The organism is Haloarcula taiwanensis (assembly GCA_002844335.1).
Lineage (GTDB): Archaea > Halobacteriota > Halobacteria > Halobacteriales > Haloarculaceae > Haloarcula > Haloarcula taiwanensis.
The window spans coordinates 346,030-403,700 of the sequence record CP019155.1 but is presented as its reverse complement, the minus strand read 5'-3'; the positions used below and the strand labels follow the sequence as shown (position 1 = coordinate 403,700).

Below are 57,671 nucleotides of genomic sequence, written 5' to 3'. Positions count from 1 at the left end.
CCATTTGTTCCCACCAACCGCCGAAACAGCAACGTTACTCCGAGATGAGGGGATTCCCGAGGACCGTATCACAGTCACTGGAAATACGATTGTCGACGCAGTCGAGACCTTTGACGATGATGCTGCAACCAGCAGTCAGATTCTGAGTGAGCTCGGCGTTTCAGAAGGGCAGTTCGACCTCTTGACCGCTCACCGAGCGGAAACAGTCGATGACCGGGAAGCGTTCGAGCGGATTCTCAGCGGCGTCGCACGAGCAAGCGCTCAAGCGAAACGAGAAGTCATCTACCCGATTCATCCCCGAGCGAAGGACCGCCTCGAAGAGTTCGGTATTGCAGTTCCCGACCAAATTCGTCTTATCGAGCCACTGGATTTCTTTGATTTCCTCAGATTAGAGAGCACAGCGGACCTGGTGTTCACCGACTCAGGTGGTGTGCAGGAGGAGTGCAGCATCCTCGGGACACCGTGTGTGACGCTTAGGTATGGAACTGAACGCCCTGAGACAGCATTTGTTGGTGCGAACTGTGTTGCCGGCCGGAAACCGAGTAGCATCACCGCGGCAGCGACACAAATGCGCGGAAAGGCCGGGGACTGGAACACGCCTTTCGGAGATGGGACAGCCGCCGTTCAGATTCTCGATGCAGTCCCGGAACTCCCCGCAAGAGAAACAGTCACGGCCCCCGAGTGACCAGAGCCGGCAAGCACTGTCTCTCGATAGTGAGTCTATTCTTAAGCCCGAATTGACCGGTCCCCGATGATTCGCTTGGCTGGGGATAGACGGATCCCGACTCAATTGCGTACAACTGGACGCCCACGCTCTGGACAGTTGCTTTCCAAGTGGCAGTTCATCAACTGACAACAGTCTCCTTGCCATCCAGTGAGCAAATTGGGAGGCCAGATTACGGACGATAATCTTTGATCTGACGGTCTACACTGGTAGTAACTGTCTAATTTTATTACTTCACTCTCATCAAGCCATAATGGCTACTGATGCAGATGCGAACATCGAGACGGAGGCGTTCCCGATCGACCTTCTGCTGATCGGACTCCTTGGCCTCTGGCATCTCGCCACTGTCCAAGGGTATATCGGACAGTCTCCCGCAAGAGTTGTTTTGGGGTTGGTGGCGGTGCTTATCGCGCCGGGATACGCTTTGACCGCGCTTCTATTCCCGCGCGGTTCCGCCGAGTCAGATGGATCGTTTGATAACTGGGGGGGACGAATCTCTACAGGCGAACGATGTGTCCTTGCAGTTGGAACCAGTGTCTGTATTGTCCCGCTATTGGGGCTAGGAGTAGTCTTGATTTCCCCGGGTGAGACTACCGGACCGTACCAACTCTCTATCGGCGTAACGACTGTCGTTCTCACGATTGCTGCAGCGATTCGACGGCTGCGAGTGCCAGCTGACGAGTCTTTCAGTCCCTTACGTTGGATGACAACCGTCCGGAGCAAGGCGTCTCGACCACCGGTTAGAAGTGTTCCGATGCTACGGACGTTGCTTGTATTAGGGCTTCTTCTCTCCGGTACCGGGATCGGTTACGCGGCCATATCGACTGACCGGGGTGAACAGTTTACGGAGTTTGCGCTGGTAACTGAATCCGACAACGGAGAGCCCATTGCGTCTGAGTATCCGTCAGAGATGGCACTCGGCAGTTCCCGGACTGTTCAGGTCACCATCGGCAATCATGAGGGACAAGAGCTAAATTATACAGTGGTAGTCATCGCTCAGAGAATCAAGAACGGCAGTGTCCTAGCTACCGCGCAGATAGGTCGGTTCAGGAGCCGCGTTGCGGCTGGTGAAACTCTTAATCGATCGCACGAAATGTCTCCCACGCTGGTTGGAGAGGATATCCGGGTTTCATACCTTCTCTATCGGAACGAAGCCCCGGTTGGATCGAACCCTCGCCCCGAGAACGCGTACCGACGTACGCATATCTGGGTTAGCGTTACCAGTACCTGACGGCAGCGGTTCACACTTTGTAATGACGTATCAACCGTGCACACCTTTATGACGCCTTCATTTGATGATCCTGATCTGCCTTGGGGCTATCACAATGAATCTCTCAAATTGTGAAAATTTTATATGAAGCTAACAAGCCTGACGAGTTAGAGCTGACGTCCCCAGTTTCCTGTTTGGTAGAGGTCAGGATTGACCGCAGCGCAGTACAGGTACCACTACGAGCAGGCTTCGTACGTGTAATGCCCGCTAGCAGGGGCAGACTACATATTGGACTGTACAATGAGTCTCGTAAGATTTTCTTACCGTCTGTTCCTTCTAACCCGCTCTATCGTTCTGTCCATCTCATCTGCTCACCTGAACAGGCGGGGTCATGTTGTGGAATTCAATTTCGGAACCCAGTGACTAACAAAGACTATCTGACGGGATCAGTACGACAATGTACGAGTCGACGCTTTCAGATGGGGCCGGTTCTGCTGTCTCGACAGTACCCAAGCAAAACAATGTAACCACGATGGACGGTGACCGACCACTGCTGGCATTTTTCATTCCAGATCTCTCCGTTGGCGGTGCAGAGCAGGTCGCAATCACAATCGCGAACGGACTGGTCACCCGAGGATACGACATTGATCTTCTCTTGTCACGGGCGAGCGGTGAGCTTCGGTCGGAATTATCCGAACAGGTGTCTATCGTCGAACTGCCACCATCGAAGACGCCTGTGGTCGGGGTGGCCGCGCACCTACCGTTTCTGGCCACATATTTAAATAAACGAAAGCCAGCAGCGTTGTTTCCCCATCTTGAACACCCCAGCATTGTCTCACTCGCCATCAATCGGTTCCTCAGCGCCGATACTGCAGTGATTCCGACGCAACACTCCGTGTTCGGACACGACGTTGAGGCGACACCGAAAGACCAGATCGTCAGACGGATCGTTCCCAGACTTTACCCCGCATCAGATCAGATAATCAGTGTTTCCGAAGGCGTCGCGGATAGCCTCGTCGATAGAACACCAGTCGACCGATCAGACATTTCTGTCCTACACAACCCTGTGGATGTCGAACAGATTCGTGGTCGGGCCAGACAACCAGTCGAGCACGAGTGGGTAGAAAACGATGAGCGAGATGTCGTCCTATTCGTTGGGCGACACGCACGGCAAAAGAATCTCGATGGATGGGTCCATGCGTTCGAGAAAGTAGTCAACAGGAACCCCAATGCGCGTGCAGTCATTGCGGGTAAAGGACCGTGCAGAGCGCAAGTTCAGACGACAGTTGAGCAGTTGGGGTTATCAGATGTGGTGTCTCTTCCCGGATTCGTCGATAACCCGTATCGGTACATGACAAAGTCAGATGTGTTTCTCCTCTCGTCCCAGTATGAGGGATTACCGACGGTATTGATCGAGTGTTTGGCGGTTGGGTGCCCGGTCGTGTCGACAGACTGTCCAAGCGGCCCCAGAGAGATCCTCTCTGATGGGGAGCATGGTACACTTGTCCCAATAGACGACACGGATGGATTGGCCAACGCAGTCTGTGACACGCTTGCTGACCCGCCTGATTCTGACCGGTTGCGGTCCCGCGCTGATGACTTCTCGCCGAAACCCGTGTTTGATGAGTACGAACGTTTCCTCGAAAAGCACGTCTTCACAGCTTAACAGCACTACCTGCCAGGCATTAGCCTAAGATTTCAGCTGCGGGGAGTTGGCCGTCATTGATGATTGTTTCGTGCAGGTTCGCAAGTCGTTGCCCGTGTGCCTCCCACGTCCAGCCCTTCGATACTAACCGTTCCTTTCCGTTTGTTCCCATTCGTTCTCGTTCTTTTGAATTACCGATGAGACTGTTCAGAGCGGTAGCAAGCGCATCGGAGTCTTTTTTTGGGATCAAGAGACCCGTCTCCTCGTCTACAACTTGTTCTGGGATACCGGACACAGCAGAGGCGACAACCGCTGTTTCGCTGGCCATCGACTCGTATATAGTGTTCGGCCGGCCTTCTGCGTGGCTCGGGAGCATGAAAATGTCTGCAGCAGCGAACCATCGACGAAGGCCCAGTGGCGGAACTTCCCAGAGAACTCGATAGTTCTCGTGATGGCTAGCTTTGAGTTCGGCGAGGAGTTCTGTGCGGAGATCACCGTAATGACCGACGAACACAAAGGCTACGTCGTCGTTACGAATGTTATCCAGAGCCTCACAAATTTCGAGGATCCCTTTCCGTTCCGTATACCCGCCACAGAACATGACAAGCGTAGTATCTTGGTCGATTCCTAGTTCCTGTCGAATCGTTGCCTCGTTATCCGTTGGATACCGTGACGGATCCGCACCGTTGGGGAGTACAGTGGCTTTCGGGGTTTCGGTAATATTGTTGGCAATTCGTGCGAGTGATTCACTCACGCAAAAGATCCCATCCGCGTAATCGAGAGTCTCTCTGATCTTCCGTCGGCTTATCTGTGAGAGATTGTAGAAGTTATTCAAAATTTTTCCACGTCCCATGACTGTCAACGGGATATCGTTGCTCCTGCAGTACGGAACCAGCCCGTAACCATCGTAATGGATGTGACCAGCGTGACAGATATCTGGCGTCTCAAAGTTCGATGAGACATATTTCGGAAGCATTTCCGAAAACGACTTCGACGATAATGTGTATTTGAATAGTTTTTGTGGCAGCAAATAAAGGAACCTTGGATAGTGGACCTCATGAGAGCTGTACTCATGTCGACTCGGGATATCACTGAACTCGGAATAGGGGCCGATCGGGGGCGCTCTCGGACGAGGGGTAACAACATCTAGACTAGCGTCTCTCGCACTGAGCGCTTTGATAGAGCGGAAGTTGAACAGCCCCATGTAGGGATTAAAGGGGTCTGGGTGGTTCATCGCACTTACGACCGCATCGTACATGAATGCTGACTAGAAATGCGCCTCATTAAGTATGCATCGGGTACTGGTGTTCTCTTTGACGCATGGTTTAGAAGACAGACAATAACAAATAAAATTATAGCTATCTTGGATGTGCTGTTCACTTTGGGATGCTACGCTCCTGGGGGAAACTATCGCGCTAAAGTCATCCTTGAACTGGCAATTATAGATGAGTTTGACGCGTAGGGGCCTAACTGTTACTTTATTCAGAATACATATGTTGAGCCACCAATTTCTGCGGATGGTCGGTCGAAAACAGGATCTTCTCGGGTTATATGCACCCCAATATATGCTATGGAACCCTACAGATTCTACGTCAACCCGATATGTGGCTGTCGAGGTGCAGGTCTTCAATCCAGAGCTCAGAGGAACCCTTCCATCCACAAGTAGTGCTAACATTCCACGTTTTGTTATTATACTTTTGATATATAAGCGCAGTGACGGTCAAAGCTACGCGATGTATTCGGTCTAACATTTGAACTGATTCTTCGCTATGAAAGAACAGGCATCACACGTCTAAAGAGGACATACACAAGCAGTATCCAGCCGAGCCATTTAGCCCATCGAAGACCGTGGGTCCACCTCATATCTGCCTTCGGCGAAACTAGGAGTACGCTCAGGACTAGAAACCACAGGAAGGCGATGACATAGTAGACACTGAATGCCGTAAACCCGACCCACCACATCGCCAGCGAAAGCGATACCAGCACGCTGATATAAATCAGCAGAAACCGGCGGAGTCGAGGCTCTGTGTCCGATTTCGGTGATGCGAGAGTCAATCGTCTGATACCTGTGTCTGGTCCATTCATGATTGAGATGTCTGATAGTTACGGTGAATCCCTGTTCGGTGACTGGCAGTGAGTTTCAGTGCAGGCATACTAGATCACCTCCATACCACTGAGTGTGACGCAGTGTTGATTCCGACAGTCGATGGCGACGGTACTGATGGCTCGAACGGTGCTTGCCCCTTCGCATCCGTTTCGACCGTGAGGTCAGCTGTGTTGCCGAGCCCTCCCTGATTATTGTTCCGTGCCAAGGTCTGGATAGTGCCATTTGATGAGCTCAGATCGAACACCATGCCATTGCACTCATGGACTGAGAGCCGGTCGATATCGATATCCGAGAACCATCCAGAATCCCGGTCTCTGATAACTTCATCGTCTTCTCGTATGTTCGTTTTAATGATTGCTATCATATCTCCCTCGATAGTCATTTGGTCAATCCGACACTGGAGCGCGTAGTCTGTCATATTTGTCGTAACAACGTCATTAAGACGTACTGTCGGTGGGGTGTCCGCTCGGGAAGCTATACGCTGAATGAACTGTCGCCCATCAAACTCGTGTCCGGGGATGTCATCAAGCTTCGCTTCGAGCGAGGGAGTGTTCGCGCGGTGGAAGACACGACGGACATCCAACAGGGATGCGGCACTCAATTTACAAAAATTCGCACCAGTACCAGTCACATAGCAGTTTCTGACAGATATCTCGCCGGCGTTAAATCGGACATCGATGGCGCTTCCAGAACAATCGATGAATCGAGAGTTCGTCACTCTGAGGGGATTGCCTTTGCTCGCGTGGGTGGTGATGTGGTGGCCGACGTGTCCGCCATCCGAATAATTGTGGTCGGCGATGGCATTGTCTTCGAATGTACACCGGTTGACGGTCCGTAGCACATCCCGTCCAAGGATAGCCTCTTGATACCAGCCGCGGATATGAGCGTTCGATAGGTGGAGATCACCGTCGCCACCGACTTTGATACATCTTGATCCGCCACCAGCACCGCGGAGGTTCGGGAGGTTCTCATAGTTTCCATTGAGCCGGACATCCCTAACAACGACCGTACCGTGGTCCACATCGTCCATATAGCGGAAGCCGGTCTGTACCGGGTGTGAATCGGCCTGAAGTCGTTCTGTAATAGCGAGTTCCGAGGCCTGTGGGCCGGCTCCATAGATTGAGATGCCGGGTGGCATATCCCCGTCGACACCGATCCGATTAAATGGTTCGTACTGCGCTGCTCTACGGCCAATGTAGTACGTTCCCTCTGGGACGTAAATAGACCCGTGAGCACCAGCCGCTTGAGCAGCAGTTTGGAGGGCCTTCAGATTCCTCTCTGCGGCCTCAATACTCGGATCGCCCGGGTTCGGTTTCGCACCGTGCGCCCTGATGTTCTCCCCGCTCGTCTCTGGCTTATGTTCCTGATCTGGTTTTGCCTCCGGCGTGCCTTTGACACTAGCCAGTGGCTCCTCACTGGGCCCGGTAAACCGACCCCGAAACACTTGATGGGCAACACCACCGGTGACCGCGGCTGATCCGAGGAGGGCAAGGAGCTTCCGTCGGCCTATCTGCGACGCCAACCCTGAGTCATCAGTCATTGTTTTTGTACGTGTAAATCAAGTCATGTATCGTCGGAGGGCAGATCACTTGATGCGATCCCAGTAAGCATACCCACATATGCTGTGATTGATAGCATTGTTATTCCCTTCTTAACCTATTCTGGTATCTATTGACGGGAGTAACATAATCCATCAGACGGCACACCTCTAGTTACCCCGTCGACTCCGGTATTGATATGTTTTTCAGGCGTGTATCTGACTACTGGTCGGGACGTTGTCCAGACTTCGAGGGGAGTTTCTTCAGGAAGAGAGGGCGACCGGGTGGTACCAGCGAGATGTCCAGCCGATGACTTGCGGTTTGGGAGCACGAGTAGGTGCCGAATAGTGAACACTGTCGGTCCCGACCCCCAATACCGAAGCCACATGAATGAGTCCGTGGACACGGAAGGAGGGACAACGCCGCTCGTGAGCGCAATCATTCCGACGTACGGCCGGAACGAACGGTTATCGAGCGCCATCCAGAGTGTTCTAGAGCAGACGTACGACAACATTGAGTTGCTCGTCGTCGATGACGCATCTCCGACTCCTGTCAGAGAAACGCTGGACTCATTCGATCCGACGGTGGGCAACTCGTTTCGGATCCTCCGTCACGACAAGAACCGAGGAGCGAACGCTGCCAGGAATACGGGTATTAGAGCCGCCGACGGCCGGTACGTCGCATTTCTGGACGATGACGACCAGTGGGACGAGACGAAGATTACAAAGCAGGTGCAAGCATTTCAGGAGTCTGGCTCGGAGACCGGTGTTGTGTACACCGGCGTTCGGAAGGACGGGCCAGAGGGCACGACAGTGTCGACACCAGTCGCATCGGGCGACGTAATGACGGACCTCCTGACCGGCACGAACTTCGGTCAGTTCTCGTCGGTTATGGTCGATACGACGGTCATAGAAACTGCAGGATTACCCGACGAGAGATTGCCTGCCTGGCAAGACCGCGAGTGGTTCTTCCGCCTAGCACAGCACGCCCACTTCCAGCCAGTTCGGGAGACGCTGACGTACCGTCAGACCGGACTCCCCGACAGCATTACGAAAAAGTTTGAAGAGAAGCGAGACGTGGCCTATCCACTGCTCATCTCGAAACATGACTGGGTTGCGGCGGAGTACGGACTCTACTATGAGCGGATGTTCGTAGCCACAATGCGTCGCTCGCTGGCACGGTCTGCGGTTAGAGCCGACCGTTACAGGGAGGCCAGGAAGTACTTTTTCTTATCCGCGCTCGCGAATCCGTTGTACTGGTCAGTGTATCCGCATTTGGTTGCGTCGCTCGGTGGGAGATGGTCTTATGAATCGATTGCCTCTCTCCGACAGAAGGTAACTAACGGTCCCGCTTCCGGCACCTAAACTCTCCTGGCTTCCAGCATGACAGCGACGACGTACCATCGGGAAACCGGACACTGTGGCATCGGCTCAACTGAACCGCTGTTGTCGTTTTCATTCCCACCGTGGAGTGATAGTGAGATAGACCATGTCACAGTCAGTCAAGTAGGCACACCGGACAGGAGCGGAACCGTCACGGACGGACCGCAGATTCTTCCGGCGGCCCTGTGGAGACAGCTAAATGATCGCATAACAATGTATACAATTCGGAAAGGGGAAGATATGCAAGCACGATCAAGTGAAGGATCATCTGATGCTCTTGATCAACATTACTCTCGCTCGACGATGTGGTTCTTCCAGCGAAATCTCAGGAGGCGACACCGATGAGCCGAACCCGGCATCTTGAACTACTTACGCTCCTCGGGACAGGGCTACTCATGGTTGCGGTCGCAGTCGTTTCTACGGTGCCATCGGCAACCAAGTATGAAATATCCATCTACGGGGCTCTCCCGTCGTATTTTTGGGTCTCGATCGTCGGTGCGCTGTTCGTGGGCGGCCTTGTTATACTCTTGAGCGCGGCTGAGCGCGCGGATACGACGTGGCGACCGGCACTCGCGCTCATGATTCTCTCTAATTTAGTCCTCTTTCTCATGCCGTTCCTGCGTGGGTATCAGATGTATGGGCGTGAAGACCCTATGTCACATCTCGGGTATATCCGCGATTTTGTTGTCACCGGCGAGATCGGCGCCAACATCTACCCGCCAGCCCACGTTCTGGCTGTCACTGTTTCCGATGCGACGGGTCTTGGCTGGATGACGGTCGTGATGGTGCTGTCTCCCATGTTTTCTCTGCTATATTACGGAGCGATGTTCTATCTGTTGCGGACCGTGTTCGACTCCCGACAAGAGATGCTCTTTGGACTCCCGTTCGTCATGCTCCCTGTGCTTCGATTCGCACATCTCGGGTTCCGCCCCTTTGCACTGAGTGTTATGCTGATACCGTTCTCGCTGTACCTTCTTTTCAAGAGTGATCAAAGCGCCGCACCTGCAACCCGAACCGCTTTCGTGATCGCACTCTTCGCACAGACATTCTATCACCCGCTAACTGCGCTTTTTGTCATCGGGACATTCGTCCTATATCGCGGGAGCAATCACGTTCCGGGTATGGGCGGTCCACTCCCCACAACGAAAAATCTCTTTTCGCTCTCAGTAGCATTGTTTGCGGTTTGGTACACGCAGTACGCGGGTATCCTTCTGCGCTTCAAGCGGATCTACACCACTCTGTTCGGTGTCGATCAAGGGGAACCGCCGGTGGCCGCTTATCAGCAAACTATTCAAGAATCTTCACCGGCATTAATCGATATTCTTCGAGTGATACTGTTCAAGTATGGCGTAGAATTCATGCTGTTTGGGCTCGGGTTCACATTTACCGTCGCTGTAGCTGCTCTGGTCTGGAAAGGTCGATATGTCCCAACACCACACCTCGGCCTGTTTACCGGGGCGGTGGTCGTATTCAGCTTTGGAGGATTGTTATTCCTAGTCTCGGACCTCATCGTCCCGCCGAACCGACCATTCCAGATCGCTAAGATCGGCGCTATCATATTGGTCGGACAGCTGTTGTATGTCAGCTGGAGAAAGGTCGACTGGAGCGAGAGACGGATCGGACGGACTGTAGGGTTCTGGCCGACAGCTGTGGTAGTTCTCCTACTGCTCGCAAGCCTTTCCACATTCAGCGTGTATAAATCGCCGCTGAGTTCTGAACGGAATCCACAGGTAACCGAGATGGAAATTGAGGGGAGCGCATGGCTGATGGGCCACGGCGAGGCCACCGAAAATCTCGACCGCTTCGGGATCACCTTTCATCGACATCACGACTACCGGAACGGTGTTCAGACAGCGGATAACTTCGACGAAGGGACACCGCCGAGTCATTTCAATTACACCACCCGACAGTATCTCGGGAGTAGTTACGACTCCGACCACTACCTTACAATCACACGGAAGGGCCGGATCACGTATCCAGAGCTTTTCCCGGGCTATCGTGACCGATGGCGATACACACCCGGTGATTTCGATCAACTCGAACGGGACCAGACAGTCAACCGACTGTACGACAACGGCGATTATACGCAATATCTCGTTAATGCTACCGCGAATGACGGAACGACGGCGAGTCCGAACTGATGTCACACTGATCAGAACTCCGACATCTGGAACGGGTAGTCGAGTAGTTCTGTGAGATATTGATTCATAATCCGTATCAAGTGGGGATAACGTCGGAGTTGGCGTGTTACTCGGTTAGGGAACGTATAATTATTTCCTTGAATGTTGCTAAACTACCCATGTCGAATCCAAATTGGATACACACGAGAGACTATTTGATGAAACGCGAACGGGTTCGATTTGTGGGATATAACTCCGGCCAGTGGAGGGAATGGCAATGAAAAATATCGTTTTCATTACCGTCGATTCACTGCGTGCTGACTATGTTTCCGGGCAGAAGGCTCCTGACTCGCTCGAAACGCTTCCGCAGATGACCGAAGAGTGGCTCACGTGCTCCACTGCATACGCGAATGCGCCATACACGAAGCAATCGTTTCTCTCGATTCTGAGCGGGAGCTATCCCTGGACGTTCGAATCAGCGGAGACTGGCTTCGATCCGGACCGAGTGCATATTGCGGAGCGGTTGTCCGAAGAGGGGTACGCCACAGGTGGCTTTCACTCGAACACGTATCTAAGCCCGACATACAACTACGATAGAGGGTTCGACTATTATCTGGGTCGTGACAGTGGAGGAGATGGGGACACAGACTCCAAGCTCACGTCTCTGTTCAACACGGCCGTGGAACGGGCTGTCGCTACCGAGCAACTCTCAGATCTCGTTTTTTGGACGTACCAGAACGCCGGTAAGCGGCTGGGGATTCAGCTTGGTAGTAACCTCTACAAGCCGGCCGAAGAGTTGAATCAGCATATCGTCAACTGGACCAAACAGCAGTCTAAACCCGTCTTCGTATGGGCACATTACATGGATGTGCATAATCCGTACTATCCTCACGAGGGGACAGTCAGTGAAGGAATCAGCCGGAGACGGGCAGTAAAACTATTTCATAAAGTTAACCAACAACGGTCCGAGGCCGCCGAGAGCGATATAAATTCCCTTGAGCGTCTGTATCGTGGTGAAATAGAGTATTTCGACCGGCAGCTTGGGAACCTGCTAGAGCGACTCGACGAGACGCTCGGTCTCGAAGAGACACTCCTTGTGTTCACGTCGGACCATGGCGAAGCGTTCAACGAGAAGGGACTTGTTTTTCATCCGGGAAGCGCTCTCTATGAGGAGAACGTTCATGTTCCAATGATGATTGATGGACCTGAGATTAGCGGTGGGGAGATAGAGACCCCGGTTTCACATGTCGATCTAGTCCCGACGATACTGAAAAGAGCCGGTATCGAGGCACCAGAGTCAGTCGACGGACGAGATATCGCCGGACCAAATTTTGATGCTACCAGCGACCGTATCGCATTCACGGAGAGCTACGACCACGACGACGGCGGACTAATGGGAACTGACGGAGAGTATAAGCTCATCAGGGATCTGGAGACGGGTGAGGAGATTTTTTGCAGGCGCCACTCCGAACCGGAAAAGATCAACCAACCAGACGACATTGAGTCTGTCGCATACGACAGGCTGGCCGGGGCTTTAGACGACCACATTCAGTCGGTAGCAAACGCCGAAGTTACAGCTACTGAGAGCGAAATTTCCGAAAACGTCCGACTCCAACTCCGCAAACTCGGCTACAAAGAGTGACAAACCGTTCGACGATTGAATCGTAACTTCGCCCCACAGACAGGGAGATGAATAACACGGAGCAGGAGCTACAGCGGTTCGCTCAGACTATCCACCTGATTCTCGACGTCATTCACTGTGATCCGAAGTTCGTCGACTTGACCGCGGTCTCGCAATCGGTGCGTGTAACTGTCCTGTTTCCCGCTGACACGGGTGCTATCGGCAGCCACCACTGTTCCCTGAGAGAGGAGCGTCGTGACGACCATATCGAGGTCCCCATCGGCGTCCGTAACGGTCCAGTCAACATCGAATCGTGACCAGTCATCAGTATTCGTTCGGTTCACTTCGACGGCTTCGATCTTCGGGGGGCTCAAAGCCGTCCCGTTGTCTACGGTTACGGTGGCCGAGGCAGTGGCGTCGTTTCCGGCGGAGTCGGTCACACGCGCTTCGAGTCGGTAGTCGCCCCCGTCAACTCCTGTCGTGTCCCACGTGTCCTCGAAATACCCAGTCTCAGCGTTGTATGTGGCCGTATTCCAGCTAGCGTCGCCGAGGCGGTGTTCTACAGTCAGTGCGTCTGCCGCATCTTCCTCGTCGTTTGCTGCGATCTGTACCGTCACCTCGCCACTCGCTACCTCACCATCAGTCGGCGTTGCCCAGGATACAGACGGCGTCGTATCTGTCGTCTCGGAGCCAAGGAATTGAGCGGTGGCACCGCCAGTCACGGCACTGAACACGTCCGTTTCGACGGGTTGCGGGTCGAACGACCCCAGCCCAACCCAGCCGTCAGCGTGGTCGCTGTCAGTCTCGACAACATCCCACTCGGTTGGTTCGTCCGTCCCAGCAGGCCACACCTTCGCTTTCAGCTCGGACCCCTCGGCACGGAACCGCCTGTAGAAGTATTCATTCTCCTGTGGCGTGCCGAATCGGGCAATCGTTCTCACGTTCCCATCAGTGTATTTACCCAGACGGAACGCGTCTGCACGGTCTTCGACCTCTATCCAGTAGCCGTTGGCATTACCGTCAACCGTCGAGCCACGGAGATACACCCGTGCGTGGAACCCGTATTCTGTCTCCGCAGCGAACGATGGAACTCGAAACTTATCTAGTACCTCAACGTCCGCCGGTCGGCCGACATTGTCCGCGGAAATAGCGTATCGGGTACGGTTCCCGTCAGTGTTCTCGAAGGCGAGAGCAGAGTTTCCTGCGAACTGCGATCCGGTGTCGACACTCCAATCACTCGTGGAACTGGACCACTGCGGTGTCCAGTGATCGAACAACGGTGGCTCTGAGGTAGTGGTCGTTTCCTGCCCAGAGTCATCGGACGCCGAGTTGATACCGACATCGGAAGCAGTCGGCACATCGGGTGTGAGCGGGTCGGCACCCTGCTCGTCAGCCTCAATCGTAATAGCGCCGGTGTCGCCGAGACCGCCGTTCCTATCACGCGCGAGTGTCTTGATAGCCCCGTCCGAGTCCTGCGTGCCGAACAATTCCCGCTCGCAGTTGTGCACTGACACGCGGTCGAGAGCCACATCGGAGAAATGCGCCCCGTCACGGTCACGGAACACTTCGTCAGCTAGCTCGAACGTTGCGTTGTGAATCGCAAAATTGTCACCCTGAAGATTCAGTTGTCCGGCGGCGGCCTGAATAGCGTATCCCATGTGGTCTCTGGTTTCGACATTCTCGAGATACACTGTCGGTACACCGCCGGTGCGGTCGGACAGCCTGTTGATGAAACAGCGGCCATAAAAATTCTCGCCCGACTTCTCATCAAGTTTGGATTCGAGCGAAGGCGTGTTGGCGCGATGGTATACTCGTCGGACATCGAACAGCGAGGAGGCGCTCAACTTACACAGGTTGGCACCCGTCCCTGTCACGTAACAGTCTCGCATCCGTATCTCGCCAGTGTTAAACCGGACATCGATTGCGCTCCCGGAACAGTCGATGAAATGGGAGTTCGTCACTGTGAGAGGGTTGCCCTCGCTCGCATGAGTGGTGATGTGGTGACCGATGTGTCCGCCACCCGAATAATTGTGGTCCGCAATGGCGTTATCTTCAAACGTACACCGGTCGACGGTCCGTAGCACGTCCCGGCCAAGGATAGCCTCTTGATACCAGCCGCGGATATGCGCATTCGAGAAATGTACATCTCCACTGCCAGCGATATTCATACATCTAGAACCCCCGCCAGCACCGCGAAGGTCCGGTAGATTCTCGTAGTTCCCATCCAGCCGTATATCACGGATTGTGACCGTGCCATGATCGGCACCATCGTCGTAGTAAAATCCTGTCTGGATCGGGTGGGATGACGCGTCGGTGTGCCTGCTCACCCCTAGCGCTGACCGCTCTGGACCGGCCCCGGTGATTGATATGCCGGCGGGCTCCTGCCCACCGAACTCAAAGAACGAAGACCGACTGTCACGAGCGAAATAAAACGTTCCCTCTGGGACGTAAATTTCGCCACCGTCGCCAGTAGCATTTGCCGCGTCAAGCACTGCCTTCCAGTTACGTTTCGCCGCATCGAACGAAGGGTCGTCCGGGTTCGCCACCGCACCGTGCTCGGTTATGTCTTCAGTCATAGCGCGTACTCACTGAAATCAGTCATATACTGCGTCTGCTGAGACGATGCGGTTGCAGCGACGCTGTTCGCACCGACAAGTGCGGCGACTGTGACAGCACCCGCTTTGAGATATGCCCTGCGGTTAATCGTACCTTGTTGGCCCCCGTCAAGTGATTTGTTCCGCCCGTTCTTTCCGTCCGCTTCTTCAGTTAATGACTTATTACTTTGCTCCGATTCGGTATTCATCACACTCACCGCTGGTGTAGGTCCCGTATTTACTGATGCTACCAGTCAAAGTGAGTTTGACCCATTTTAATTACCAACTAAAGATATTTACAGGCAGTTAGCTTATCTTAAGTTAATAATACATGATAGGAGTAAGAGTATCCTACCTTGAGGCAAGATATCGTATAGCGTGGTTGATCCGCATCTTGAGCACAGGACGCTATACTCAGCCGTATAGAGAGACTACTTCAGTCAGACACCAAATTTGACTCGTATGGAACGGCACGATACCGATCACGGACATACGGAAACTGTGGTTTTGACGGTTACGACTGTAATCTGACTTATTTTAGCCATCCAGTTTGGCGGGAGTGAGATTCATTAATCATGACTATTTTGAGGCCGTTACAGACTGGTCTATATGGCATACAGAGTCCACGAATAATCTGTCCTGAACGTCTCATACTCTGTTTCTGAGGCTCTTTGTTTGAGAGACAGGTCAGGATAGTTTATTATAATACAGATTGGTACTTTGACCATATTTTGATCTATCAGCACACTTTATTCAAGATCGAGAATCCCTAATAAGTCAATATATACCGATTCAATAGTGTACATAACGGATTCAGGTTCGGAGCACCACAAGAGTATCAAACGTATACTAATACTCCCGTCATGGGTACAGTGCAACGATTCGATGTTGATGAGTAGCGATAGGCGATCGGGCACTGGACCGTCGTCAAAATCGAGGGCGGAACATCTGAGAGTGGGCCGAGCGATGTACACATTTCACGACGATGACGACTGACTGTGTCATCGTCTCTCAGCGGTATCCCCCTGAAAAGGGCGGCAATGCATCCAGAATCCACGACACAGCCGTCAATCTCGGTGACGACTTTGACGTGACCGTTCTGGCACCGTGCCTCTGTTACCCACCGGGAAACTTCGAACGGACTTGGAAGCGCAAACAGACAGACCGCGATAAGGGTGTGGTCGTCCACCGCCTGTGGACGTGGCAGCCACAGAGGGAGAACCCCTCTCTGCTTCGTCGACTTCCCTACTACCTGATATTCGCACTGCATGCGGCTCTCTGGCTAGTCTTGAATTTCCGGCAGTACGACGTTGTCATGACATCTACGCCACCGATCTCCACTGGGTTCCCCGGACTCGTGGCTGCTGCCACTGGAACTCCCTGGGTAATCGATGTCCGCGACCTGTGGATTGAGAACTCAATCGCCCTTGGATACATTTCAGCAGATAGTCCCCTAGTAACAGCCGGCCGCGCGTTCCAGCGCCTCGCGCTGCACTCCGCCGACTGCATTACAGTAACGACTGAGACGCTTGGAGAAGCAGTCGCTGACACGTACGGTAGCGAACTCAGGGACCGGGTTCAAGTCGTCCCGAACGGTGTTGACATCACCCGGTTTTCCTCCGTATCGTCCCCTGAAAACGGCGGCTCGCGAATCGTTTACACCGGTAATATCGGGAGTGCACAGGCACTCGAACCGTGTATCCGGGCAATGCAACACATTTCAAGCGACGATGCAGTGCTTCAGTTAGTCGGCGACGGTGACGAGGTGTCTCGGCTCAAAGATGTGACAGACCGACTTGGGCTTGAAGACCGCGTAGAGTTTGTCGGGCTGGTGGACCGTGAGCGAATCCCGGAGATCCTTGATACTGCAACTATCGGATTGGCTCCAATAAAAGACAGTCCGGAACTGGACTACGCAATACCCACGAAGCTCTACGAGTACATGGCGTGCTCGCTACCCGTTGTCGTCACCGGAAGAGGGGAAATAAAGCGGTTCGCAACGGATACAGAGGCAGGGATTCACACAGAACCCACTCCCGAGAGCATTGGGGCAGCAATTGACAGTCTTCTCGAAAACCCCGACAAGCGAGTGGCGATGGGTCGAGACGGACACAGAGTCGTCTCCGAATCATACGATCGGCAGGCCATCGCGGGTCGACTCGGCGAGGTGTTTCGGACATTGACAACAGGCGAACAACTGGAATCGTACACGGCCCCAGAACCTGAGCATGACTGAGTCCCTGCAGACGCTTCCCAAAGCGGTCAGATTGTACGGACACACGCTCACACAGTTGGAGCCTGCTCAGGTACTCGGGATGGTTGAGCGAACGACTCGTAACTCCGTACTTACACGACTCCCGCTGGACTTCGACGCACACTACGACGCGGCGATTCCTCAGGCCCTCTCGGTGGCAATCACTCCGGTCAAAACGGATCTTCGCCTGCTTCGGGCAGAACTTTCAGAGACGACCGTCGAGATGTTCCAGCAACAGAGCCGTCGGGCGGCCGATGGTAATCTGACGTTCCTCAACAGGACCATACAGCTACGGTCGCCAGACCAACTCAACTGGTTTGACGACCGGTTCGACGACTATCCGCTGCTCTGGCCGCTGAAACTATACGCGTTCGAACCGCTTCGATGGGCGACGCTGGGGTTCACAGACCCACAGTCGGCCCCCGATAGGGTTGTCGATGTGTTCGACCAGTGGGTGCGGGACTGGACCGATAGTATTGAGATCGGCCAACCGGGGTACCTTCGAGACGTGTGGACGCCGTGGGCAGTGTCGCTCCGCATTCAAACACTCACACGATACCTCGCGTGGCGGACTGGAGGCACCCGGAAAGACGTTCCAGAAAAACTCATCGAGGCCCTTGCCAGAGAAATATATCGGAATTCGCTCTTCCTCGAAAACCATATCGAAGGTGATGTCGGCGGGAATCACCTCGTCGAGAACGGGCTCGCACTGCTCATGAGCGGGCTCACTTTCCCGGATTCTGATACGTCCTGGGTTTCGGAGGGGCTCTCTATACTCGGTCGTATGGGGGCTAAGCAGTTTCTTTCTGACGGTGGCCATTATGAACGGTCGCCGATGTATCATGCAATCGTGACAACGCGGTTCGTGACAGCGTGCGCCGTGCTGGCAGCCAGTGATCGCTCACTCCCCAACTGGCTGACAGCGATGACGACGCAGGCCGTAGCGTATCTGCGGTTCCTCTGTCCCCCAGACGAACGGCTTCCGCTCTGCAACGACGCCGTGTTCGGTCAGGCGCTTCCGCTTGCCGACTGTTTGAGGTACGCTGCTGCCGCCGGATTCGAGTCGAGTGACCGTCCCGCCCCGGCATGCAATCCAGCGAGTGGAGAAACAGGGTACTACTGGCTCAATACAGACCATGGGCGTCTGTTAGTTGACGGCGGCCCGGTCGGGCCTTCGCATTTACCCGGTCACTCTCACAACGACCTGCTGAGTATCTTGCTCTGGGTCGGTGGACAGCGTGTGCTTACAGATACCGGTGTATATGATTATGCCAGCGACGACCGCAGACAGTACGTCAGAGGTGTCGCTGGCCACAATACGGTACAGGTTGGCAACACCGAGCCGATAGAGATCGGTGGAAAGTATCTGATGGGGGCGCGGACGGAACCGACGGTACAGTACGAAGGGACAGACCCGGCGGTTTTCGATGGCCACTACGTGACGAACCCACATTCGCCAGCGTCGTATCAACACACCAGGAAAATTGTAGCGGCAGATGACTGGTGGCTTGTCCGCGATACACTCCGCGGGCCTGATACTGAGACCGAGCCGTGCATCTCCCGTCTCCATTTCCACCCGGATATTGCTATCACAATCGACGAGTCCGGGACAGTACGAGCATCCCACCGGGCAGTGGCCGACGATGAGCCGCCCTTGCTGAGCGTTCACCCACTGGGTACAAACGACGTTCGCACTACGACAACCGAATACTTCCCCGAATTTGGCGTCGCTCGGGAGCGACAGACCGTGGAGTTTCGGGTCGGTCCGGAGTCAGGAACAACAGTTCTGGGTTATCTTCTTGCCCCAAGAAACGGCGGTAGGGATAGATGTGACTCCGCTGGTGAAGGTGAGGAATAACCACCAGCGAGCCAAAACCACCGGCCCCTCGAGAAGGACTGGGTTGGACATTGCAACTGATGCGTACTCCGGCGTTTGAGAACGTGGTCTCAACTCTCAGATTAGGTCCGTTCGTGAAAGTGGGTAAATCCGCTATGGCGGTTGGATGAGTCTCCTACGTTAGGGGGTATAGCTCCGGCTCAACTGAACAGACGTTTCAACCGAGCCACGAGACTCTTCGAACGGTCACCACCACGACGGCGCTGCTGAGTAGAATCGGTACTCGTGGACTCGGATCCATCTACATCGGACCCAGTGTCCGATGCGTCGCTGTCAGCAGCCGCAAGCGCATCAGCGATCATGCCTTCGGCGTCGTTAACGGCGTCTTTGACTGTGCCTTTAATTAGCGGGATACCGCCGAACCGGTCCTGGCTGACCGACGTGTCCGAGGCGATGATGGCGGCGTCGGCGGATTGGATATCCGTTTCGGAGAGTTCGTTCTCCGCTCCCATCGCCCCCTGTACTTCTACCTTAATATCGTGACCCTGTTCTTCGGCTGTCTGTTCAAGATTCTCGGCTGCCATCTGACTGTGTGCGATACCAGTCGGACAGGAGGTGACTGCGACGAGTTTCATGTGTCTAGTGTGGTGTGGACTTCGCTTCGCGTTGCGGCGAGTTGGGCGCGGTCCGCACGCTCACTCGCGGTGCTGTACTCGGTGTCGCTGACGGCCGTCTTGACCTCCGGAATCGTCACAGCGCTCATGCTGAGTTCGTCAAGGCCGAGACCGACAAGAAGCTCGGTTAAGTCGGGATCGCCGGCCATCTCGCCACACATTCCGACCCAGGCGTCTTCTTCGTGGGCTGCGGTAACTGTCCGATGGATTGCCCGGAGGACGCCCGGATGCGAAGGATCGTGTAAGTCACCGACGCGCTCGTTCTCTCGGTCAGCGGCCATCACGTACTGTGTGAGGTCGTTCGTTCCGATAGAGAGGAAATCGACTCGCGCCGCGAGTTCGCCGGCCATGAATGCGGCGCTCGGTGTTTCGATCATGACGCCGACTTCGACATCAACGACGTCGGCGTCGCACTCTTCAATATCAGCCGCTGCTGTATCCAGTGCGTCGAGTGCAGCGTCGAGTTCGGTAACCGTAGCGACCATCGGGAACATGATGGCGAGGTCCCCGGCGCCGTCCGCAGCAGCACGCAGGAGTGCACGGAGTTGCGTGGCGAAAAGGTCCGAATCCGGGCCGAGCGAGCGCCGGATTCCCCGTTCACCGAGGAATGGGTTTTCCTCATCTGGCTGGTCGAGATACGGAATCTGCTTGTCGCCACCGATATCCAGCGTTCGGACGACGACGCGCCCATCCGGGAACGTGTCGAGTGTCTCACGGATGGCCTCGTACTGCTCATCTTCAGACGGCGGCGTCTCCCGGTCGAGGAAGAGAAACTCAGTCCGGTAGAGGCCAACGCCGTCAGCCCCTCGTTCTACTGCGGGCTTCAGTTCCGCCGGCTGGCCGATATTTGCCGCCACTTCGACGTGTCGCCCGTCAGTGGTTTCGACGGACGCATCGACGACAGCGGCACCCGAGTCGCTTGCTGCGGCCGCTCGCTCGGTGTCATCAGGGGCGACCAGCACCTCGCCGCTGTCGCCGTCGATCACCACTTCTGTTCCGTCTTCGATGGCTTCGAGCGCTTCCCCGACACCGACAACGGCCGGGAGGGCCAGCGAGCGGGCGAAAATCGACGCGTGCGATGTCCGTCCGCCCGTGACTGTAGCGAAGCCGGCCACGCGGTCCGGGTCGAGCTGTGCCGTGTCGCTGGGTGTCAACCGTTCGGCGAGGACGACACTGCCGTCGGGCAAGTCACCGAGGTCGACCCGTTCCCCATCCGTCAACAGACGGAGGAGGCGGTCACGCACGTCTCGAAGGTCGTCCGCACGCTCGGCCATTCGGCCGTCCATCCCTTCGAACTGCTCGATATGTTCGCCGAACGCGGCGTCTACGGCGTTCGGGGCGGGCTGGCCCTCGCCGATCATCGTCTCGACGGCCTCCTCGATAGTCGGGTCTTCGAGGAACTGGATATGCGCGTCGAACACTGCGGCTTCGTCTTCACCAACGCGTTCGGCAGTCGCTTCGCGCTCGGACGCTAGTTCCTCGCGAGCGGTGTCGACGGCGTTGGCGAATCGCCGGCCTTCTGCCTCGGGGTCGACTTTCACGTCGTCAGGGTCCGGTAGCGAGATGTCGCGGCCGTACCAGACAACCGTCCCGACCCCGGAGCGCGGCGTGGCACCGGTCCCGTGGAGTGTGCGGTCAGCCATCGTCAGTGTCCAGTTCCCCCTCTGGTGTTGTTAGTATTCGCTCCAGCTCGTCAAGTACGGCTTCTGCGTCCGGGCCGTCGGCGACCAGTTTGATGTCGTCGCCCTGTCCGACACCGAGGCTGGTGATGGCGATCATACTCGCTGCCTGGACAAGGTCACCATCCGGACGCCCAGCCGAGACCTCCGCCTCGTGATCGTTGACGGCCTGGACGAACGCTGACGCCGGCCGGGCATGCAACCCCGCCTCCGGAACAACCGTTACAGTTCGTTCGACCGTCATGCGATGGCCTCCCGAAGCGTGTCCTGAACGGTCGCTTCGTCCTCCGCCGCGTGGAGCCGGTCCCGGACGTCGTCGTGCATCAGAGCCCGCGAGAGCGAGCTGAGGATGTCGAGGTGCTCCTCCCCACCGGCCTCCGGGACAAGGATCATGAAGATGAGCGTCGCGGGTTCGCCGTCCATGGAACCGAAGTCGATTCCCTCCTCGGAGCGAGCGAACGCGAGCGAGGGCTGACTCACAGCGTCAGTCTTCGCGTGTGGAATCCCGATCCCCATGCCGACGCCCGTTGTCGTCTCCGATTCGCGCTCCAGCAGTGCTTCAAGTGCGCGCTCGCGGTCCTCGACTCTGCCGCCGTCCACCAGCAGGTCAAGCAGGGACTCGATACACGCTTCCTTCTCTGCCGGCGGCTCGGACAGCGAGATGTGGTTCGCCGGAATCAGTTCTTCGATGTCGTCCGCTGAGATTGCATCTGTCATTGTCGTCAGTCTAGTTAGTCGTCCGACGGTTGTGTACTGCTCGCCTCTGCCCCGGTGTCGACACGGTCTTCGAAGTCCGGCTTGATAACCGTAGCAACAACCGCTGTCACAAGCGAGCCCAGCAGGATGCTGCCCAGGAAGGCGAGTGGCTGATTCGACAGCAGGACCACGAAGATACCGCCGTGGGGCGCGGGCATCGTGACGCCGAGGGCCATCGATGTCGCACCGCCGACAGCGCTACCGGCCACGATAGCCGGGATGACACGCAGCGGGTCCGCGGCTGCATACGGAATCGCGCCCTCAGTGATAAACGAGAGGCCGAGCACGATACCGCTTTTCCCGTTCTCGTACATCTCGGCCGCGTACTTGTGGGGCGCGATGAAGTTCGAGAGCGCGAGGCCGATTGGCGGAATCATCCCGCCGATCATCACTGCGGCCATCGGAGCGTAGATTTCCTCGGTGATGAGCCCGGTGGCGAACACGTACGCGACCTTGTTTACTGGGCCACCCATATCGAAGGCCATCATCCCCCCGAGGATGAGGCCGACGACGATAGCCTGACCGCCCTGCATCGACTGCAGGAAGGAGGTCAGAGCCTCGTTAGCGAGTGCGACGGGAACGCCCAGCACGAACAGCATCAGCGGCGTCAGAACTGCCATCGTCGCGACTGGGATGAGCAACACCGGCATCATTGGTTGAATGAACTCGGGAACGTCGAGATTCTTGAAGAAGCGCGCGACGTACCCGGCCAGCAGCCCAGCGACGATGGCGCCGAGATAGCCGGCACCGGCTTCGCCGCCGGAGATGCCGATTACTGTCGCCGCTTCGGCGACGACGTTCCCTTGCTGGAGGATGTATGCCAGCAGGAATCCCGGGGCGAGTCCGGGGCGGTCCGCGATGGCGTACGCGATGTAGCCGCCCAGAATGGGCACCATAATTGTCAGCCCGGCCACGCCGATCTGTGCCAGGAACCAGCCCGCCGAGCCGGTATTCCCGAACACTGCCTGTGTGTCCCCTATCGCGTACGCGACCGCGAGGAAAATCCCCCCGATAGTTACGAAGGGAATCATGAACGATACGCCCGTCATCAGGTCCTCCTTGACGGAGGTCACGTGAGCGCGAAGCGCACTCTCAGCCCGGTGTTGATCTGTCATGGTCAACGACATCGACAGCTACGCCGATTGGGTGATATAAAGATACACGTTTGAGCGTGTTATTTATCGAATCTGCTCGATATATGGATATAGGCGATTGTTTCTGCACGGAAATAGGTCTGAGGATTCGGTTGAATAACAGGCATATGCTTGTTAGCCACTTCCATCTATTAGGGTCAATGTCTGGATGGTCGGTGCCACGCGCGTCATAGTGCTTATGCCCGTAACTCGCTCACACCGAAACATGGGTTCACTCTCGGTATCTGGGGAAGTGGCGACCGTCACCGTCGAGAAGATAGGGGGCATCGACGAGACGACAGTCGAGGTCCCGCCAGGGGTGACGGTGCTCCAAGGCCGGAACGCGACGAATCGGACCTCGTTCCTGCAGGCAGTGATGGCCGCTCACGGGAGCGAGTGGGCAAGCGTCAAAGGTGACGCTGATCAGGGGCACATCGAGTTCTCACTGGGAGGTGAGACGTACACCCGAACACTGACCAGAACCGACGACGGGGTTGTCGGGTCGGGCATCGGTCTTCTCACGGACCCGACTGTTGCGGACCTGTTCGCGTTCCTGCTCGAAGACAACGAGGCCAGGCGGGCTGTCGAGCGGGGTGATAACCTCCGAGAGATTATCATGCGACCCGTCGATGTGGCGTCTATCCACCGACAGATACGTGCGGCCGAGCAGCGCAAGGAGGAGATCGACGAGGAACTCGATCGTATCGCGTCGCTCAAGCGTGAGCTTCCCGACCTAGAACGCCAGCAGGCGGATCTACGCGAGGAAATTGCCGAGACGAGAGACGAGCTCAAGCGTGTCGAAGGACGCATCGACGAGCGGGACGTCGATTTCCAGACGACACAGAAAAACAGGGACGAACTCGAGACTGCTCTCGATGAACTCCAGGCTACTCGGTCCGAACTGAAACGCGTCCGCGAGGATATTCAGTCAGAACAGGAGAGCATTGCGGCGTTACGCAACGAGCGAGGCAACCTCGCAGTCGAACGGTCCGGGCTCCCAGACTCACCAGATGACCGACTCGAATCCCTAGATGCAGACATCGAACGACTTCGGGAACGGGAGCGTGAACTCTCAGAGTACACCACCCAACTGCAGAACGTCATCGAGTTCAACGAAGAACTGCTATCCGGCGAACACCGGGAAATAACTGATGCCATCGACGCAAAGCCCGAGAGCGTAGGTGACATCACGGAACAGTTGTACAAGGGATCAAAGACGACCTGCTGGACCTGTGGCTCGCGAGTGAAGCCGGCCCGTATCGAGTCGACACTCCAGAGTATGCGCGACCACCTTCAGGAGACGATCACAGAGATTGACGATGTCGAAGACAACCTTGACGAACTAACCGACCAGCGTGACGAAATTTCGGAGACGCGCGCGCGAGCACGAGAACTCACGGAGACAATTACGGAGGTCGATGCCGAAATCGAGCGCCGGCAGTCGGACGTAGCGGACCTCCGGGAGCGACGCGACAACCTTTCGGCCCGCGTCGAGGAACTGGAGGACCGGGTGACGACGCTCCGGACCGAGGAGTTCGACGAAGTGCTGGATCTCCATACGGAGGCGAACGAACTGGAACTGAAACTGGACCGCCTCGAATCAGAGCGGGACGAGGTGAGCGAGGAGATCGCCGACATCGAGTCAGAAATCCGTCGGAACGACGAACTAGCCGACCGACGGGAAGAGGTAGTCGACGAGCTGATCGACCTCCGGTCGCGTATCGACCGGCTCGAAGCCGAGGCGACCGACCAGTTCAACGAGAAGATGGCCGACTTGCTCGACATTCTCGGTTACGGGAACATCGAACGTATCTGGCTCGAACGGACCGACACGCCCGACGGCCCGGTCGTCGGCGGCGACGACGGCGTCACGGGGTCGACGTTCACCCTCCACGTCGTCAGGAGCACCGACGGCGGGACGGTGTACGAGGACACGGTCGGCCACCTGAGCGAGAGCGAGCGCGAGGTGACCGGGCTCGTGTTCGCGCTCGCCGGCTACCTCGTCCACGACGTGTACGAAGAGGTCCCGTTCATGCTGTTGGACTCGCTTGAGGCAATCGACGCGGAGCGCATCGCCGCCCTCGTGGAGTACTTCGCGGAGTTCCCCACCTACCTCGTCGTCGCGTTGCTCCCTGAGGACGCGCAGGCGCTCTCCGAGGAGTACACCCGGATTACCGACATCTGAGGGACTGGGTACGGCCGGGGACGCTACCGGCAGTTACAGCCGCCGCGGTCGAGGAGGTCGCTGATGCTGTGGCGCGTCCCGCAGTCCTGACAGCGGATGTCGATGCTGACGAACACGCGGTACTCGCCGACGGTGAGCCTGTCGGCGGTCTGCAGTCTGTCGACCGTGTCTCGGACGATGGTCTCGACCCGGCTGCGGAGGCGGTCGATGGTGTCACGCTCGCGCTCTACCTGCTCGGTCTCGCGGTCGGGGTCGTAGCTCGCCCCGCGAACCTCCGTCAGGTAGTAGCGAATCGCCTGGTAGGTGACGAACTCCTCTTCCAGCCGTTCGACGTCGATGCCGGCCCGTTCGAGCCGGTTCCGGGCTTCGACCCGCTTGCCCGCGCTGACGTCATCGGCCGTCAGGAGGCGATAGAAGTTCGCCGGTTCACCGTCGACCACGTCCATCCCCGCGTCGCGTATCGCGGCCACGAGCAGGGCCCGGTTGAACCGGTCAGCTAGATCACGGAGGCTCTGGCGCTCCTGACCGTCGCCGAGCCAGGCCCGTTCCAGCTCCGAACCCATCGACTCCAGACCGTACGTTTCGATTAGCCGTCCGACTTTGGACTGCGCCGACCCCATTACCGCCGGAACGCGGCGGCCCGGTTTAGCCGTTGTGTTGCGTCTCCGCGTCCGTCGGTACCGGGCAGTCGGCTCACCGGGTGGGGCCGCGACGCAAACAGTAGCCACAGAACCCGCAAATTGTAAATTATCAATGCCGAATCCAAGCGTAAATCTTCCGAAGATGTATTTATATCTACAGTGTCCGGTGTAGAATATCGACATCGGTTCAGCGCTCCAGCTATCTAACACGACCTGGTCGCTGTCAGTCTACCACGAGGATTTTATACCTGACAGCGCAAGCGGGAAGTTGCACAATGGTCCCCTTCACCCGACGTGCCCTCCTCCACAGCGCCTGCGGGCTGGCGACGCTGTTTGCCGGCTGTAGCGGGCTGTTCGAGGGCGGCACCGGCTCGACACGCACGCCGACCGAACGCAACGACGCGGCCGGTCCGAGGGCCGGCTCGGTAGCCGACCCGGACACGGTCGTCGCCCGCGTCGACGCCGACCGGAAACCGGTCTGGCTCGACGACGAACGACCGACCGAAAGCCGACGCAGAGACCGGTTGCAGTCCGAGGTTATCGACACCGCGGCGAACGCCGACCGGCTCGGCATCGCTGAAACCGTGGACCGGGAGCCAATCGAGAGTTTCCTTGCCGAGACCGACTTCGAGACCGAGACAATATACCTCCAGAACGTGAACATCGAGGAGTGTTTCCGGCTGTCGCTCTGTAGAGTCCAGTGGTCGCCGGACAGGATTTCGACCGACTACGGGCGGGTGAGCCGTCCCTACGACGAACGCTGTACGGCGGGCGAGACGGTGTACGCGGCGTGGTTCATCCGCATCCCGCAGGCGCTCGACGCCGACGAGGTCACTACGTTCTCCTCCTCTATCGGGGGCAGCGGCTGTGACGGCCCACAGATGGGTGCCGAAAGCGAAGGTGTCGGCGGGTCTGGACAGAGCAGCGTCGGTCCGGTGGTGAGCGAGCATGACTGACGATACGTCCGGGACGAGTGGAAACCGCGCGGTGATGACTCGCCGCGGGATGCTCGCGCTGGCCGGGGCCAGCGCCATCGCCGGCTGTGGCAGTTTCGGTACCACCGGGAGCGAGCCGACTATCGACGCCTACGACCTGCCCGACGTCCGCCGCAACGAGGAGCTTGAGTCACCGGTGCCCCCGTCGGTCCCGGTCGACGTCGCGGCGAGTCACTTCGAGGCCGCGCGCGAGCGGGTCCGCTCGCTCCTGGCGACGCTGCCGACGCCGCTTGGCCCCGACGAGATCCCGAACGGCCACGTTCGCCAACATCTGACCGACGCCGCCAGCACCGCCTCTGACGGCCTCGACGAGGCGCGGACGGCCCGAACGGAGTTGGTGGCGCTTCGAGAGCTCCGGTCGGCGCGCGAACACGCCCGCTACGCCGCTGCGGGCTGGAGCGTCGCCGACCGCGGTCGCACTGACGCCCCCTTCCGGGAGGAACACAGCCAGACGGTGTTGGCGGCCCGGGAAGCCATGCAGGCACACGAGTACGTCGGGACCGACCCGGTGCGCGCGGCGCTGGTCCACGCCCGCATCGAGACCGCACTCCAGCGGGCCAACGAGACGGACGGGAGGCCCAGAGCGGACTCGGAGCTGCTGGCGGTGGCCGAATGGGGCGAGCGGGCCGAGTCGGCGCAGGCGTATCTCGACGACGCCCGCCACCTGGGGTCGCAGTTCGAGGCCGCGCTCCCGGATGATTCCGGGACGCTGGAGCCGGTACTGACCGCTGGGGCCCAGACGTTGCTCGCGGCCGTCCGGGACCGGCGGGAGGACCTGCCGCCAGAAGGGACGGCCGGCGACCGCACGCCGGGGCGGATGGTCCTCGAAGACCTCCGCTGGGAGGCCGAGAACGGCACCAGCGGCCTCTCGGAGGCTATCGGGCCGGCGAGCGCCGTCGTCGACGCGACCGGTCGGCTCGCCCGGTTCCGGGCGCTCGAACGCATGGAGACGCGTCGGGAGGCCGGCGAACTCGCCCGCCCGACGGACGCGGCGGCGGTCCGGGACATCAGACGGACGGCACGCGACGCGCTCACGGCGGCCCTCGAATCGAGTGCCCCACGGGAACTGGTCCGGACGGTGCTGGTCGACGCCGGCTACGAAGTCATGAGCGCGGACCGCTACCTGTCCGAGCACCGAGGGGAGGTTTCGGCGTCCGCGCTCGACAGAAGCGTCGCGGGCTACTGGCACGCGACGGCGCTGGCCCGAGCAGCACCGCCGGCCGCACGGCAGGCCGTGCAAGCGCTCCAGTCCGACTGACGCGACAGCGTGGTCGGCGGCCGGAACCACAACGTAAGCTCACGCTGACAGTTTGTGGAAATCACAATGTTACCACTGTTATTTCAGCGACGGAGTAGTGGAAGCGGGAGGCAACAGCCGTCACAAGTGACTTGTGAGCGGCGCAAAACTCGTCATATCCCGTCACTTATATATTGGGTCCGGCGACCGGACGGGACCGTTAGACGGCTGAACCAACGGGGGCCGTCTCCGTCGGGACCGCGCCCGGCGAAACCGTTAGACGCCTGCGCCGGGACCACAGAGCATGGACAGTCGAACGCGACGGACCGGCGATTCCGGGCGAGACACATGATTGCGGACCAGTCCATCGGCGAGTTCCTCGACGCCGTGGCGTCTGAACGGGTGACGCCCAGCGGCGGGGCCGTCGCCGCTGTCGGCGGGGCGATGGGGGCGGCGCTGTGCGAGATGACCTGTGTTCACACCGTTCACGGTGGCGGGTCAGACACGGTGGAACTGTCGGCCGTGCGGGATACCCTGGCGGATAGGCGGGCGCGGTTGCTCGCGCTCGCCGCCGAGGACGCCGCAGCGGTCGACGCAGTCAAGGCCGCGTTCGCGTCGGGCGACGACGCACGGGTTCAGGCGGCGCTGGAGCGGTCGACGACGGTCCCGATGGAGACCGCCGAGGCGTGTCTGGACGTGGTCGAACACACCGTCACCGTGACGGCGGCGGGCACGCCGGTCGCCGTCCCGGACGCGGCCGTCGGGGCGCTGCTCGCGCACGCGGCGCTGGAGGGGTCAGTGTCGACGGTGCGGGCGAACCTCGACGGGCTAGCCGACGAAGCCGTCGTCGGAGAAATGGAGCGGCGAGCAGCCGAAGCGGAAGCGGCCGGCGAGGCGGCACTTAGCGCGGTTCGGGCGAGCGCGGGGGAGTAGTCAGAACAGCCCGGAGATGTTGCCGTCCTCGTCGATGTCCATGTCGGCCGCGGCCGGCCGAGCCGGCAGGCCGGGCATCGTGAGCGCGTCGGCCGTGAGCGCGACGAGGAAGCCGGCCCCGGCAGAGGGGTACACCTCGCTGATTTCGAGTTCCCAATCCTCCGGCGCGCCCTTCCGGCTGGCGTCGTCGCTCAGCGAGTGGAACGTCTTGGACATGACGACGGGGTAGTCGTCGAACCCAAGCTCGTTCATCTGCTCGATGTCGTCGAGCGCGCCGCCGGTGTATTTCACGTCGTCAGCACCGTAGATTTCGGTCGCGACGGTGTGTATCTTCTCTTTGATGGAGTCCTCGTCGTCGTACAGCATCCGGAACTCGTCCTCGTCGCTCTCCTCGGTCGCCTCGATGACGTTCTCCGCGAGGTCGACGCCGCCCTCGCTCCCGTCAGAAAAGACGTTTGACTCGGCGGCACGGACCCCGAGGTCCTCCCGGCAGTGGTCCAGCACGGCCTGAATCTCCGCGTCGGTGTCGTCCGGGAAGCGGTTGACCGAGACGACGACCGGGACGCCGAACTTCTGGAGGTTCCGGGCGTGCTTGTCGAGGTTCGAGAAGCCGGCCTCGACGGCGTCGACGCCGGCCGCGTCGATTTCGTCGTAGTCGACCGGCCACTGGTCGAGGCCGTGGTACTTGAGCGCACGAACGGAAGCCACGAGCACGACCGCGTTCGGCGTCATATCGCCCTTTCGACAGACCACGTCCATGAACTTCTCGGCCCCGAGGTCGGAGCCGAAGCCGGCCTCGGTGACGAGGTAGTCGCCCATGCCGAAAGCGGTTTTATCCGCGACCAGGGAGTTGGTTCCGTGGGCGATGTTGGCGAAGGGGCCGCCGTGGACCAGCGCGGGCGTCCCCTCAATAGTCTGGACGACGTTGGGTTTGATGGCGTCACGGAGCAACATCGTGGCCGGGCCGGTCGCCTCGATGTCGTCGACGGTGACCGGGTCGCCGGCCTCGTCGTAGGCGACGATGATGCGGCTGACCCGCTCTTTGAGGTCGCCGATGTCGCTTGCCAGACAGAGGACCGCCATCAGCTCGGAGGCAGCCGTCAGGATGAAACTGTCCTCCCGCGGGGTCCCGCCGGTCTTGCCGCCGAGGCCGACGACCGTCTCCCGGAGCGCGCGGTCGTTCATGTCGATGGCCCGCGGCCACGCGACGTTGTTGATGTCGATGTCGAGGTCGTCGCCCTGCGATATCTTCGCATCGAGCATCGCAGCGATGAGGTTGTGCGCGGAAGTGAGTGCGTGGAGGTCGCCGGTGAAGTGGAGGTTTATGTCCTCCATTGGAAGCACCTGCGACCGGCCGCCGCCCGCGGCACCGCCCTTGACGCCGAACACGGGGCCGAGCGACGGTTCTCGGATGGCGATCATCGCCTCTTCGCCGACGTGATTGAGCGTCTGGCCGAGGCCGACAGTCGTTACTGTCTTCCCCTCGCCTTTCGGCGTCGGCGTCATTCCGGTTACCAGAACGAGATTCTGTTCCTTGTTCTCGGCCTGTTCGCGGAGGCGCTCAATCGCGTGTTGTTTGACTTTCGCGGTGTATTCGCCGAAGTACTGGAGGTCGTCGAGACCGAGTCCCCACGGCTCGACCAGCTCCCAGATCGGCTCCATGTCGGTCGACTGGGCGATATCGTAGTCCGTGGGAATCGGCTCCTGACTCTCTTCGGTCGAAGATTGCTCGTCCTGTGAAGACATCTCTACTTACCCTTCCCTGCACCGTCGTAATAATGTTAGTGAACCTGACACTACCGGAATAGGATGTGTTCGAGACGCCGCCGACGGCCGACGACGACACATCGTGTTCCTCCGCTTACCGGAGTAGGTCCGAACCGACGGCGGGCGGAAAAGTCCCCCGTGGCGATACATTAATCATGCCACCGCCGACCAGTTATGGTATGGAGTACCACGAGTCGGCGGACTACTTGCAGTCGTTACAGCGTCGTCGGCCCAAGTTGGGAACCGATACGACGGCGCGGATGCTTTCACATCTCGGTGACCCGGACGACAGTTTCGATAGCGTGCAGATTGCCGGGTCGAACGGAAAGGGAAGCACCGCCCGGATGACCGAAAGCGTGCTCAGGGCCGCCGGGCTAGATGTCGGTCTGTTCACCTCGCCAGGATTGAACGGCTTCCGGGAGCAGATTACGGTCAACGGCGGTCGGGTACCGAAAGAACGGGTAACGGAGTTCGTCGAGCAGATCGAGCCCTGTATCGACCAACTGGCTGCCGAGGAGGACAAGCCGACGCATTTCGAGGTACTCACCGCGCTAGCGCTGTATCACTTCGATGTCGAGGATGTCGATGTGGCGGTGCTGGAAGTCGGCATCGGTGGCCGATACGATGCTACGAGCGCGGTCGCTCCCGTCGCAAGCGCCGTCACCAGCATCAGTTTAGAACACACCGACCTGCTCGGCGACACAGTCGAAGAAATCGCCCGTGACAAAGCGCAGGTCGCGCCGCGGGACGCCCCGCTCGTGACAGGAACGACCGGGGCCGCACTCGATGCGATTCAGGAGATTACCGATACCATCACCGTCGGCGACGACGAGGCCGATGTCACCGCTGTCGAGAACGGCATGCGCTCGGCCGTCGAGAACCGCATCTCACTCACTGGGCCGGACTGGGCTCTCGAATCGAACCTCAAGCTACTCGGACAGCATCAAGCAGAGAACGCCGGTGTCGCAGCGACGCTGGCCCGACAACTCATCGGCGTAGACACCGAAACCGTCTCCGAAGGACTGCGGGCTGCAACCTTACCGGGCCGGTTCGAAATCCGGTCGACCGACCCGATGGTGGTCCTCGATGGGTCCCACAACCCCGGTGCGATGGAGACGCTGACGGCACTCATCGAGCGATACGAGTACGACGACCTCCATGTGGTCTTCGCCGCGATGAGCGACAAGGAGTACGAGCGGATGATTGGGGCGCTGCCGGCAGTCGAGACGGCCTTTACCGCGCGACCGGAAGTCAACCGAGCCGCGAGCACCAAATCACTCGCTGCGGCGTTTGAGGGGCAAGCAACTCGGGTACAGCAGGCCGAGTCCGTTCCAGAAGCCACCGAACGAGCGATAGCTACGGCCGACGCGGACGATTTCGTCCTCGTGGCCGGCTCACTATATGCAGTTGCCGAAGCACGGGACCGCTGGAGCCGGCTCGTTGTTCCAAAGGAGAACCTCCAGCAAGCATCTACGGGAGAAGCTGATGGAGTCAAAAGTGAGCCAGAGATCCGCCAGCGGGTACTTTCGGTCACGTTGCGGCGCGACCAGGCAGGCGTCGTCACGCAGGCGTTCGAGGACTGCGGTGGCACCTGCACCCGTTCGACTGTCGGGATGCCGGAGAAGCTCGTCGACACGACCCTGTCGGGGACGCCGCGACAGTTCCGACAGCTCACTGACCGACTGGCCTCGGCAGGACTGGGGCTTGGCCGACTGGCCACGCAACTCGAAGACGCGCTAGCTGACAGATCGTTCCCGCCGCCGTTCGACACTGATGCAGCAGCCGTGATGGGGATTCTCAACGTCACGCCGGACAGTTTCTACGACGGTGGCGAGTACAATCGTCGCGACCTCGCTATCAGTCATGCGGAACAGATGATCGAATCTGGGGCGGATATCGTCGACATCGGCGGCGAGAGTACGCGCCCCGGGGCGGAGCCGGTGACCGTCGAAACAGAGATCGACCGCGTAGTACCGGTTATCGAGGCCGTTTCGTCGCTCGATGCGACTGTCTCTGTAGATACCCGGAAAGCTGCCGTCGCTGACGCGGCGCTGGATGCCGGGGCCGACATCGTCAACGACGTGTCGGGACTGTCGGACCCCGAGATGCGGTTCGTGGTAGCTGACCACGACGCGTCCGTTGTCCTGATGCACAGTCTGTCCGCGCCAGTGGATCCGGGTCGAACTGTCACATACGACGATGTCGTCGATGACGTGCTTCGAGAGCTCACAGAACAGGTACTGCTCGCCGAGCAGGCCGGTATTGACCGCGAGCAGGTTATCGTCGACCCCGGCTGTGGGTTCGGAAAGAACGCCGCCGAATCGTTCGAACTCGTCGACCGGCTCCACGAGTTCCACGCGCTCGGCTGTCCGGTGCTGGTCGGGCACTCTCGGAAGTCGATGTTTGCCGATATGAGCGACGCAGGAGCGGACAGGCTGCCGCCGACGCTGGCAACAACGGCACTTGCCGCCGAGCGTGGGGCTGACGCCGTCAGAGTTCACGATGTCTCCGAGAACAACGCCGTCCTCAAGACGGTTTCAGCGACGGCGGCTCGACCGTCCCAGCTTCGACAACAGTGATACCTGTGCAGCCCCAACAGCAGCCATGGGACAGTTTCCGGTTCAGATCGGCTCGGGCCTGCTTGAGTCCGTCGGGCAGGTGGCAGCAGTCGCTGGGACCGTTGTTCTTCTACTGATACTCGTTGGTCTGGGTGCCTTCGCGTACAAGAGCCTCGTCGGAGACGGAATCCGCTGGCCCGACGAGCGGGACGAAATGGACAGTGACGATGACGACGGCGTCGTACAGGGTAGCCGTGATGACGACTGGAAGTATTACTGACGGCAGACCCCCAACTCACGCGTCAGAGCTGGACAGCACCCCGGCCGTGATTCCGTAGTCGTGTCGCAGTAGCGCACGGTTCGCCCACGACAGCACACCGGCTGGTGCACCCAGCCTCGGCAGATAAGCAAGGCAAGTGCCTCGGGGCTTGCCCCCGAGGCGGTTCACTCGGCACTGTGGTCGTATGAGTGTTCGAACTCCCAGTGGTACCGACAGTCTGTACAGGTTGCCCACTCGGGGATATCGAACCGCTCGGGATGTCGCTGGCCGTGTTCCATCCGGCCTCGACAGACAGGACACGTGAGATACAGGAGTTTGAGGTCGGCGAACTCGTCGTGGCGGTACTCGCCGACGCACCGCGGACAGTCGATGCTGTCACGCGCGTTGTGCTGGAAGATTTCCGACTCACATCGCGGGCACTCGATCGTTGCTGGCGGCCGTCTCGCCCACCCGCTGTCACCGTCGTACGTCGTCGTCGCCGTGTCCATGCTCGACAGCCTGAACTTGTTCGGACCGTCACCCCGCCGGAGTGGGGCAGCGATCCGCTCCCCGAGCCATACGAGCTTCGAGAACAGAATCGCGAGCCATCCAGACACTATCTTATGGTACGTATTCTGATGGCTTAAATTTCCGGGCAGCGCCGACGCTGACCCGGTACTGTGCGGTCGATAGGTTTTCACGGCGACCCACAGTATGTGTGGTATGGCTTTCGACGCCGTTGTCGATATCGCGCCGACCGTCATGGGGCTTGTAGCAACTGCTGGAGAGTGCGTCGTAGGACAACTGGAGCCCAGCGTTGCCGCCGAGCTATCCAGGCCACTTCGCGGGCTCGTCTCCTTTATTCTCGTTGTCGTGTCCGGTGCGGTGATACTCCGACTGCGGCGGGCTTCTGTCGCCGATTCTATCGACGCGATATCGGCCAGCCCGGCGACCGCCGTCCTCTACGGCATCGCCGGATACGTGATATTCGGGATCGTCGGTCTCTACGGGGCCACAACCTTGGCGCGCCTCAGTGTCGCCGGCGGTGTATTCGTCCGTCTCGTCGTCCTCGCCAGTAGCGCCGTTTTCTTGTTTCTCACCGGGTTCGGGTTCCTCGTCGTCGGGACGCTCCTGACTGAACTCCTGTACCACCGTCAGCCGTCGCACGGGCTACTCATCGGCGCGTCTCTCAGTGCACTCACCTGGGTCCTGTTGTCACCTGTCGGCAGTATCGTCTCCAGTCTCGGCATCGCCGCGTTCGGAATCGGCGGCTCTGTGCGGGTCTGGATACACTCCGAACGAACGGTCGAGACAGAAGTCGACCCACGCTGACACTCTTCGTTCGAACTGTCGTTGCGGGTCGCCTGGAAAACGTCGAAAAGAGAGTTCGTCAGTCGGTCCCTGTCGCAGCGTCGTCGCTCCGTTCGGAGATATCCGTCACCATCTCGTCGCCAGCGGTCACGATGTCCATGTCTTCCCGTTCGGAGAGGTCCTGGATGGTTTCCGCAAACTCCTCGGACTCGAGTATCTGGTACTCGTTGTCGAGCCCCAGATACACCGTGTAACACATCAGACACAGGATGAGCGCGAACGGGAGTCCCGTCGTGATTGCGGCCGTCTGGAGCGCCGTCAGTCCGCCACCGATGAGCAGGATAGATGCGACAAGTCCCTCGGTGACGGCCCAGAAGATCCGTTGCGTTCGTGGAACATCGTGCTTACCGCCCGAGGTCAGGTGGTCAATGACCAGTGACCCGGAGTCCGACGACGTGACGAAGAACGTGATGACCAGCAGGGTCGCGAGCAGTCCGCTGACGACACCGAGCGGGAACTGCTCCAGCAGGGCGAACATCGCGACGGTCTGGCCGACCTCGTTGTAGGTCGCTATCGCCTGCCCGTTTCCTACGAGCGAATTGAACATCGCGCTGCCGCCGAACACCGACAGCCAGAGCGTCGAGAACAGCGACGGAAGGAACAGCACGCCCAGGACAAACTCCCGAACGGACCGACCCTTCGAAATGCGCGCGATGAACATTCCGACGAACGGCGACCACGCGATCCACCAGCCCCAGTAGAACACGGTCCAGGCGGTGGGGGTGCCGTTCGCGGCTTCGTTGAGCGTCCCGGTGAAGAACCCGAGCGCAAGGATGTTCCCGAAGTACGCGCCGAGTCCCTCGACCCACGTCCCGAAAATGTACACCGTGGGACCCACGATAGCGAGGAACCCGAGAAGCGCGAACATCAGGTAGAGGTTGAGCGTGCTCAGGCGTTTGACCCCACCGTCGAGCCCTGCCGCAACTGAGAGCGTCGCGATGAGCGTGATACCGGCGATGAGCGCGACCTGCGGCCAAGTCCCTGTCGGGACACTCACCGCACCGAGCATGTCCCCGCCAACGTAGGACAGTCCCGTATTGACCTGGGCAACACCGAGTCCCAGCGAGGTCGACAGCCCGAACAGCGTCGCGAACACCGTCACGAGGTCGATGACATGGCCCGGCCAGCCGTAGATTCGCTCACCAAGGAGGGGCCAGAATATCGACCGGAAGGTAAGCGGGAGCCCGCGGTTGAACGAGAAAAACGCGAGGCCCAGTCCAACCAGCCCGTACACCGCCCACGGGTGAAAGCCCCAGTGGAAGAACGTCTGTGCCATCGCGGCGGACGCTGCCGCACCGGTTCCGGCTTCGGCTCCGAAGAAACTCGGCGGGTTCTGGAAGTAGTACAGCGGTTCCGAGACGCTGAAGAACATGAGGCCGATGCCCATGCCGGCGCTGAATAGCATCGCCATCCAGGAGAAGTCGCTGAACTCCTTCTCGGCCTCGACGCCGCCGATCTTTATTTTACCGTACTTGCTGAACGCGAAGTACAGCAATGTGACGATGAACACGTTCACCGCCAGCAGGTAGAACCAGCCGAAGGTGTCCCCGATGGTATTGAACAGCCACGTGTACGCGGAGGCTGCTGTGTCGCCGAGCAGTATCGTCACTGCGATGAACAGCGCAATTATCGCCAGTGCCACCGGGAAGACAACTGGATGGATGTCGAAGCCAGCCGCCTGAATGTTCGTATCACCGGGCTCGCGGTCGGACTCCGGATGGAACAGCTCTACCTGGAGCCCGTCCGACATTTCGCCGGCTTGTTCGTCACTATCTGCCATACGTTACCCCTCTCGAACGTGGTACTGGTCTGTGGAGTCTCATTGTCGTAGTCTCGGTCTTGCTCTGTCACGGTCCGCTGCTACCATCATGCCAGCGATGTCCCAGCGATGGGCGTCTACAGCGTTCGCATCCTGTTTGGCTCTCTGTGCTCGCTTGCGGGCACCGTGTGCCCGCGGGGCTATTGTCGACGTATTTTATGTGCTACTGAGTCTCATACATATACACTAATGCAACTCTAATAAAACTTCACGTTAAACACCAATATATAACGGATTGAAGGCTTGTACTGCTGTGGCTTCGGAGACATCTACACTATCTAGTACATTGAGGTTTGGTACTTCCCGGTGAGCCGGTCACCAATCGCGTTCCCTGGTGGGTGTCTTTATTTCGGAATCCCGCCTATCGTCGCTATGGCACGACTTCTGGCGACGGGAGCGGCCGCGGTGGCAGCACTGCTGATGGGCGTCGGTCTCATCGGGATGACAGCTGGCGACTTTCGACTCGCAGGGTTTAGCTTCCTCAGTGCGAGTCTGGTTATCTACATCCGTGAGACACGGATAAAAAGCGCGTAACGGGTGTCAGATATCGTTAACGCTCATCCGCTGGCTGATGACTGGCACGCTCGACGTTCTGACCACCTTGTCCGTCGTCCCGCCGAGGAGGTTCCCGAGTTTCCCGCGGAACGCTGACCCCAGAACGATTGCGTCCATTCCTTCGTCTTCGGCGAACTCCACGATTTCTTCGCTTGGCGCCCCGGTTTTGAAATGTGTCTCGTAGTCGACGCCGTGTTCTTCAGCAACAGTCCCGAGACTCGCCAGCACCTCCTCGCCGTAGTTGCGATACTCCTCGCGCATCTCCTCCTCGTCATCCCTGAGTGCGAGCGCGCGCGGTGTCCCCGGGAGGTCGATGACATACAATGCATGCACTGTCGAGTCGAGCGCAGCAGCGAGTTCGATGCCGTGTTCTGCCCCTCTCCTGGCCTCGTCGCTGCCGTCGTACGGGACGAGTATGTGGTCGTACATGGTAGCTGACTCATGTGTATTTCCCACACACACCTGTTATAGGTTTCCCCGCTTATGGCGCGAGCCGTCTGTCTGAACGCCGATGCCGGCTTACAGTGCGTCGTTCTGGGCCTTGCGTGCCACGTTGTCGACGGGATAGCCCGCGTCACGAATCGCGGTGATGATCGTCTGTGCGTGCTCTGCACCGCTTGTCTCGACGTTGAACACGAGGTAGGCCTCCCCGATTTCGAGATTCTCGACGGACCGTTCGTGCCGGACATCGTGGATATTGGCCCCCTGTCTGGCGATGACACCCGATATTTCCTCCATCACGCCCGGCTGATCGTTGATGCGGACCCGGAGCTGCAGGAGCTGTTGGCGCTCTGTGAGCGCGTGGATGAGAACCTCACGCATCTGTGTCATGTCGAGGTTCCCGCCACAGAGTAGCGGCATCACCGTCTCCCCGGACACGTCGAGGCCGTCGCTCAGCACAGCGGCCACCGAGGCGGCCCCGGCGCCTTCGACGACCTGTTTGGCCCGTTCCATCAGCAGGAGAATCGCCTGTGCGATATCGGTGTCCGAAACTGTCACGACCTCGTCTACGTTCGCCTCGATTATGCCGAGCGTCGTCTCCGAGATACCGCCGGTGGCGATACCGTCGGCGATAGTGTCGACTTCGTCAAGCACGACCGGTATCCCCTTGTCGAGGCTCTCGTGGACCGTCTCCGCACCGGTCGCCTGAACGCCGACGACACGCGTCTCGGGCGAGAGGTGTTTGATAGCAGTCGAGACACCGCTGATGAGACCACCGCCACCGATTGGAACGACAACCGTGTCGACGTCGGGGCAGTCGTGGTACATCTCCGTGCCGAGGGTCCCCTGTCCGGCGATGATGTCCAGGTCGTCGTAGGCGTGGACGAACTCGGCGTCGGCTTCCTCGACGACGGCCTTGGCATGAGACATCGTCTCCTGAAAGTCGTTGCCGACCAGTTCGACGCTCGCGCCGTAGCCTCTGGTGGCGTCAATCTTCGCCTGTGGTGCGTTCTCCGGCATGAAAATCGTCGCCTCCGCCCCGCATTTCGTCGCGGCGAGGGCGACGCCCTGAGCGTGGTTGCCAGCGCTGGCGGCGACGAATGACTCTACGCCGTCGGCGACATCCTGTGAGATTTTGTTGTACGCGCCTCTGGTTTTAAACGACCCAGTCCACTGGAGATGCTCCATCTTCAGGTGTACCTCAGCGTCGACGAACCCGCCGAGAGACGTACTCCGCTCGACCGGCGTCTTTTTTACGACTGTGTCGTCATCCAGTCGTTCGCGGGCTCGTTCGATGTCTGCGTACGTGACGGGCAGCGTGTCCGATTCTGTTTGTGTCATAATTGGTATCGTTTCGGAGCGTCTGTCAAAGTTGTTGGGTCGTGTGCTGTCCCGCTATCTGATGATTCGCTCGCGGGTCGGATCGAACAGCGGCTCGTCACGCACCGTCGCGTCGTATGTCTCGCCCTCGCACTGTATCTGAACCGACGTTCCGGCTTCGGCGTGTTCGGTCGGGACGTACGTGTAGGCGATCGACTCGTCGATACTGTAGCCGTAGTTCCCGGCCTGCACGTAGCCGAGTGTCTCACCGTCTTTCAGGACTGGTCGACCGCTCAGCATGATATCTGTCGAGTCGTCGAGCGTGACCGGGGTAATTTTGCTGTCGATACCCGCCTCGCGTGCGGTTTCCAGAGCTGCCTTGCCGATGAACTCGGTGTCCATGTCGACGGCGAAGGGCAGCCCGGCCTCGAAGGGGTTCGAGTCCGTGTCGATGTCCGTCCCCCAGAGGCGGTAGCCTTTCTCTAATCGCATGGAACTGAGCGCGCCGCCGCCCATCGGCCGAACGCCGAGGTCCTCGCCGGCGTCCTGTAACGTCTCCCAGAGGCGCTGGCCGTACTCCGTCGGCGCCCACAGCTCCCAGCCGAGTTCGCCGACATAGGAGACCCGCAGGGCGATGACCGGCACGTCGCCAACGTACATTTGCTTGGCCCGGAAGTACGGGAAGCCGTCGTTGGTCACGTCCGCGTCGGTACATCGCTGGAGGAGGAGTCGGGCGTTCGGCCCCCAGAGACCGATTGTCGACTTCGCGCCCTCCTCGACGTGGACCGACACCGTCGCGGGAGCCTCGTCTTCCAGGTGACCGCCGTGGATGCCGGGGGAGTTCCCGCCGCCGGTCGTCACCATGAACGCCTCGTCGTCGAGTTTGACGACCGTGATGTCCGCGAGAATGCCACCGCCCTCGTTCAACAGCAGCGAGTAGCGGACCTGCCCGACGTCGAGATCCATGTCGTTGCTACAGACCCGCTGGAGGAACGCCTGGCTCCCCTCGCCTTCGACCATGATCGAACTGAACGTCGTCATGTCGAACATCGACACCTTGTCGCGGGTGTGGAGATGCTCCGCAGCCTCGATTTTCGAGCGGTTGATGCCCTGCCAGCCGTCCTGGTCGGGAATCCGGTCCTCGTATCTTTCGACTAAGTCGGCGTTCGACTCGTACCACTGTGGCGTCTCCCAGCCGCCGCTCTGGTAGAACTCCGCGCCGAGTTCTTTTTGCTGGTGGTAGAACGGACTCGTCCGAAGTCCCCGGTGGTCGTCGGGCTGCCACCGCGGCTCGACGATGCTGTACACCTGCTCGTAGCGCTTGGCCCCGCGGTCGACAAAGTAGTCCTTCTCGCCGGCGTGGGGTTCGAACCGCCGGACGTGGATGCCGCCAGTGTCGACCGGACCGGACGGCAGCCGCGGAACGCCGTTCTCCATCCACTCGGCGAGGATGCGGCCGTAGCCGCCGGAGTGGGTCCACCAGATAGCCAGTCCGGTCCAGAGGCCGTCGACCTGCGCTGTCTCGCCAACGGCGGGCATCCCATCAGGTGTAAAGACGAAAATCCCGTTCTCGGTGGCTTCGTATTCCACGTCCTGTGTCGCCGGGAGCAGTTCGTCGAAGGCCTGCTTGGCCGATTTGTCCCGCCCGCGGTGGGTCGGCGTCTCCCAGTGTTCCTTCGTGAACCCCCTGACCGAAGCCTGGTGTTCCTCGGAGTTTTTCCCCATCGCCTCGGGGTCGACTGAGAGTGGCTCGTGGTTGTACGACCCCATCCCGAGCGCGTCGCCGTGGGTCCGGAAGTACAGCGAGTGGTCCTGGTCGCGGCCGACCGGCCGGTGTGGCCCCTCGCTCATGTACTCCGCGATGGAGCGGTCACCCGGTACGTCCAGCCCGGTCGTGTTGTCGCCGACCGAGGTCTCGGCGTCGGCGAGTTCGTCCATCGGTTCGGTGACAACGTACTGGTGTTCGACCGGCGCGATTGGCAGGTCCAGCCCGGCCAGTTGGCCAGTCTGGTAGCCCCAGTTGTTCGTCGCGATGACCGCTCGCTCGCAGTCGATTCGCCCCTGATCGGTCTCGACAGCGTTGATTTCGCCGCCCGAAACATCCAGATCCGTGACCTCCGTGTTCCCGTAGAACGACGCCGAAGAGTTTTCCATATACCACTGGAGCGCGCCGATGCCGTCGACGCGTCCATCAGTCGGCGAGTAGTAGCCACCGAGGATTTCGTCCTCGTCGACCATCGGAAGGTGCTCGGTAACTTCCTCGGACGAGAGCAACTGCGGTTCCGGCAGCCCATAGGAAGTCGCCCACTCAACGCGCCGACGGAGGAAGTCCATGCGCTCCTCGCTCCGGGCCACTTCGATGCCACCGACCTCGTCGTAGACGCCAGCATCGGAGAGCAGTCGGCTGGTGTAGTGCGCCGTCTTCGTCTGTATTTTCGACGGCGACGTCTGGAACATGATGCCGGGCGCGTGGACTGATGACCCACCGGTGACCGGGAGCGGTCCCTGGTCGATGACGACAACGTCCTCCGCGCCGAGTTCCGTCAGGTGATACGCGACGCTACACCCGACGGCCCCGGCACCGATAACAACAGTATCCGCCCGAGACGGGGGAGTCTCTGTGCTCATGTATCTCGTTTGGGACTGTTTCTGTCACAATCTTAAATACACCGGTGGGGAGAACCACGCAAAGAGGAGATTTCCGGGTAGAGCGGCACAGTGTCGATTATTCGGCCGGTATCTGAGCGTCTGTTGTCCGTCGCAAACAGGGAGTAAACGGCCAGTCGGACTGAACCACAGCGTGTTACAATCCCGATAGAATCAGCGGCGGGTCGGAGGTTGCTCTCAGACGAGCGGCTCCTCGCGGACCGTCGCGTCGTATCGCTCCCCTTCGTAGAGGATTTCGACGCTGGTTCCGGGTTCAGCGTACTCCGGCGGCAGGTACGTGTAGGCGACACACGCGCCTTCAGTGTAGCCGTACTCGGCGCTGTGGAGATAGCCGATGGTCTCGTCACCGTCGAGGACTGGCTTGTTGTCCAACACGACGGCGTCCTCGTCGTCGAGGGTCAGACAGGCGACCTTGTGGTCGATGTTGTCGCCGTCGGCGGCCGCCGCGACCGCCTCCTTGCCGATGAAGTCGGTTTCGAGGTCGACGGCCCAGCCGAGGCCGGCCTCGTAGGGGTTGTGCTCCGTGTGGAGGTCCTTCCCCCAGAGCCGGAAGCCTTTCTCGATGCGGAGCGAATCGAGCGCGCCGTTGCCGTACGGGCGGATGCCGTACTCCTCGCCGGCCTCCATGATGTGCTCCCAGAGGCGTTCGCCGTACTCAGAGGGCGTGTACAGCTCCCAGCCGAGTTCGCCCGCATAGGAGACGCGGAGCGCAGTGACGGGGATGTTCTTGACGAAGAACTGCTGGCTCGTGAAAAAGGGGAAGGCGTCGTCCGAGAGGTCGACGTCGGTGACCTTCGAGAGGACCTTCCGGGCGTTCGGGCCGGTACAGACCATCGCCGCCAGGTTCGATGTTACGTCGTTGACGACCACGTCGTCGGGGGATTGCTCGCGCACCCACGCGACGTGGTTGTTCCCGACCTCGCGGCCGGTCGTCAGCAGGAGGTAGCGGTCCTCATCGGTCCGGGTGACCGTGATGTCGGCCCGGACGCCGCCGCCCTCGTTGCACATCAGCGTGTACTTCACGTCGCCCACGTCGATGTCCATGTCGTTCGTACAGAGGTACTGGACGAACTCACCGGCGTCGCTCCCGATGACCTCCATCTTATTGAACGATGTCATGTCGTGGAGACCGACGTTGTTCCGGACGTTCAGCGCCTCCGCGCCCTCGATTGGCGACCAGTACTTCGCCTCCCAGCCCTCGCGGTCGGGGATCCGGTCACCGTACTCCGCCAGCAGGTCGGCGTTGGAGTCGAACCAGTGTGGCTCCTCCCAGCCGGCCTCAGCCCACAGTTCGGCGTCGTACTCCTTGTGTGTGTGGTACATCGGGGTCCGACGGATGTCCCGCTGTTTGTCGGTCCAGACCCACTTGGGGTGCATGATGTTGTAGACGATGCGGTACTCCTCGCCGCCGATGTCCCGAGCGAAGTCCCAACTGCCCTCGTGCTCGTCGAAGCGGTTCACGTCGCAGTGGGCGAGGTCAATCGGGCCGTCAGGGAGGCGCGGGACGCCGTGTTCCATCCACTCGGCGAGGGCCTTGCCGGCACCGCCGGCGTGCGTGACCCAGATGGCCGCCGCCGTCCAGAGACCGTCGTACTCCTGGACCGGTCCCATCACGGGGAGGCCGTTGGGCGACTCCGCGAACATGCCGTTGTACTTGTGTTCGAGTTCCTTGCCGGCCGTCGCGGGCAACAGCTCGTCGCTGGCCTGGCGCGGGGCCTTGTCCGGCCGGTCCGGGTGGGTCGCGTTGTTCATGTGGTAGTCGGTGAACTCGTGGACCGATCCCTGCTCGCCGTCGGGGTCGTTCCCGCCGAGTTCCTGTGGGTCTGGCACGATTGGCTCGTGATTGTACGAGCCGATGCCGTAGGAATCCCCGTGGTTCCGGTAGTACATCGCGTTATCCTGGTCGCGGAGAATCGGCCGGTCTGGCCCGACGAGAAGTCGCTTCGCCTTCTCTCCGGAGACGTTCTCGTAGTTCTCGAACAGCGGGTGGTCAGTGATGTCGACCGCGCTGTCGGCCAGTTCATCCAGCGACTCCGTCATCGTGTACTGGTGCTCGACCGGCGTCACCGGCAGGTGGACGCCGAGCTTCTCGCCGAGCTGGCGGGCCCAGATGTTCGTCGCCACGACGACCTCGTTACACTCGATGGTGCCGTTCTCCGTGACGACGGCCCGCACCGAGCCGTTCTCGGTCTCCACGTCCTCGGTGCGGGTATGCGGGACGAATTTCGCACCCCGGTCCATCGCTTCCCGGGCCAGCGCGTCACAGGCGACGACGCCCGAGACCTGGCCGTCCGTCGGGGAGTAGTAGCCGCCCTTGATCTGGTCGGCGTCGACCAGCGGGAGGTGGTCGGTGACTTCCTCTGGGGACAGCAACTGCGGGTTTTCGATGCCCCAGGCCTTCGCGTATTCGACGCGGCGCTGGAGGAAGTCCATGCGCTCCTCGCTCCGGGCCACCTCGATGCCACCTGTTTCGTTGTACGCCTGGTGTCCGTCAGCCCCTTCGAGGTCCGAGTACAGCCGACGGCTGTAATCCGCAAACTGGCTGAGGACCTTCGGTTCCGCGGTCTGGAACATGATTCCGGGGGCGTGCGTCGACGATCCACCCGTAGTCGGCATCGGCCCCTGGTCAACCACGACCACGTCTTCGCGGCCGAGGTCTGTCAGCTGGTACGCGATGTTACAGCCGACGATTCCAGCACCGACGATGACGGTATCGGCATGGGTCGGCAGGCTATCGGTTGGCTCCATGGCTCTGGATAGAACGTGCTATGGCGTGGCAATATAGTTACCGCCTAACCCCTCTCCTTTGCAAAATAAAACCGAATTGTCACGTAGTGTTTCAGAATAACAGGAGTACCATTGTTAATAGATTTGGGCCCCCTGTGGTGATTGTCGCCGTCGTTCAGAAACTCCAAGTCGCGTCCGACAGACAGATTGTACTGTCACGTTATGTATTCATAATCCAGCAGAGTGTCCCCAGCGGTGCGTTCACCCCATCGACGGCAGCGTATCAGCCAGCGCTTCTGTCCTGAAAGAGAACCACAGGACCGCGCTATCGGCCCGGTGCAGCGCCCACTCCCAGCGTTTTTGTCCGCGCACCGCCGGCCCTTGGTATGGACTACGCGCCCGTCACGCACACGACGACTGACCGACAGCTCGGACGATTGCCGTCAGGGCGAGACGTGTCTGTGACTGTCCACCGGTACGTCGGCGGTTCCGGACCGACTGTGTATATTCAGGCGGCGCAACACGGCATCGAACTCAACGGTCCAGCCGCGTTGCGACGGCTCCACGACCGCCTGACTGACGTGGCCATCGCTGGGAGGGTGCTTGTCGTCCCAGTGGTGAACCAGCTTGCGTTCGACCACCGGTCATACATGACCCCCGGTGAGTACGACGTGATGAACCCGAACCTGAACCGCGTGTGGCCGGGCGACGAGTGCGGGAGCTTACAGGAGCAGTTCGCCGCCCGACTGTGGGAACTCGTCAAAGGCGCCGACGCGGCAGTCGACCTCCACACAGGCACGGCAGATATGCTGGAACACGTCAGATGCCGGGCGGGCGACCCGGCCGCCGAGCGCCTCGCCGAAGCGTTCGGTACGTCCTACAGGCTCACCGACGTACCCGATGACACAGACGACGACAAGTCCGGAAGGACGTTCCGGGCTGCGACTGCAGCAGCCGGGATTCCAGTTATCACTGCAGAACTGTCGAACAGTCGTCGGATTGTACAGGACGCGGTTGCAGCGGGTGTCGACGGGATACAGAATCTTCTACGCGAGCGTGGCGTTCTCCCTGAAGAACCCGAGTCGAAACCGTCACAAACGGTACTCCGAAACGATGCGGAGCCGGTCACCGCGTCGGAATCGGGGCTGTTCGAATCCCGGCCAGACATCACCGTCGGCGACACTGTCGACGCCGGGGAGCGACTGGGAACTGTATACGAACCAGCCTCCTTCGAGCAACAACAGGTCGTTCCAGCGACAGAACGAGGAGTGATATTCTCGATTGCCAGGGAGTCCGTCGTCGTGAAGGGGGAGCGTCTCGCGGGTATCGCGATACCGGGATAACCGGCTCACCACGAGGGCGCACCGACGAGTTCTGTTTCAGAGATGTGGTGGTAGCCGTAGTTCTGTGGGAGTTTATAAATGGGTTCGGTATTCCACACCCATCTCTACACCATAACGTGTCATAGTCACTCAATGACATGGGACTCCACACCGCTTTCACGGCGCTCGCGGAGGTTATCGATGCGTACGAATCCCGCGGTCGGTCCATCAAGACCGTCGAAGCATCGCCTGCCGACATCGGTGGTGCAGTCCTCGATGTGACGGTGGCAATGCCGGTCTCGTTGCGTTCCGGTGGCGGCGCTGACGAGAGTCTCACGCCGGAGACTGCGAGGTTGACCGAGAGTGGTGACCTCGAGGTCACGTTCTCCCCACCGGCTGCCGAACTCCCGTCGACTTCCGGTGTCTCACTGTCGATATGCGACGCTTCGGCGACGGTCACCAACGATGGCCTGCTCCTGACGGTGCATCTAACAATCGACGCCACGGATGCACCAGAGGGGGCAGCCAGCGCCGACTGCGGGCCTGACCGGGCAGGCTCCAGCGACACAGCGACCACCACACCACGTTCGGCCGGGACCGTCGAGGGTGACGATGACCCGGTCGATGGGTCGGCCGTCTCGGCTGCAGAGTCTACCAGCGACGGAGAAAGCGGGTCACAGGAAAACTCACTGGCAGGCGACGCGTCTACGGCGGACGCGCAGTCGGGTCACGACACCGACTCTGAACCCGACCCATACGCCGCCGTCCGCGACGACTCCGTGCCACCGTACGAGGACACCGACTACCTGCAAGCACTGTACGACGGATGCGACAACTTCAGAGAAATCGCCGACAAAATACAGATGGACGTGTCCTCCGAGACAGTCCGACGGTACATGATAGAAGCGGATATCCACGTCCCGAACACGTACGACACCTCCAGTGACGACGAGGAAGACCCGTCGACCGAATCAGGTGCCTCGGACGAGGACGCGACTCAGTCCGGAGCTACGGATGAGGAAGAACAGGTCACTGTGGTCAAGCCTGTCTCGGCTGAGTCATCCGGTCCCGCCGACGAGTCAGTCGGAGAACTTCCCGACGAACAACTGGTCACCGACGGGATCGGACTCCCGGCTGAGGTCCAGTTGCGAGACGTCGCGGACGCGGTCGTCGAGTCAGACACGGTGTATGAGGTGCAGCGATGTCTGGGGCTTGACCGCAGCCAGGCCCGGGACCTGCTTGAGGAGCTCAATCTGTTAGACCTCGTCCTGTGCCGACTGGCAGACGAACCGGAGCATACTGTCTCCTACAGCAGAGTGGCGAGTCGAATCCGGCAGTGTGCGCCACATAGTGCGTGATGACCGCGGTTTCTTATAAATGGGTTCGATGCCCCACCCACAGAGAAAAGTACGGGTATGTGTTATATATGGCAACACATGGCCCTCGGAACTCACGCAGTCTCAAACAGTCAGGGTGTCCAGACGCTGCTGACGAGCGCCCGATTCGAACTGATGCCGTTCGAAAGCTTCGACGAGGAAATCACCCACCTTCCCGACGACGCGACCATCGCAATTACGACCTCGCCACAGCTCGGTATCGAGAAGACCGTCGAAAAGACGGAGCAAGCCGCTGCAATGGGGTACGATGTCGTGCCGCACGTCGCAGCCCGCTACGTGGAAGACCGGGCGCAACTCGAAGCAATAGCCGGGCGACTGGACCAGGCAGGCATCACGGACATTTTCGTCCCTGGCGGTGACCGCGAAGAACCGGCCGGCGAGTTCGAGTCGGCGCTCGACCTGCTCGAAGCGCTCGCGGACACCGAGTACGACTTCGAGGAGGTGGGCATCACGGGCTACCCCGAGGGGCACGACTTCATCGACGACGAGACGCTGGCGGAGTCGATGGCACGGAAAGCACCGTACGCAACGTACATCGTCACGCAACTCTGCTACGACCCGGATGCTGTGTTGGAGTGGGTCGAAGAGATCCGTGCTCGCGGTATCGAACTCCCGGTCGAAGTCGGCATCCCGGGGGTAATGAACTACCAGCGACTGATGCAGATCTCCCAGAAAGTCGGTGTCGGTGACTCGATCAAATTCCTCAGAAAGACCACAGGCATTCTCGGATTCGTCAAGCAACTGGTCGGTTCTCGCGGGACCTACGAACCAGACGAACTCATCGACGGCCTCGCGCCATACGTCGGAGACAACGACTACAACATCCGGGGCATCCACATCTACACTTTCAATCAGACGCCCGACACGGAGAAATGGCGGCACAAGCGTCTCGATTCCTGACCCCGACTGATTGCCCGGACTCGGACGGCCTCCCGACAACCACCTGTTTCCGACCGTATTGTAGTCTCTGACAGCGGATAGTGGTGTGTCCCGATAACCACACCGCAGTACAACGAGAGGCGACGTGGATATTCAGCAGACACATCTGTCCAGCGACAGCAAAGCAGGACTGAGTGACGTGTCAAAGCAGCGTAGCGCTACGACAGTTTCAGTGAGCACCGGGACGGCAGTCAAAGAATAAAATCGGCGGACGACAGCGAAGTGCGCTGGCTGCCGGGACAGGCGGAGTCCGGGAGTTAGTCGTCGCTTTCGGCTTCTTTGCGGGCGTTGAGCTTCGCCTGCTCACGGGCGCTGGGATTGACCGACTCCTTGAACGGCACCTTCGCGGCGGTGGCGAACACCGGTTCGCCGGGTTCCTCTGCGTACTCGTCTGGGAGATGAACCTGGAACTCTAAGTCCAGTTCCTCGTCGTAAATCTCGTCGTTGAGCGGCGTATCTGTGACTTCCTGAATCTTCTCGGCCGGGACGAACCCCATCCCGATGTTGGTTTCGAGGTCCGGGTTCCACCACGGGGACGTGAGGTAGCCACACTCCTCGCCCGTGTCCGGATCAGAGATAAGCCAGAAGTCGGGGGCGTAGTCGCGGATCGGCTCACCGGCAATCTTCAGGCCGATAAGCTTGTGCTGGAACGGGTAGTTACCGTTCTCGATCTGTTCTTTCTGCTCTTCGAGCACCTCTTTCCCGATGTAGTCAGCCTCCTTGTCGTCAGGGACGTGATAGCCCAGATTGACCTGGAACGGGGAGGTCTCGTGGTCGAGGTCCTGACCCCAGGACATGATACCGGCGGCAATCCGGCGGTGGTGTCCCGGCGCGATCTGGCGACCACCGTGGTCTTTGACGGACTCCATAACTGGGTCCCATACCTTCTCAGCGTCCTCGTGGGCGTTTCGGACGTAAATCTCGAACCCTTTCTCACCGGAGAAGCCGGTCTGGCTGATGAGCACGTCGGCCCCGTTGATTTCGCCGTCCATCAGGCCGTAGTACGGGACATCTTTGACCTCGTCGCCGACGACATCGACCATCACGTCAAGCGCTTTCGGACCCTGTATCTGCATCGGTGCGACGTCGATCTCGTCGATTTCGACGTCGAAATCGTTGTCGACGTTGACACCTTGGAGCCACTGCATCAGCGTCGAGTCCGAGATGGAGAACCAGAACTCGTCTTCCTCGGGACGCAGGAGGACGGGGTCGTTCAGGACGCCACCGTCCTCGTTACAGAGGATGACGTACTTCCCGTCCATGGCGTCCATACCTGTCACGTCGCGTGTGACGACGTAGTTCGTTAGCGCTTCGGCGTCAGGCCCTTTGACACGAATCTGGCGCTCTACGGCAACGTCCCAGAGGGTGACGGTGTTGGTCAGTGCGTCGTACTCCTTCATCACACCGCCATCTTCGGGTTCGATGAGGCCGCGCGGGTGATAGAGACGGTTGTAGACGGTTGCCCGCCAGGCACCCTCCTCATTGAATGACTTGTGGAAGAACGGAGACTTTCGAACGCGCGTCGACACTAACATCTCGATGTTGGGGTCACCAGTCTGGCGGAGGTTACGTGGGACGGTCCGGTCTGACTGGTCGACACTGGGATGGTTAGGATGTTCCTCGTTACCGGTCATGCCTCTGAAAGAAGATGTGAAATGCTAATAAAAGATACTGTTACTTGCTTCTGGGATTTATATACGGGGTAGAGTTGACTGGCAGCGACGATGCTCTGAGCCGTTGTTTTACACCTCCTGAGCACGAAACCGTATAATACGGCTGAGGCTGGAAAGTACGGGACGAAACGCCCGGCACAGCGCAGTCGTTGTGACTGCTCAGACAGAGATCATTCCGAGCAACTGCTTGTTCGAGTGTAGCTCACGATAGCGAACTCGCTGTGTGTCGTTCGGTCGGTCTCAGTCCAGCACGACCGGTCGACTGTCGGAAAGACGACATCGCCATCGAAAGGGGCTGATACTTCCGTCAGAACTAGCTCGTCAGCCCGTTGGAGAAACTGTTCGTACACTGTCGCCCCGCCGATGACGTACGTCGTAGATGCACCACTATCGGCCGCTGCTGACAACGCCGACGTCGTCGAGGTAACGGCCGTAACACTGTCCGGAAGGCGATTCGGTGTCGTAGTCAAGACGATGTTCAGTCGCTTCGGCAGCGGGCCACCAAGGTCACGCTGAATACTCTCGAAGGTTCGCCGCCCCATAATCACGGGATGACCGACTGTTGTCTGCTTGAAGTGTGCCAGGTCTTCGGGATACTGCCACGGAATGTCGCCGCCAGCGCCGATCACGCCGTTAGCTGCGACGGCAGCGATCAACGAGACTTTCATACATACCACTTTGTCGGGCTCCTAGGAATAAGTCCGTCCCGGTCGATGAGTGAGGTCACCGCTCGGAACTCACGCATCAGTTTCGCTGCCCGAGTTGGAGACACAGGTGCAAGAATTCTACCAGGTCTTGAGTATCGTACTTCCACCGTTTGTGACCAGTAAGATGCTGTCACAGCAGTGCTAGCCCGGACCGTGATAGCGCATCTCGCGCGCCACTTATGGGGGTCAGCCATATAAAGTGTTGCATGGATACGATTCACCTGTCGCCCGGACCCGCCGCTGCTCAGGCGTTTCGCCTGGGAATCGTTGCGAGCGCTGTCGGTGGGCTCGCCGGAATCGCGACCCTGTACTGGCTAGACGTTCTGACGCCGCTGTTTGCTGGATACGTGCTCGTTCTCCTGTTCCCCGTGTATCTCGTCTTCGCCGCGACAGCGTTGAGCGTGTGGTTGGGATACAACAAAGATGCGACAGCGTTACGGCCAGTCTATCGGCAAAAAGATTCGAGCAGGCAATCGAAGTAGCTTCTAACAGCTAAAGGGATCTAATATTCGCCAGATAGATGTCTTTTTGCTGTTTTTAGATAGAAACTGTCGGATTTACTTTCAGATGTGAGTCGATATGAACAGCAGAAGTTGCTACTGGCAAAGCCGCGGGAAGCCCTTTCCGAGCACCCACTGATCTCCGACTTTCGAACTCACTTCTCTCGGTCTATTAACGTCGCCGCAATGAGGTTCCGCATCCCACGGCGGAGTCTGCCGCTCATCGCTGTCGAGGATAGTCCGATTTCGTCGGCGACTTCGTTCAGCGAGATATCTCTGGGCTCTCCGAAATAGCCGTTTTCGTACGCAGTTGTCAGGGCGGTCCGCTGTTCGTCAGTCAGTCCGTACGACGACTCGCCTCCGGTGTCCGTGTTTCCGTATATTTCGATTATATCGAGTGAGATATCGTTCTCGTTTGCATATTCCCAGATCGTATTGAGCGCGTCGCGGTCCGGGAGCAGGAGTCGGACGAGCCACCCGTTGCCCTTCGTCTCTGTATGAACGAGAAAACCGTTGACATCGGTAACAACGGAGCTGATGAGTTTCGTTTCAGGAGTGTGTTCGATGTAGTATATACCAGTCTGGTCGGTCCAGTCGACAAGATCGTAACTCTGGACTGTCGGGTCGGCATCGAGCATCTCCTCGAGTCGTTCCCTGTCGTGATACTCGATAAGGAACGGAAACACAGTGGATCCCGGGTCGGTGTTCCCCTGTGTAATAACGCGGATGGTTATCTCTCCAAGGTTCTGTAAGGTCGGAACCAGCGCGAGGCGTTCGTGTTCGATGTGTATTTTGGTCGTTATCGACATTGTGTGGGACGGGACTGCTCTCGAGGCGTCAAAGATCAATACGAGCTGGACGGCTGAACAGCAGCATCGGTGAGTTACTGTGTATATGCTGGGTCTCTACGTCAATGTTTACATACACAGGTGCACACACGAGGGCAAAAATATAAATCTGACTGTACTCCGAGCGAGGACAGGCCGGGCTGAGTAGTGCGTTTTCACCGTTGAGAACGGACATGGAACCTGTCCTGGGAACAGACCGGACGGAAACTGGTCGAAAACTGTGTGGCACAGATTTACTCAATGCAGCGACAGCCGCTCTACTGACAATATGTATTAATAATCATGTTAAACCGTCCGTAATAAATGCCCGTGATTATCCACCAGGGGCCTTAGGATGTTGTGGCCAATATAGTATATTGAAATGAGCACCCAACAAAACAGGACAACAGAGAACAGCAAGTTCTCCACCGACGATTTCTATCTGCCGGCAGTCGCACTGCCACCGAACTTCGGGCGCATCGAGTCGGTCGTTTCCGACCTCTTTGATTTCCACGGTGTCGTGTTGATTCCGGACAGTTACAATAAGTAATTCCCCAACCCACCGGTTTGCATTCTATCCGAAAAAGAACCAGCTACGACTACTTAGTCTGCCAGTTCGTCGGCGACCGCTTCGACAACTCCGATGGGAACGTCGTACTCGTCGGCTACCGCTTGTGCCTGGGCTGCCGAGAGCGAACCGTCCCCAGCGACTGCCTCCGTGCCGGATTCCCGAGGCTGTGACGGCGTTAGCGTTTTATCACTGATGGACAAGCTGACTGCGTCCCATCGGGTGTAGTGACCCATCGCATCGAAGTATGCTTTCGTCGCCCGTCGTTCGTCGTCCCGGAACTCGGCAGTCAGAAGCCCCTCCTCACCGACCAGCGGGCCGGCTTTGACAATACCAGCCGGGTTGATAAGCATACTCCCGCCCGCAGCGACGTTGAATCCGAGTTCCTCCGCCGAGAACCCGTCCGGCACGGCGTCGCTCATGTACGCCGAACACGCGGCGACGAACGACTGGGTTTCGAAGGCATACTCACGCATGGCGGGATAGATATCACAGGTATCCACAGCGTCGCTCGTCTCCGCTCGGGTCTTGTCCCCCGGATGCCCGTGCTGTTCCCAGAAGCCGGGCCAGACGGCGGCGTGTATCTCCTCACCCATCGCGGTTAGCGCCGCCTTCGAGAGTGTCATGTGGTTCTCATAGCAGATGAGCCCACCGAGTCGGCCGACAGCTGTTTCGTACGTAGCCAGACACGACGGATCGCCACGGCCCCAGATGGCACGCTCCTCGTGGGTCGGCATGAGTTTCCGGTGGCGACCCACCAGCTCCCCGGTACTGTCGAAGTAAAACAGCGAATTGTAGAGCGTCTCGCTCCCCTGCCGGTCGCTGATTTCGTTCGTCCCCAGCACGAGCGTGAGGTCGGCTTCCGCGACGGTCTCACCGAGGATATCAATCGCCTCGTCGTCGACGTGGAGGCTATTCTTCTGGAGGTCCACCATCAGGTCAGTCCATCTGGGGATGGAAACACTGCCCCGCCAGTATGGATACCCTGGGAAGTACGTCTCCGGAAAAACGACGATGTCTGCACCGTCCCGACCCGCCTGCTCGATATACCGACACGTCTTGTCCAGCGTTCCAGCCTTATCATGGTAGACGGGCTCTACCTGTGCGGCCGCAAGTGTGAAAGACTCAGATGGCATTCGTCTGTGATGTGTCTTCCAGTGACAAATCAATTGAGCCGACAGCCCGGAACGCGGGCCGCGAACGGCGGAGTGCATCAAGTCGTAGCCTACTGGCGTCCGGGCTCCGGGGCCTGCCATGCAACGATGATACCGGCGACAGCGACCACGCCAGCCAGTAAAAACGCCGACGCAAATCCGGCTCTGTTCACCACGGCGCCGCCGGCAATCGGTGCAACGAACGCACCCGCGAGGCCGATACTCGTCTGGAATGCGACCGTCGTTGCAGCGACCCGCAGGTCAACGACCTCTCGGACGTACGTAAACGAGAGGCCAAGCGTCAGTTGGACCGCAAAGCCGATCAACAGAAGGACGGTGACAAGCAACGCCAGCGAGCGAAGCTGCGTGAACCCGAGGAGCAGCGGCGCAGCAAGGCCGAACGAGCACAGCACAACCGGTCGCCGCTTGCCATCGAAGACCCGATCCGATATGAGTCCACCGCTGATTCGAGAGAGCACCCCCACAGCGGGGAACACGGCAACAACGAGCCCACTCACGGCCAGCGAGAAGTTTAGTTCTTGCGTGAGATACGACGAGCCCCAGCTGTTCACAAACAGGTATAGCGCGTAACCGAGGAAGCCGAGAGCCCCGACGAGCCAGACACTCGGGCTCCGCAACACTGCCCCGAATTCTCGCAGAGACGGGGCATCACCCCGACTTCCGCCGTGCCCGCGACTCGCTGGCCAGAAGACGGCCAGGCCGGCGATTGCAGGGCCAATGAAGGCCAGAAGGACAGTCGGCCAGCCGAACCGCTGGGCGATGAGCGGCCCAGTTCCCTGTCCGAGTGCGAAGCCAACCGGGCCGCTGGCGGTGAAGATGCCGACTGCTGTCGCGCGGTGAGAGTCCTCGACAGTCCGGCTCACCATGTCGATACCGGCGTTCCAGACGACGACGTAGGCGGCTCCGCCCAGTGCACGGGATGCGAGGATTGACTCGTACTGGCCGCGCCGGCCGGCTCGCCATCCCCACAGCCCGGCGATGACCAACATGCCTACCGCAATGGCCATCGCGGTTCTCGAATCGGTCCGATCCAGTACAGCACCGGCAGGAAGGCTGACGACGACGGCGGTTCCGAACATGACTCCGACGAGGAGTCCAGCGGCTGTCGGTCCGACCCGCAGTGATTCCTGAATGAGCGGCGTGACGCTTGCAGGGACGATCTCGTATGCGGCCAATCCCATCGAAATCAGGCTCGCACCTGCCACAAGCCACCACGTCGAGTTGGCTGTTCGGACGGCTGTCTCAGCAGTGGGATCCGACATATCGGAGTCAGTCGCCTGTGGTGTCATGCTATCGGCAGAGCGCGTTTGGTCATCGCGGTGTAGTATCGGTATCGGAACTGGCAGTGAAAAAGTCGGGGCAATTCGAATAGCGAACAGTTAGCAGGCGATTCTCGGGCAACACGGGAAGACCTGCTCTGAAGGAGCAGTACCAACGAAGACTCACTATGTGCGGATGAGAGAACGGGCGTATTGAACTATACGACTTGAACTAATCGAGACAAGGCAGTGTTACCTAACGCGGCGGATTATGAGTCTACGGTCCGCATACCGCCAGCGTACACACGGTGGTAATTTATGTTATTTGCCCACATTTAGTTCGAGAGAGAAATATTATCTGGAGAAGTTTCGATTGGTTTTGGGGCGAACTCAGGAATTAAACCAGAGAAGGCATCTATTATGCCGGGTTTAGGAATAAAGTTGCCGCCGAGGGGGCATCGCTACCAAGTATTTGTTTGTATCACTGAACGAGGCAGTATTGTATTCCGGGCTATCTGTCTATCGTACTGTACTCGTAGTATTGACTTCGAACTTCGATCTCGTTTTTCGTATATCTGAGTATTTCCAGCAGGTTTGCCATATATCTGGACGTGAATCTATCTCTGGGACCAGTAATACCGAGGGACACCATAACATCCTGTTCGTCGTTGAATATTGGTACAGCGACACCTCGAACACCTCGGAGATGCTCCTCGTCGTCTATCGCATAGCCCTGGTCGCGGATTTGCTCAAGCGCCGCTTCAAGCTCTGACCGGGATGATAGCGTGTTATCAGTCCCCCTCGGAAGCCCATGTTCGGCAACGATTTCGTTTCGTTTGTCCACCGGAAGATGCGCCAGAATGGCTTTGCCCAGCGATGTCCAGTGCATCTCTGTGTGGTTCCCGATAGGGATTTCGTCGCCCGCAGCCTTTCCGCCAGAACTCCTGTAGAGGATGACCCGCTGGCCGTTCTCCTCGATGCCGGCACCAGCAATCTCACCCGTTTCTCTGCTGAGTTCTTCGACTTTATTACGGAGCAGCCGACCAATATCCAGCCGCTGCCGAACACTGCCACCGAGCTCCAGAAAGCGGAACGACCGACGATACTGCCCGGACTCCTTAACGACGTAATCGCGTTGAACTAATGTGTTGAGATGAATGAAGACAGTGCTCGTGGGGATATCGAGGTGAGACGCCAGATCGGAGAGACCGACCGGTTCAAGTTTTCCGAGAGCACCGAGGATGTCCAGCGTCGTCTCAACCGCGCTGATTGTTTTATTGTTCTGTGAAGGCATAGATGCGCTTTTTTCTGCAGAATAAAATAGGTTCCGCCGAGCGGCAAAATATTTCCAATGGTGTTGGAAGCCAGTACTGCACCCCGAAGCGATCCAGTCTAACAAGGGTACGGATGTTATTTTCTACAATTTCTCCCATTGCGAAGAATGGCAACATACCACACGACCACAACGGTTGTGATATCCAGCACCCGATTTCAAAGTTACAGGGTCTCTGGCGTTGGTTTATCACACCAGCCTGCTCCTGGCGAGCACAACAGGTAGTTTTCAATCTCATTGAAAGAGAGTGGCAGCGCTCCGAGGTCCCATTTGCTCCGACGGAGTAGCTCTCTACTCCGTGTTCCGCGTTACGGTACGAGGTCGCACTACCGAGTATCCATTTGCAGCATGACTCAAAACCGCTAGCTACGCAGTCATACCGGATAGTACTCCACAGTGCTCGCCAGGTTTCGATGTGATTGGTCTGCCTGCCCCTGCCGGTACTACCAACATTTATTAATGATGATTGCGATGCTTATGTTACTCGGTATGAGCGAAGTTACACTATCAAGCGTCAGCAAGGTATACGACGACGACGTCCTTGCAGTCGAGGATCTTTCTCTGACCGTGGAGGACGGGGAGTTTATCGTCGTTGTCGGGCCGTCCGGCTGTGGGAAGTCGACCACGCTTCGGATGATTGCGGGGCTCGAAACGGTCACCGATGGTGAGATTGCTATCGGCGGGGACGTAGTCAACGACGTTCGTCCACAGGACCGGAACATTGCGATGGTGTTCCAGAGTTACGCGCTGTACCCGCACATGACCGTGCGTGAGAACATGTCCTTCGGGCTACGACTGTCGGGTGAATACGATGATCAGATCGAACAGCGCGTGACCGAGGCCGCCGAACTGCTGGAAATATCGGACCTCATGAACGATTTACCGAAGCAACTCTCGGGTGGCCAGCAACAACGTGTCGCGCTCGGGCGGGCTATCGTCCGGGACCCGGAGGTGTTTCTGATGGACGAACCGCTGTCGAATCTCGACGCGAAGCTCCGGACCCAGATGCGCACCGAGATCCAGCGAATCCAGGAAGAGCTGGACGTGACGACGATTTACGTCACGCACGATCAGACGGAAGCGATGACGATGGCCGACCGGATCGTGATTCTCAATCAGGGTGAGCTCCAGCAGGTTGCGCCGCCGGAACGCTGCTACGATAAGCCCAACAACAAGTTTGTCGCGGGATTTATCGGCTCACCATCGATGAACTTCTTCGAAG

Annotated in this window: 43 protein-coding genes and 1 pseudogene (2 of these 44 only partly in view); 20 read left to right on the top strand and 24 right to left on the bottom strand. The window is 58.9% G+C overall.

The window, feature by feature from the left end; genetic code table 11:
- The 3 genes from BVU17_16925 to BVU17_16915 all read left to right on the top strand — a co-directional run.
- Window positions 1-685, top strand: the 3' portion of a protein-coding gene (locus BVU17_16925; protein ID AUG49256.1) for a UDP-N-acetylglucosamine 2-epimerase (non-hydrolyzing). The gene continues 431 nt to the left of window position 1, outside the view; 685 of the gene's 1,116 nt are visible here — the last part of the coding sequence; the start codon falls outside the window, past its left edge; it ends in the stop codon at window positions 683-685.
- 292 nt (window positions 686-977) lie between these two features.
- Window positions 978-1,955 (top strand): hypothetical protein, encoded by a 978-nt coding sequence (locus BVU17_16920; GenBank protein AUG49255.1) that lies wholly within the window; start codon window positions 978-980, stop codon window positions 1,953-1,955.
- Window positions 1,956-2,391: 436 nt separating this feature from the next.
- A complete protein-coding gene (locus tag BVU17_16915; GenBank protein AUG49254.1) occupies window positions 2,392-3,600 on the top strand; it encodes a glycosyl transferase in 1,209 nt (402 codons plus the stop codon).
- Window positions 3,601-3,619: 19 nt separating this feature from the next.
- On the opposite strand, the gene BVU17_16910 is transcribed toward BVU17_16915, so the two are convergent.
- The 3 genes from BVU17_16910 to BVU17_16900 all read right to left on the bottom strand — a co-directional run bounded on the left by BVU17_16910 (window position 3,620) and on the right by BVU17_16900 (window position 7,226).
- The gene (locus tag BVU17_16910; protein ID AUG49253.1) at window positions 3,620-4,837 is read right to left on the bottom strand and encodes a glycosyl transferase; all 1,218 of its coding nucleotides are present in this window, start codon (window positions 4,835-4,837) and stop codon (window positions 3,620-3,622) included.
- A 509-nt stretch (window positions 4,838-5,346) separates the two neighbouring features.
- A complete protein-coding gene (locus tag BVU17_16905) occupies window positions 5,347-5,664 on the bottom strand; it encodes a hypothetical protein (protein AUG49252.1) in 318 nt (105 codons plus the stop codon).
- A gap of 74 nt (window positions 5,665-5,738) precedes the next feature.
- Window positions 5,739-7,226, bottom strand: a complete 1,488-nt coding sequence (locus BVU17_16900; protein AUG49251.1) for a chitin-binding protein — start codon at window positions 7,224-7,226, stop codon at window positions 5,739-5,741.
- 384 nt (window positions 7,227-7,610) lie between these two features.
- Here BVU17_16900 and BVU17_16895 point away from each other — a divergent pair, with 384 nt between their 5' ends.
- The 3 genes from BVU17_16895 (at window position 7,611) to BVU17_16885 (ending at window position 12,368) form a co-directional block, all read left to right on the top strand.
- Entirely contained in the window at window positions 7,611-8,588 is a 978-nt protein-coding gene (locus BVU17_16895; GenBank protein ID AUG49250.1) for a glycosyl transferase, read from the top strand.
- A 359-nt stretch (window positions 8,589-8,947) separates the two neighbouring features.
- A complete protein-coding gene (locus BVU17_16890) occupies window positions 8,948-10,747 on the top strand; it encodes a hypothetical protein (GenBank protein AUG49249.1) in 1,800 nt (599 codons plus the stop codon).
- Between the two features lie 256 nt (window positions 10,748-11,003).
- Window positions 11,004-12,368, top strand: a complete 1,365-nt coding sequence (locus tag BVU17_16885) for a sulfatase (protein AUG49373.1) — start codon at window positions 11,004-11,006, stop codon at window positions 12,366-12,368.
- A gap of 68 nt (window positions 12,369-12,436) precedes the next feature.
- On the opposite strand, the gene BVU17_16880 is transcribed toward BVU17_16885, so the two are convergent.
- Window positions 12,437-14,923 carry a hypothetical protein gene (locus tag BVU17_16880; GenBank protein ID AUG49248.1) on the bottom strand — a complete coding sequence of 829 codons (2,487 nt, stop codon included), beginning with the start codon at window positions 14,921-14,923 and terminating at the stop codon, window positions 12,437-12,439.
- On the bottom strand, window positions 14,920-15,150 hold the full coding sequence (locus tag BVU17_16875; protein ID AUG49247.1) for a hypothetical protein: 231 nt from the start codon (window positions 15,148-15,150) through the stop codon (window positions 14,920-14,922). The genes BVU17_16880 and BVU17_16875 overlap by 4 nt, the downstream gene beginning before the upstream one ends.
- Window positions 15,151-15,926: 776 nt before the next feature.
- On the opposite strand from BVU17_16875, the gene BVU17_16870 reads away from it, so the two are divergent.
- Together BVU17_16870 and BVU17_16865 are read left to right on the top strand one after the other, a co-directional pair.
- Window positions 15,927-17,177, top strand: coding sequence for a glycosyltransferase WbuB (locus BVU17_16870; protein ID AUG49246.1), 1,251 nt, complete (start codon window positions 15,927-15,929; stop codon window positions 17,175-17,177).
- Window positions 17,170-19,053: a hypothetical protein gene (locus tag BVU17_16865; protein AUG49245.1), complete on the top strand. Its 1,884-nt coding sequence runs from the start codon at window positions 17,170-17,172 to the stop codon at window positions 19,051-19,053. The genes BVU17_16870 and BVU17_16865 overlap by 8 nt, the downstream gene beginning before the upstream one ends.
- A 179-nt stretch (window positions 19,054-19,232) precedes the next feature.
- On the opposite strand, the gene BVU17_16860 is transcribed toward BVU17_16865, so the two are convergent.
- The 5 genes from BVU17_16860 to BVU17_16840 are packed head-to-tail and all read right to left on the bottom strand — an operon-like array spanning window position 19,233 to window position 23,268.
- Complete coding sequence (locus BVU17_16860; protein ID AUG49244.1) at window positions 19,233-19,667, bottom strand: PTS sugar transporter subunit IIC; 435 nt, start codon at window positions 19,665-19,667, stop codon at window positions 19,233-19,235.
- Window positions 19,664-21,349, bottom strand: coding sequence for a phosphoenolpyruvate--protein phosphotransferase (locus tag BVU17_16855; protein AUG49243.1), 1,686 nt, complete (start codon window positions 21,347-21,349; stop codon window positions 19,664-19,666). Before BVU17_16855 ends, BVU17_16860 begins: the two co-directional genes overlap by 4 nt.
- Complete coding sequence (locus BVU17_16850; protein AUG49242.1) at window positions 21,342-21,629, bottom strand: phosphocarrier protein HPr; 288 nt, start codon at window positions 21,627-21,629, stop codon at window positions 21,342-21,344. Before BVU17_16850 ends, BVU17_16855 begins: the two co-directional genes overlap by 8 nt.
- On the bottom strand, window positions 21,626-22,102 hold the full coding sequence (locus BVU17_16845) for a PTS fructose transporter subunit IIA (protein ID AUG49241.1): 477 nt from the start codon (window positions 22,100-22,102) through the stop codon (window positions 21,626-21,628). The genes BVU17_16850 and BVU17_16845 overlap by 4 nt, the downstream gene beginning before the upstream one ends.
- A 14-nt stretch (window positions 22,103-22,116) precedes the next feature.
- A complete protein-coding gene (locus BVU17_16840) occupies window positions 22,117-23,268 on the bottom strand; it encodes a sugar phosphotransferase (protein ID AUG49240.1) in 1,152 nt (383 codons plus the stop codon).
- A 232-nt stretch (window positions 23,269-23,500) separates the two neighbouring features.
- On the opposite strand from BVU17_16840, the gene BVU17_16835 reads away from it, so the two are divergent.
- Entirely contained in the window at window positions 23,501-25,459 is a 1,959-nt protein-coding gene (locus BVU17_16835) for a chromosome segregation protein SMC (GenBank protein ID AUG49239.1), read from the top strand.
- A 23-nt stretch (window positions 25,460-25,482) separates the two neighbouring features.
- Here the strand turns inward: BVU17_16835 and BVU17_16830 are convergent, their stop codons facing one another.
- Window positions 25,483-26,079, bottom strand: coding sequence for a hypothetical protein (locus BVU17_16830; protein ID AUG49238.1), 597 nt, complete (start codon window positions 26,077-26,079; stop codon window positions 25,483-25,485).
- Between the two features lie 350 nt (window positions 26,080-26,429).
- Here BVU17_16830 and BVU17_16825 point away from each other — a divergent pair.
- From BVU17_16825 to BVU17_16815, 3 genes and pseudogenes are all read left to right on the top strand, one after another.
- Window positions 26,430-27,052, top strand: a pseudogene (locus BVU17_16825) (hypothetical protein).
- Between the two features lie 140 nt (window positions 27,053-27,192).
- Window positions 27,193-28,353 (top strand): hypothetical protein, encoded by a 1,161-nt coding sequence (locus BVU17_16820; protein AUG49372.1) that lies wholly within the window; start codon window positions 27,193-27,195, stop codon window positions 28,351-28,353.
- Window positions 28,354-28,680: 327 nt separating this feature from the next.
- Window positions 28,681-29,265 (top strand): formimidoyltetrahydrofolate cyclodeaminase, encoded by a 585-nt coding sequence (locus BVU17_16815; GenBank protein AUG49237.1) that lies wholly within the window; start codon window positions 28,681-28,683, stop codon window positions 29,263-29,265.
- Here BVU17_16815 and BVU17_16810 read toward each other — a convergent pair whose 3' ends face one another.
- Window positions 29,266-31,011 (bottom strand): formate--tetrahydrofolate ligase, encoded by a 1,746-nt coding sequence (locus BVU17_16810; protein ID AUG49236.1) that lies wholly within the window; start codon window positions 31,009-31,011, stop codon window positions 29,266-29,268.
- A 200-nt stretch (window positions 31,012-31,211) separates the two neighbouring features.
- On the opposite strand from BVU17_16810, the gene BVU17_16805 reads away from it, so the two are divergent.
- On the top strand, window positions 31,212-33,611 hold the full coding sequence (locus BVU17_16805) for a dihydropteroate synthase (protein AUG49235.1): 2,400 nt from the start codon (window positions 31,212-31,214) through the stop codon (window positions 33,609-33,611).
- Between the two features lie 25 nt (window positions 33,612-33,636).
- Entirely contained in the window at window positions 33,637-33,870 is a 234-nt protein-coding gene (locus BVU17_16800) for a hypothetical protein (GenBank protein AUG49234.1), read from the top strand.
- A 164-nt stretch (window positions 33,871-34,034) separates the two neighbouring features.
- On the opposite strand, the gene BVU17_16795 is transcribed toward BVU17_16800, so the two are convergent.
- On the bottom strand, window positions 34,035-34,358 hold the full coding sequence (locus BVU17_16795) for a hypothetical protein (GenBank protein AUG49371.1): 324 nt from the start codon (window positions 34,356-34,358) through the stop codon (window positions 34,035-34,037).
- Window positions 34,359-34,572: 214 nt separating this feature from the next.
- Between BVU17_16795 and BVU17_16790 the strand changes: the two genes are divergently transcribed.
- A complete protein-coding gene (locus BVU17_16790; GenBank protein AUG49233.1) occupies window positions 34,573-35,181 on the top strand; it encodes a hypothetical protein in 609 nt (202 codons plus the stop codon).
- Between the two features lie 58 nt (window positions 35,182-35,239).
- On the opposite strand, the gene BVU17_16785 is transcribed toward BVU17_16790, so the two are convergent.
- The 5 genes from BVU17_16785 to BVU17_16765 form a co-directional block, all read right to left on the bottom strand.
- The gene (locus BVU17_16785; GenBank protein AUG49232.1) at window positions 35,240-37,000 is read right to left on the bottom strand and encodes a glycine/betaine ABC transporter; all 1,761 of its coding nucleotides are present in this window, start codon (window positions 36,998-37,000) and stop codon (window positions 35,240-35,242) included.
- A gap of 579 nt (window positions 37,001-37,579) precedes the next feature.
- Entirely contained in the window at window positions 37,580-38,023 is a 444-nt protein-coding gene (locus BVU17_16780; GenBank protein ID AUG49231.1) for a universal stress protein UspA, read from the bottom strand.
- 90 nt (window positions 38,024-38,113) lie between these two features.
- On the bottom strand, window positions 38,114-39,376 hold the full coding sequence (locus BVU17_16775) for a threonine ammonia-lyase (protein ID AUG49230.1): 1,263 nt from the start codon (window positions 39,374-39,376) through the stop codon (window positions 38,114-38,116).
- Window positions 39,377-39,430: 54 nt separating this feature from the next.
- Window positions 39,431-41,983 (bottom strand): glycine cleavage system protein T, encoded by a 2,553-nt coding sequence (locus tag BVU17_16770; GenBank protein ID AUG49229.1) that lies wholly within the window; start codon window positions 41,981-41,983, stop codon window positions 39,431-39,433.
- Between the two features lie 216 nt (window positions 41,984-42,199).
- Entirely contained in the window at window positions 42,200-44,770 is a 2,571-nt protein-coding gene (locus BVU17_16765; protein AUG49228.1) for a glycine cleavage system protein T, read from the bottom strand.
- Between the two features lie 365 nt (window positions 44,771-45,135).
- Here BVU17_16765 and BVU17_16760 point away from each other — a divergent pair, with 365 nt between their 5' ends.
- From BVU17_16760 to BVU17_16750, 3 genes are all read left to right on the top strand, one after another.
- Window positions 45,136-46,092 carry a serine protease gene (locus tag BVU17_16760; protein ID AUG49227.1) on the top strand — a complete coding sequence of 319 codons (957 nt, stop codon included), beginning with the start codon at window positions 45,136-45,138 and terminating at the stop codon, window positions 46,090-46,092.
- A 137-nt stretch (window positions 46,093-46,229) separates the two neighbouring features.
- Entirely contained in the window at window positions 46,230-47,429 is a 1,200-nt protein-coding gene (locus BVU17_16755; protein ID AUG49226.1) for a hypothetical protein, read from the top strand.
- A 78-nt stretch (window positions 47,430-47,507) separates the two neighbouring features.
- On the top strand, window positions 47,508-48,368 hold the full coding sequence (locus BVU17_16750; GenBank protein ID AUG49225.1) for a methylenetetrahydrofolate reductase: 861 nt from the start codon (window positions 47,508-47,510) through the stop codon (window positions 48,366-48,368).
- Between the two features lie 296 nt (window positions 48,369-48,664).
- On the opposite strand, the gene BVU17_16745 is transcribed toward BVU17_16750, so the two are convergent.
- Window positions 48,665-50,041 (bottom strand): glycine cleavage system protein T, encoded by a 1,377-nt coding sequence (locus BVU17_16745; GenBank protein ID AUG49224.1) that lies wholly within the window; start codon window positions 50,039-50,041, stop codon window positions 48,665-48,667.
- 209 nt (window positions 50,042-50,250) lie between these two features.
- Window positions 50,251-50,748: a dihydrofolate reductase gene (locus BVU17_16740; GenBank protein AUG49223.1), complete on the bottom strand. Its 498-nt coding sequence runs from the start codon at window positions 50,746-50,748 to the stop codon at window positions 50,251-50,253.
- 245 nt (window positions 50,749-50,993) lie between these two features.
- Between BVU17_16740 and BVU17_16735 the strand changes: the two genes are divergently transcribed.
- Window positions 50,994-51,269 carry a hypothetical protein gene (locus tag BVU17_16735; protein ID AUG49222.1) on the top strand — a complete coding sequence of 92 codons (276 nt, stop codon included), beginning with the start codon at window positions 50,994-50,996 and terminating at the stop codon, window positions 51,267-51,269.
- Between the two features lie 173 nt (window positions 51,270-51,442).
- On the opposite strand, the gene BVU17_16730 is transcribed toward BVU17_16735, so the two are convergent.
- From BVU17_16730 to BVU17_16715, 4 genes are all read right to left on the bottom strand, one after another.
- On the bottom strand, window positions 51,443-52,096 hold the full coding sequence (locus BVU17_16730; GenBank protein ID AUG49221.1) for a DNA-binding protein: 654 nt from the start codon (window positions 52,094-52,096) through the stop codon (window positions 51,443-51,445).
- A gap of 621 nt (window positions 52,097-52,717) precedes the next feature.
- Window positions 52,718-53,818, bottom strand: coding sequence for a nitrilase (locus BVU17_16725; GenBank protein ID AUG49220.1), 1,101 nt, complete (start codon window positions 53,816-53,818; stop codon window positions 52,718-52,720).
- Window positions 53,819-53,907: 89 nt separating this feature from the next.
- Window positions 53,908-55,146, bottom strand: a complete 1,239-nt coding sequence (locus tag BVU17_16720; GenBank protein AUG49219.1) for an MFS transporter — start codon at window positions 55,144-55,146, stop codon at window positions 53,908-53,910.
- Window positions 55,147-55,627: 481 nt separating this feature from the next.
- A complete protein-coding gene (locus BVU17_16715) occupies window positions 55,628-56,410 on the bottom strand; it encodes a transcriptional regulator (protein AUG49218.1) in 783 nt (260 codons plus the stop codon).
- Window positions 56,411-56,938: 528 nt separating this feature from the next.
- Here BVU17_16715 and BVU17_16710 point away from each other — a divergent pair.
- Window positions 56,939-57,671, top strand: the 5' portion of a protein-coding gene (locus BVU17_16710) for a sugar ABC transporter ATP-binding protein (GenBank protein ID AUG49370.1). 365 nt of this gene lie beyond the right edge of the window; 733 of the gene's 1,098 nt are visible here — the first part of the coding sequence; the start codon lies at window positions 56,939-56,941; the stop codon falls past the right edge of the window.

Coding starts and splice junctions, on each gene's coding strand:
- BVU17_16920 (AUG49255.1), top strand. CDS start 978: ATGGCTACTGATGCAGATGCGAACATCGAGACGGAGGCGTTCCCGATC.
- BVU17_16915 (AUG49254.1), top strand. CDS start 2,392: ATGTACGAGTCGACGCTTTCAGATGGGGCCGGTTCTGCTGTCTCGACA.
- BVU17_16910 (AUG49253.1), bottom strand. CDS start 4,837: ATGTACGATGCGGTCGTAAGTGCGATGAACCACCCAGACCCCTTTAAT.
- BVU17_16905 (AUG49252.1), bottom strand. CDS start 5,664: ATGAATGGACCAGACACAGGTATCAGACGATTGACTCTCGCATCACCG.
- BVU17_16900 (AUG49251.1), bottom strand. CDS start 7,226: ATGACTGATGACTCAGGGTTGGCGTCGCAGATAGGCCGACGGAAGCTC.
- BVU17_16895 (AUG49250.1), top strand. CDS start 7,611: ATGAATGAGTCCGTGGACACGGAAGGAGGGACAACGCCGCTCGTGAGC.
- BVU17_16890 (AUG49249.1), top strand. CDS start 8,948: ATGAGCCGAACCCGGCATCTTGAACTACTTACGCTCCTCGGGACAGGG.
- BVU17_16885 (AUG49373.1), top strand. CDS start 11,004: ATGAAAAATATCGTTTTCATTACCGTCGATTCACTGCGTGCTGACTAT.
- BVU17_16880 (AUG49248.1), bottom strand. CDS start 14,923: ATGACTGAAGACATAACCGAGCACGGTGCGGTGGCGAACCCGGACGAC.
- BVU17_16875 (AUG49247.1), bottom strand. CDS start 15,150: ATGAATACCGAATCGGAGCAAAGTAATAAGTCATTAACTGAAGAAGCG.
- BVU17_16870 (AUG49246.1), top strand. CDS start 15,927: ATGACGACTGACTGTGTCATCGTCTCTCAGCGGTATCCCCCTGAAAAG.
- BVU17_16865 (AUG49245.1), top strand. CDS start 17,170: ATGACTGAGTCCCTGCAGACGCTTCCCAAAGCGGTCAGATTGTACGGA.
- BVU17_16860 (AUG49244.1), bottom strand. CDS start 19,667: ATGAAACTCGTCGCAGTCACCTCCTGTCCGACTGGTATCGCACACAGT.
- BVU17_16855 (AUG49243.1), bottom strand. CDS start 21,349: ATGGCTGACCGCACACTCCACGGGACCGGTGCCACGCCGCGCTCCGGG.
- BVU17_16850 (AUG49242.1), bottom strand. CDS start 21,629: ATGACGGTCGAACGAACTGTAACGGTTGTTCCGGAGGCGGGGTTGCAT.
- BVU17_16845 (AUG49241.1), bottom strand. CDS start 22,102: ATGACAGATGCAATCTCAGCGGACGACATCGAAGAACTGATTCCGGCG.
- BVU17_16840 (AUG49240.1), bottom strand. CDS start 23,268: ATGTCGTTGACCATGACAGATCAACACCGGGCTGAGAGTGCGCTTCGC.
- BVU17_16835 (AUG49239.1), top strand. CDS start 23,501: ATGGGTTCACTCTCGGTATCTGGGGAAGTGGCGACCGTCACCGTCGAG.
- BVU17_16830 (AUG49238.1), bottom strand. CDS start 26,079: ATGGGGTCGGCGCAGTCCAAAGTCGGACGGCTAATCGAAACGTACGGT.
- BVU17_16815 (AUG49237.1), top strand. CDS start 28,681: ATGATTGCGGACCAGTCCATCGGCGAGTTCCTCGACGCCGTGGCGTCT.
- BVU17_16810 (AUG49236.1), bottom strand. CDS start 31,011: ATGTCTTCACAGGACGAGCAATCTTCGACCGAAGAGAGTCAGGAGCCG.
- BVU17_16805 (AUG49235.1), top strand. CDS start 31,212: ATGGAGTACCACGAGTCGGCGGACTACTTGCAGTCGTTACAGCGTCGT.
- BVU17_16800 (AUG49234.1), top strand. CDS start 33,637: ATGGGACAGTTTCCGGTTCAGATCGGCTCGGGCCTGCTTGAGTCCGTC.
- BVU17_16795 (AUG49371.1), bottom strand. CDS start 34,358: ATGGACACGGCGACGACGACGTACGACGGTGACAGCGGGTGGGCGAGA.
- BVU17_16790 (AUG49233.1), top strand. CDS start 34,573: ATGGCTTTCGACGCCGTTGTCGATATCGCGCCGACCGTCATGGGGCTT.
- BVU17_16785 (AUG49232.1), bottom strand. CDS start 37,000: ATGGCAGATAGTGACGAACAAGCCGGCGAAATGTCGGACGGGCTCCAG.
- BVU17_16780 (AUG49231.1), bottom strand. CDS start 38,023: ATGTACGACCACATACTCGTCCCGTACGACGGCAGCGACGAGGCCAGG.
- BVU17_16775 (AUG49230.1), bottom strand. CDS start 39,376: ATGACACAAACAGAATCGGACACGCTGCCCGTCACGTACGCAGACATC.
- BVU17_16770 (AUG49229.1), bottom strand. CDS start 41,983: ATGAGCACAGAGACTCCCCCGTCTCGGGCGGATACTGTTGTTATCGGT.
- BVU17_16765 (AUG49228.1), bottom strand. CDS start 44,770: ATGGAGCCAACCGATAGCCTGCCGACCCATGCCGATACCGTCATCGTC.
- BVU17_16760 (AUG49227.1), top strand. CDS start 45,136: ATGGACTACGCGCCCGTCACGCACACGACGACTGACCGACAGCTCGGA.
- BVU17_16755 (AUG49226.1), top strand. CDS start 46,230: ATGGGACTCCACACCGCTTTCACGGCGCTCGCGGAGGTTATCGATGCG.
- BVU17_16750 (AUG49225.1), top strand. CDS start 47,508: ATGGCCCTCGGAACTCACGCAGTCTCAAACAGTCAGGGTGTCCAGACG.
- BVU17_16745 (AUG49224.1), bottom strand. CDS start 50,041: ATGACCGGTAACGAGGAACATCCTAACCATCCCAGTGTCGACCAGTCA.
- BVU17_16740 (AUG49223.1), bottom strand. CDS start 50,748: ATGAAAGTCTCGTTGATCGCTGCCGTCGCAGCTAACGGCGTGATCGGC.
- BVU17_16735 (AUG49222.1), top strand. CDS start 50,994: ATGGATACGATTCACCTGTCGCCCGGACCCGCCGCTGCTCAGGCGTTT.
- BVU17_16730 (AUG49221.1), bottom strand. CDS start 52,096: ATGTCGATAACGACCAAAATACACATCGAACACGAACGCCTCGCGCTG.
- BVU17_16725 (AUG49220.1), bottom strand. CDS start 53,818: ATGCCATCTGAGTCTTTCACACTTGCGGCCGCACAGGTAGAGCCCGTC.
- BVU17_16720 (AUG49219.1), bottom strand. CDS start 55,146: ATGACACCACAGGCGACTGACTCCGATATGTCGGATCCCACTGCTGAG.
- BVU17_16715 (AUG49218.1), bottom strand. CDS start 56,410: ATGCCTTCACAGAACAATAAAACAATCAGCGCGGTTGAGACGACGCTG.